Origin of the sequence: Clostridium sp. KNHs205, from assembly GCF_000702945.1 — a bacterium.
In the GTDB taxonomy this organism is placed as follows: domain Bacteria; phylum Bacillota; class Clostridia; order Lachnospirales; family Lachnospiraceae; genus Anaerocolumna.
The window spans coordinates 477,501-535,171 of record NZ_JNLE01000003.1; the positions used below are offsets into that span (position 1 = coordinate 477,501).

Consider the following 57,671-nt stretch of genomic DNA (forward strand, 5'->3'; position numbering starts at 1 on the left):
CCTTATCCTTAGTAGCCAGCGGTTCGGCCGGGCACTCTAGGGAGACTGCCAGGGATAACCTGGAGGAAGGCGGGGATGACGTCAAATCATCATGCCCCTTATGATCTGGGCTACACACGTGCTACAATGGTGACTACAAAGGGAAGCAGCCTCGTGAGAGTGAGCAAATCCCAAAAAGGTCATCTCAGTTCGGATTGTAGTCTGCAACTCGACTACATGAAGCTGGAATCGCTAGTAATCGCGAATCAGAATGTCGCGGTGAATACGTTCCCGGGTCTTGTACACACCGCCCGTCACACCATGGGAGTTGGAAATGCCCGAAGTCTGTGACCCAACCGCAAGGAGGGAGCAGCCGAAGGCAGGTTCAATAACTGGGGTGAAGTCGTAACAAGGTAGCCGTATCGGAAGGTGCGGCTGGATCACCTCCTTTCTAAGGAAGTAAGTAAGGGTTGTTTTACTGTTGAGTTATCAAAATATAATTGTTATTCAAAAAGAGTAACAATTATATAAAAAACAGGTTGACATTTAAAATTAAATGTGTTATTATTTAAGACCTGGCCCTACGGGAAAAGATAACGAAAGATTTCCGGTGGCGATGCGCTTATGGGACACACCCGTTCCCATCCCGAACACGATGGTTAAGACGTAAGCGGCCGATGGTACTATACTGGAGACGGTATGGGAGAGCAGGTGGCTGCCGGATTATAAATAAGAAAATAGGTACTAATCATAAGGTAAAGTTGAAAATAACGGTGAGAACTGTTTCTATAGATTTTACTGGTGTGTTAAAACTTATAAATTGACTGTTCAATTTGTTGGTTTAACCAGTGATTAGATATAAGTTAAAACAACTTATATGTAATGACTGGTTAAAAAGTATGGTATGAAATAAGCCATGCAATCAGTCGAGTACATTGACAACTGCACATTATATATGAAGTTAATCTTTAAGTTTAATTTTAAATAAGAAGATTATACGACATCCGAAAAATAACAATTTTTAAAGACCAAAACCTGTCACGCTAGACAGGCGAGATTTATGTTCTTAGAACAGAAATCATAGGTCAAGCTAATAAGAGCGCAGGGTGGATGCCTTGGCACTAAGAGCCGATGAAAGACGTGATAAGCTGCGATAAGCTGCGGTGAGGAGCAAATATCCTTTGACCCGCAGATTTCTGAATGGGGAAACCTGACGGAGCAAACCTCCGTTACTATTAAGTGAATACATAGCTTAATAGAGGGAACCCGGGGAACTGAAACATCTAAGTACCCGGAGGAAGAGAAAGAAAACTCGATTTCCAGAGTAGTGGCGAGCGAAATGGAAAGAGCCTAAACCAGAGGATTTATCCTCTGGGGTTATGGACCGCAACAAGTGAGATGAAAGGTAGCAGAATGGTTTTGGGAAAGCCAGCCAAAGAGAGTGAAAGCCTCGTATGCGAAACCGGAAGTCAGCGAGCGGGATCCGAAGTACCACGAGACACGAGAAACCTTGTGGGAACTCGGGGGGACCACCCCCCAAGGCTAAATACTACTTAGTGACCGATAGTGCATAGTACTGTGAAGGAAAGGTGAAAAGAACCCCGGGAGGGGAGTGAAAGAGAACCTGAAACCCTGTGTTTACAAGCTGTGGAACACCTATTTACAGGTGGACCGCGTACTTTTTGTAGAACGGTCCGGCGAGTTACGTTTACTGGCAAGGTTAAGAGTTTAAGACTCGGAGCCGAAGGGAAACCAAGTCTGAATAGGGCGAATATCAGTCAGTAAAAGTAGACCCGAAACCGGGTGATCTACCCATGTCCAGGTTGAAGCTGCCGTAAAAGGCGGTGGAGGACCGAACACACATCCGTTGAAAAGGGTGGTGATGAGGTGTGGGTAGGGGAGAAATTCCAATCGAACCCGGAGATAGCTGGTTCTCCTCGAAATAGCTTTAGGGCTAGCCTTGGTTTAGTCTGATGGAGGTAGAGCACTGAATATCCTAGGGGGCGTCAAAGCTTACCGAAGATTATCAAACTCCGAATGCCATACAGATGATGACCAGGAGTCAGACTACACGAGATAAGTTGGGTAGTCAAAAGGGAAAAAGCCCAGACCACCAGCTAAGGTCCCAAAGTGCGTGTTAAGTGGAAAAGGATGTGGGATTTCGAAAACAACTAGGATGTTGGCTTAGAAGCAGCCACACATTAAAAGAGTGCGTAATAGCTCACTAGTCGAGAGGTCCTGCGCCGAAAATGTCCGGGGCTAAAACACGACACCGAAGCTGTGGATAGTAGTAATCTAACGATAACTACTGTGGTAGAGGAGCATTCTTAATACCGACGAAGCGGTACCGTAAGGAGCCGTGGAGGGATAAGAAGAGAGAATGCCGGAATGAGTAGCGAGATGAAAGTGAGAATCTTTCAGGCCGAATATCTAAGGTTTCCAGAGTAAAGCTGATCTGCTCTGGGTAAGTCGGGACCTAAGGCGAGGTCGAAAGACGTAGTCGATGGACAACAGGTTGAAATTCCTGTACCTTATAAAAACAGAACTGTGGGGACGCAGAGACAAAGTCAGGGCCGGGTGAGGAATACCCGGTACAAGCGAGGTACCAGTGGAGCAGGAAAAACCGTTCCATAATGGGAAGACGTGATGTGGACCGAAATATAAGTAGGGAAGCTGATGGAGGCACTGCCAAGAAAAGCCGCTATTGTTTTTTATAAGCCCGTACCGTAAACCGACACAGGTGGATGAGGAGAGAATCCTAAGGCCGACGGGAGAAGCATTGTTAAGGAACTCGGCAAAATGACCCCGTAACTTCGGGAGAAGGGGTGCCTGTAGAAATACAGGCCGCAGAGAATTGGCCCAAGCAACTGTTTAGCAAAAACACAGGTCTATGCAAAACCGTAAGGTGAAGTATATGGGCTGACGCCTGCCCGGTGCTGGAAGGTTAAGGGGAGATGTTAGGGGTAACCCGAAGCGTTGAACTTAAGCCCCAGTAAACGGCGGCCGTAACTATAACGGTCCTAAGGTAGCGAAATTCCTTGTCGGGTAAGTTCCGACCCGCACGAAAGGCGTAATGATTTGGGCACTGTCTCGACAATGCACCCGGTGAAATTGAAATACCAGTGAAGATGCTGGTTACCTGCGCCAGGACGGAAAGACCCCATGGAGCTTTACTCTAGCTTGATACTGGGATTCGGTATTGCATGCACAGGATAGGTGGGAGGCTAAGAAGCGGTGACTCCGGTTGCCGCAGAGCCGTTGTTGGGATACCACCCTTGCAGTACTGGGTTTCTAACATGTGCCCGTGATCCGGGCAGTGGACAATGTCAGGTGGGGAGTTTGACTGGGGCGGTCGCCTCCGAAAGGGTATCGGAGGCGCTCAAAGGTCCTCTCAGGATGGACGGAAACCATCCGAAGAGTGCAAAGGCATAAGAGGGCTTGACTGCGACACCGACGGGTGGAGCAGGTACGAAAGTAGGACTTAGTGATCCGGTGGTATAAAGTGGGATTGCCATCGCTCAACGGATAAAAGCTACCCTGGGGATAACAGGCTTATCACTCCCAAGAGTTCACATCGACGGAGTGGTTTGGCACCTCGATGTCGGCTCATCGCATCCTGGGGCTGTATTAGGTCCCAAGGGTTGGGCTGTTCGCCCATTAAAGCGGTACGCGAGCTGGGTTCAGAACGTCGTGAGACAGTTCGGTCCCTATCCGGCGCGGGCGTAGGATATTTGAGAGGAGCTGACCTTAGTACGAGAGGACCGGGTTGGACTGACCTCTGGTGTATCGGTTGCACTGCCAAGTGCATGGCCGAGTAGCCAAGTCGGGACGGGATAAACGCTGAAGGCATCTAAGCGTGAAGCCCCCCTTAAGATAAGATATCCCATGCGAATGCAGTAAGACCCCTGAAAGACGATCAGGTGGATAGGTTAGAGGTGGAAGTGTGGTAACACATGCAGCTGACTAATACTAATAGGTCGAGGGCTTGACCTAAAAATGGTTTTTATCGGATGAATTAATGTGTAAGTGAATGTCAAGTATTGGCCCGGTGGCTCAGTTGGTTAGAGCGCCGCCCTGTCACGGCGGAGGTCGAGGGTTCGAGTCCCTTCCGGGTCGTTGGTAATAAATATGGGATCTTAGCTCAGCTGGGAGAGCATCTGCCTTACAAGCAGAGGGTCATAGGTTCGAGCCCTATAGGTCCCATTTACCTAAAAAATGCCGACGTGGCTCAATTGGCAGAGCAGCTGACTTGTAATCAGCAGGTTATCGGTTCGAGTCCGATCGTCGGCTTGAGTGTGAAAACACTTACTAATAAATATGGATGGATTCCCGAGTGGCCAAAGGGGGCAGACTGTAAATCTGTTAGCGACGCTTTCGAAGGTTCGAATCCTTCTCCATCCATTTGTTTCAAAATAATTAAAAAATAATATCGCGGGGTGGAGCAGTCTGGAAGCTCGTCGGGCTCATAACCCGAAGGTCATAGGTTCAAATCCTGTCCCCGCAATCCGAAAACGTGTAGTTTTCGAAAGTAATTGAGTCAATGATGTTGGCCTTGCCCAGATAGCTCAGTCGGTAGAGCAGAGGACTGAAAATCCTCGTGTCGCTGGTTCGATTCCGGCTCTGGGCATTTTTTATTGGATTTTTTTGATTCAGTAAATTTGGGATATTAGCTCAGTCGGTAGAGCACTTGACTTTTAATCAAGGTGTCCCGGGTTCGAATCCCGGATGTCTCATAATTAGTTTATATACAAGTTAAGAACGTTATTTATAAAATAAATAATAAACTTATCCACAAATTATAAACGAAAAGTTGATAAAATCCACTGTAAATTACCTTACAGTGGATTTTTTGTAATATCTTATAGTCTATTGTAATTATAGAGTCTATATTGTAATTCAATTTTATATAATTATATCTTATAATTTCTTTACTTCACCTTTATTCAATATTTAATCATTGGCATTTAAAAAATATTATTGTATACTTTTTGCAGCTGCCTTTAGTTGCCTCGTATGAAAACTAATAAGGGAGCTAAGTAAATGTTTTATTAAATTTTACTTTTGATGGACTGTTCAGATACTTATAATGCAACAGTATAGAGAAAATAGCTTATGAGCTAAATAGTAATGTTAATTTATATTTATTTAGTGTATAATTATTATAGTATGGATTTATGAGATTTAATTATCTAGATCCGTTTATATCGTGTAATTCATGTAACCAGAACATTCTTAATGATTTATAAATAACAGGAGGTATACAATGAAGATTTTTGAAGAATACAAGATAAAAGACCTGTTGTTAAAGAATAAAGTAGTTATGCCGCCTATGTGCATGTATTCATCAGATGAAACAGGGTATGCAAATGAATTTCATTTTACACATTATGTCACCAGGGCAGTAGGTGGTGTAGGTTTAATAATACTCGAGGCTACTGCAGTTTCACCTAATGGACGAATAACTGATAAAGATCTTGGTTTGTGGGAAGATGGACAAATCTCTGGATTAAAGCAGATAGTAGAAAGTTGTCATGAACATGGTAGTAAAGTAGCAATTCAGTTAGGACATGCCGGACGTAAGTGTACAGCCCCTAATGAAAGAATCGTCGCTCCCAGTGCTATAGCTTTTGATGATAAGAGCCAGGTTCCTCATGAATTAACAATATCTGAGATTGAAGTAGTTGCCAAAGAATTTAAAATGGCTGCCATAAGAGCTGATAAGGCAGGATTTGATGCCATAGAAATACATGGGGCACATGGTTATCTTATAAGTGAATTTTTATCCCCTGTATCTAATAAGCGTGATGATGATTATAACGGCAATGCTGTAAATAATGGACGTTTCCTTAAGGAAATACTGGAGGCTGTAAGAGAGGTCTGGCCTAAGGAAAAACCTGTTATTGTCAGAGTTTCAGCTGATGATTATCTTCAAGGTGGAATGACACCAGAATTTATGAGTGATATCTTGAAAGAATTCAATACTTTATTTGATATCATACACGTTAGTTCAGGTGGTGTAGCCCATGCTGAGATAGACACTTATCCAGGATATCAGGTAGAGGCTGCCAGCTATTTAAGAAATAGCTGTTCTATGCCTGTAATAGCTGTTGGATTAATTAATACTCCGGATCTTGCAGAAGAGATCCTGGCAAATAAAAGAGCAGATCTGATTGCTATTGGAAGGGAATTGTTAAGAAATCCTTATTGGGTGTTAAATACTGCAAGGGAAAAGAGGATACCATATGAATATCCTAAACAGTATCTAAGGAGTTTTAACATATTTTAATTTTAGTATATTTATTTATATCTATATAAATATAGGTACAGGTTTTTAATAGATATGCTTCACTTAATGAGGCTCAATGAAATAATTGTTAAGAAAAAGACAATAAAATATAAAATAATTTAGATATTTCTTAAAGAATTTTTTTGTTTTTTAAATCCAGATAAAGTTTTGTCATTAAACTATTGCATTACTGCTTATATTATAGTATATTTATGTATGTGATTGGATTTAGAACGGTTTAAGTTAATTTGTTTACAAGTATCTAAAATAATTTAGCAAATCAGTACATACCTAAAATGGTAAACTGAACGGAGGATTGTCTTATGAAATTTTTTATTGACACAGCGAATGTTGAGGACATTAAGAAAGCAAATGAAATGGGTGTAATCTGTGGAGTAACTACCAATCCATCACTCATTGCAAAAGAAGGAAGAGATTTCGTAGAGGTTATTAAAGAAATTACTTCAATCGTAGACGGACCAATTAGCGGAGAAGTAAAGGCTACTACTGTAGATGCGGAAGGAATGATAGCGGAAGGCAGAGAGATTGCAAAGATTCATCCAAACATGGTTGTTAAGATACCAATGACAGTGGAAGGCCTTAAAGCTACAAAAGTTCTTTCTTCGGAAGGAATTAAAACAAACGTAACGCTTATATTTACTGCAAACCAGGCATTACTTGCAGCCAGAGCAGGCGCAACATATGTATCTCCTTTTCTGGGCCGTTTAGATGATATTTCATCACCTGGTATTGATTTAATCAGAACCATTGCAGATATTTTTGAAATCTATAATCTGCAGTCTGAAATTATTGCTGCCAGTGTAAGAAACCCTATTCATGTAACTGACTGTGCACTGGCTGGTGCTCACATAGCTACAGTACCTTACAGTGTTATTGAGCAGTGTACAAAGCATCCCTTAACAGATCAGGGAATTGAAAAGTTTCAGAAGGATTATAGAGCAGTTTTTGGTGAATAAAACAGAGTTAGAGGTAATTCAATAGGGACTAAATAATAGTCTTTTGAATATAATAAAATTTCCAAAAAGGAAAAAAGAGGTTTTGGAGATTAACAAGGATTTAGGAGGACAAAAATGAGTAATATTGATACATTGTCAGTTAATTCACTGCGCGTATTAGCAGCGGATGCAGTACAGAAAGCGAATTCAGGACATCCTGGTCTGCCACTTGGTGCAGCAGCTATGGCATATGAGGTATGGGCCAAGCACATGAATCACAATCCTAAGAACCCTAAGTGGACAAACAGGGACCGTTTTATCCTGTCAGGTGGTCATGGTTCTGCACTTCTTTACTCTCTGCTCCATTTATTCGGATATGGCGGTTTATCTGTTGAAGATCTGGCATCTTTCAGACAGTTGGATTCCCTTACACCGGGCCATCCTGAATATGGTCATACTGTTGGTATAGAGGCTACTACAGGACCTCTTGGGGCTGGTATGGCAATGGCAGTTGGTATGGCAATGGCTGAAGCTCATCTGTCAGCTAAATTTAATAAAGAAAATTATCCTATAGTTGACCACTATACCTATGTTTTAGGTGGCGACGGCTGCATGATGGAAGGTATATCCTATGAGTCTATGTCCTTAGCAGGAACCTTAGGCCTTAGTAAGTTAATTGTTCTTTATGATTCTAACAAGATATCTATAGAGGGTGATACTGAAATAGCATTTAGAGAAGATGTTTCTAAGAGATTTGAAGCATTTGGCTTCCAGACACTGGTTGTAGAAGACGGTAATAATCTTGAGGAGATAGGTGCTGCTATTACGGCAGCAAAGGCTGATACTACCAGACCTACTTTAATTACGGTTAAGACAAGAATTGGTTATGGTTCCCCCAGAGAAGGAATGGCTAGTGCACATGGTGAGCCTCTTGGAGCAGATAACGTTAAGGCATTAAAAGAAAAATTAGGATTCCCTGCAGATAAGGATTTCCATGTTCCTGCAGAAGTGTATAAGCATATAGAGGAAGTTAATAAAAAGAGTGAAAAAGCAGAAGCTGACTGGAACGAGCTTCTTAGCAGTTATGCTAAGGCTTACCCAGAATTAAAAGAACTCTGGGATAAGTATCACAATGAGGCTATTGCTGAAGACCTCTTAGAGAATGAGGAGTTCTGGGCATATCCTGATAAACCGGATGCTACCAGAAATTTATCTGGTATGATTATTAACCGTTTGAAAGATATTATTCCTGGTTTTATCGGAGGTTCTGCAGATTTAGCTCCTTCCACTAAGACATATATGAAGGATGCAGGAGATTTCTCCCGTGAGGATTATTCCGGACGTAATCTGCATTTTGGAGTTAGAGAGCTTGCTATGGCAGCTATTGGTAACGGTCTTGCACTTCATGGCGGTTTAAAAGCATATGTATCTACTTTCTTTGTATTCAGTGATTACGTAAAACCTATGGCCAGGCTTTCTTCTTTAATGGGACTTCCATTAACCTTCGTTCTTACACATGACAGTATCGGTGTTGGAGAAGACGGACCTACACATGAGCCTATCGAGCAGCTTGCTATGCTCCGTGCCATGCCTAACTTTACTGTATTCAGACCTGCAGATGCTACAGAGACAATAGCTGGATGGTATTATGCAATTACCTCAAAGAAAACTCCTACTGCCCTTGTTCTGACACGTCAGAATCTGCCACAGTATGAAGGTTCCAGTAAAGAAGCTTTAAAGGGTGCATATATCATTGCTCCTTCCGAGAAGGAAGTACCGGATGCTATTATTATGGCAAGTGGTTCTGAAGTTGAGATCAGTGTAAATGCAAAGGAAGAGTTGAAAAAAGAAGGAATTGATGTAAGAGTTGTTAGTGTTCCTTCAATTGATCTTTTTGAAGAGCAGAGCAAGGAATATAAGGAAAGTATACTTCCTAAGAATGTCAGAGCCAGAGTAGCCGTTGAAGCAGCAATTGATTTTGGCTGGGGTAAATATGTAGGTCTTGACGGTACTACTGTTACAATGAAAGGTTTTGGTGCTTCCGCGCCAGCTGGCCTGTTATTCAAGAAATTTGGTTTTACAACCGAAAATGTAGTTGCAGCTGTTAAGTCTGTTTTATAAGTATTAGAAGATAATTATTTAAAATACAGACATTAATATAAGGCTAGTACGGAACCTGAACAAAGGTCGCTGTTTACGGAGTCTGAGTCTGGTATATTGGTTATTTGATTTTAGAATAATGAATATTCAGTTGCAGCCAAGCAATAGAAATGTATATCCAAAATAATAAATTAATATTAATTCCAGGGCATCCATGATAATGTTTTATTGTGGGTGCCTTTATTACATATTTGTAAAGCATAATCACTCGTAGCTTTTAATCGGTTATAATCCCTTGATTGCATATAGCAGCTTGTAAGTGTTACTATTACCACTTGTGCTTTTTCAGTTAAAATTATACATCAATTATTTAAAGGCTTATATGCTTTTAATGAGCCGATCTTTTAATGACCCGATCTTTTAATGACTCAATCTTTTAATAACTCGTAATCTTTTAATAACTCATAATCTTAATGACTTGTATCTATATTTACTTATCCCCTTAAAGTATTAATATTTTTTATCGTTCCTATCTTTTTTAGTGTTTATAATTTAATATTGCTAAACCTTTGAATTCTAATAGAATTTTAATATTAAGTTATTGCAAATAGCTATTTTTACAGATAGAATGGGTTTAGATGGAATAATATACAGGAGGGTAGTATATGCCTAAAATATTAATAGTTGAAGATGAAAGTAAAATAGCCCGCTTTGTTGAGCTTGAATTAAAATATGAAGGTTATGAGGTGGAAATTGCTGCTGATGGCAGGACAGGTCTTGAGAAGGCTCTTCAAAAGGATGTAAGTCTGGTTCTGCTGGATATTATGCTTCCCGGTATCAGCGGTATTGAGGTATGCAGAAGGATTCGTATGGAATCAGATGTTCCGGTTATAATGCTTACTGCCAAAGATGATGTTACAGATAAGGTAGCCGGACTTGATATAGGAGCCGATGACTATATGACTAAGCCGTTTGCCATTGAGGAACTATTGGCCAGGATAAGAGTAGCCCTAAATCGCCATACAAAGCAGGTACAGCCCAAACAGGATATACTCAAAATTGGAAAACTAAAGCTTAATCTGTCCGGCCACAGTGCTTTTTATGGTGACGACGAGCTGGTACTGACCAAGAAGGAGTATGAATTATTAGAGTATCTTATCAGAAATAAGAACATCGCGATTACCAGAGAGCAGTTATTGAATAATGTATGGGACTATGAATACCTGGGAGATACCAACGTAGTAGATGTATATATCCGCTACCTGAGACAGAAAATTGATGATAAGTACGGTATACGTCTTATCAACACGGTGAGAGGGGTAGGTTACATTATTAAAGATGAAGGTTAATTTTAAAGAATCCTTAAGGCAGTTTCTTATAAGGATCGTACTTCCTTTTCGAAAGAAGCGGGAAGTCTGGCTGGGGAATTTTCGCTTTTCCATTGCTTTTCGTATTTCCCTTCATTACCTGAAGCTACTAATAATAAATGGTGTCTTGTTTTTATGTTTCTTCTCCCTTCTGTTTCTGTGGGGTGAGAAGCTCCAGATGCATGAAAGGGCGGAGGTAATACTGGGAGAAGCAGTAGAAGAAGGTTTTCCTGAGGAAAATGCCAGTAATAACGACAGTACTTTTGATCTTCTTGGGATTCATTATAAAGCAGTAGATAATAATAGCGGAGTTATTCTTTTTAACAACCTGGATAAGGATCTTTCGGGAGAGAAAAAGCTTTTTGATTCTATTTATATCAGTGGAGTTTTTGATGAAAGCGACCTGGCCGTTATAGTAGAAGAGCATAAGGAGGTAGTTGTTAACGGAGCTTCAGTTGATATACTATTTCAGTATGACCTTGCCGCCAGTTTAAAGGAATTAAATATGCTCTTACTCTGCGTTGGTTTGTTGTATTTATTATTGGTATATGTTATTACCCATTTTGGCAAAAAAAGTGACAGGACTTTACTGGAGCCTATATTTGAGATGTCAGAGACTGCAAACCGGCTTACAGTTAATAATCTTGGCAGCAGGCGGCTTAATGTGGAAGGTACGAAAAATGAATTAAAGGATCTTGCAGTAGTAATAAACAATATGCTGGATCGTTTGGAAATATCCTATGAAAGTCAGAAGCAATTTGTATCCGATGCCTCTCATGAGCTTCGTACGCCTATAGCTGTTATACAGGGTTATGCCAACCTGTTAAACAGATGGGGAACAAGTAATGAGGAAGTAATGCTGGAATCCATAGATGCCATCAATAATGAAGCCAAAGCAATGCAGGATCTTGTAGAGAAATTACTTTTTCTTTCAAGGCATGATAAGAAAACCCTTAAGTTGGACAAACAGCGATTTAACATGTGCGATGTTGTGGAAGAAATGGTAAAGGAGACAAAGCTTGTAGTAAAAGACCGTGTTATTGAAGCATCTATTCTGCAGGATGTAGAGGTATATGGTGACAAACAGGCTCTTAAGCAGGCTATTCGTATATTTATTGACAATGCTGTTAAATATTCTGAGGAAGGGGATACCATAACAATAACCTGTCAGGATGATGACGGGGATTGTGTAATCAATGTAAGTGATACCGGAATGGGCATGACGAGAAAAGATGTTGAGCATATATTTGAACGATTCTATCGTTCCGATCAGGTCAGAGGTGCTAAAATAGGCGGACATGGTTTGGGATTATCTATTGCAAAGCTGATTGTACTTGGTCATACTGGTAAAATTAAAGTACGATCACAGCTTACAAAAGGGACAACCTTTACCATAACACTGCCTAGAAGATTTTAATGTATAAACCATAAAATAAAAATAAATCAACGAAACCAGTTCACAGCGGAGTAAAATCTGCCAACAGGCTCATACCTGTTGGCAGATTTTATTGTTTTTGTATAAGGAACTTGTTCCTATTACATAATAAGACTTGCTATGTGAGGCTGAACTCCTCATTTCCTGTTATATGTAATCATAAATCCTTGAATTTACGCCTGATTGCCTAGCTATATCAGAACAGGGCAGCAGGGGACAAATTAAACAACAGTAAGAAAAACGAAAACAGGAAGCAACACGTATAGGCTGCTTCCTGTTCTGGTAGTATAAGAATTAAAAACTCTTACCGAAGGGAACAGCAGTATAAATTAGCCGTCCCTGTGATATTAAATAAATATCTCAAATTTATATTCAACGGTATTTTGAATTGATGAAAAGCTGCATCGTAGGAGATGATCAATTCGGAAACCATTGCGTTTAGTGTTATTAAATATTCTTGAATTGAGCCATATATAGCTCGTAATAAGCACCTTTCTTTTCCAGAAGTTCTTTCGGGCTTCCTTCTTCTACAATGCCTCCATTATCGATGTAAAAGATTCTGTCAGCTTTCTGTATAGTGGAAAGGCGGTGGGCTATAACGAAGGAAGTACGTCCCTTAAGGAGGACTTCGATACCTTGCTGTACCAGTAATTCTGTATGTGTATCAATACTTGAGGTTGCCTCATCAAGTATAAGTATTTTGGGCATGGATACCATAGTTCTGGCAAAGGCTAAGAGCTGCTTTTGCCCGGCAGACAGCCCGGCGCCTCTTTCCTTTAATTCCGTATCATAGCCTTTCTCCATTTTAATAATAAAATCATGGGCATTAACGGATTTAGCGGCAGCGATAATTTCTTCATCGGTTGCATCTAGTTTACCATATTTCAGATTATCCTTTATAGTACCGGAGAACAGGAAATTATCCTGTGTCATAATACCCATCTGCATACGTAAGCTTTCAATGGATACATTACGGATATTATTACCGTCAATATAGATATTACCTTCTTGTATATCATAAAAACGGCTGATCAGGTTAATTACAGTAGTTTTGCCGGCGCCGGTAGGTCCAACCAAAGCGATGGTCTCACCGGGTTTGATTCGAAAGCTTACATCATTTAGGACCTGTGTATCTTTATCATATGCAAAGGTCACATGATCAAAACGTACTTCTCCTTTGATCTGGGGAAGCTCCTTGGAATCACTTTCATCGTTGATATCAGGAGCGGTGTCCATAATCTCAAAGATACGTTCAGCACCGGATATATTGGTTACCAGCTGGTTATAAAAGTTGCTCAGGTTCATAATTGGTCTCCAGAACATGGAGATATAGGAACTGAAGGCAATCAGTGTTCCAATGGGGGTAACATTATCACCTGTCATCTTTATACCGAAAAAGAAGAGGGAAACAGTACCGATACCCCAGCAGAAGTCTATAATAGGACCAAAAGCATCACTTAAGAGAATCGCCTTTATAAAGGAGCCTCTGTGCTCATTGAGCATGCTGTCAAAGGCATCGGAGGTTTCCTTTTCCGCTGTAAAGCTCTGGATAATACGCATACCGGATAAATCTTCATGGATAAAAGCATTCAGGTTGGAATTCTTCTTTCGATAGGTCTGCCACCTGACATGGGAGTATACCTGAATAAGCCACATACCGGCAATAAGTAAGGGAAGGCTTATTAATGCTGCAAAGGCCAGCTTATAATTTTTTGCCATCATGATTACCACAACTGCTACTATGGTTATAAAATCCGGAATAAGAGTGGTAACACTGTTGGTGAGTACATCCTTTAAGGAGTTGACATCACCGATAACGCGTGCCAGTATCTTACCGGTAGGGCGGCTGTCAAAAAAGCTGAAACTAAGCTTCTGGATGTGGGTGTATAGCTCCTGTCTTATGCTAAGTAAAACAGTGTTGCTTATCTTTGCCATAATGAACATACGAAGCTTTACTAACAGAATATAGGTAATGTTCAAGGCAGCCGCAGCTATACCAAGCTTTATGAGGCCGTTAACATCCTTACCTGCTATATTAACATTGATTGCGTGCTCTATTATAAGCGGGTTTAATAGACTGATGGTTACAGTACCGCCCATAATCAGCAGCACGGCAATAATTTCTCTTTTATAGGCTAATAAATAGCGAAAGAGCCTTAAGAGAGTATTTATTTTACCGGGGCCGACCAGATTCTCATCAACCCTGACTGCATTAACTGACATAAATCCTCCATTTCTGCGCTTTTTTGGCGCATGCGAGTTTAAGATAAACCTGTCTGATAAATATAATTGATTAACATCTATAATTTAAGTTAAAAATTGATACATTTAACAGATTTTGTACACCTCCTTGCCCTGTATATGAAAGAGCTAAGAGGTGTTGATAATTAATTTTATATGACCAGGGATGCATCCTTCTTTACTTCCTTTAAAGAATTATCCGTTAAATAGTCACCATACTGTGCCATATAAGTCTGATAGTATAAGCCCTTCTTCTCAAGGAGAGATTCGTGGGTACCTCTTTCTGCAATTGCACCGTCTTCTAAGAAAATAATTTCATCGGCGTTTCTGACCGCTGATATTCTGTGAGCGATAACAATTTTAGTCGTATGCTCCAGATCATTTAAATTCTTCTGTATAAGATGCTCAGTTTCCATATCCAGGGCTGAGGTTGAATCGTCCATAATGAGAATTGGTGTTTTCTTTGCAAGAGCTCTTGCTATACTGATTCGCTGTTTCTGGCCACCGGAAAGACCAACACCTCTTTCACCGATTACAGTATCATACTGATCATCCATCTTCTCAATAAAATCAGAAGCCTGTGCCTGTATAGTGGCATGTATAACTTCCTGATCCGTTAACTGGGGACGCAGACCCATCTTTACATTTTCATTTACAGTATCTGAGAATAAGAATACATCCTGCATAACCAGTGCCATATTCTTTCTTAAATCATAAAGGGAGAGATCCTTTACATTGATACCATCCAGCTTGATATTACCTTCTGTTGTTTCATAAAAGCGCTGCAGCAGATTGATAACAGAGGTTTTACCTGAGCCAGTGGCACCCATGATACCAAGGGTCTTACCTGGTTCTAAGTGAAAACTCACATTTTTAAGAACCGTTGTGTCATTTACGTTAAAGGAAACATTTTCAAATTCAACATCACCGGCAGCTTTTTCAAGGGGAATAGAATCCTCTTTGCTGATAACCGTAGGTTTTTCTATCATTATTTTGTTGATTCTCTTAGTTGATGCAGCTGCTGAGGCCATGTCGTTAAAGAGCCAGCCCAGTAATTCCATAGGCCATACTATATTGTTGGCATATTCTGCAAAGGCACCGAGTGTACCGAGGGTTATGTCTTCCTGTATTACCAGAAAACCACCGGCAACTATAACGATAACCGGAAGAAGCCTGGTTATGAACTGGAAAAAGGGATTGTATTTTATAAGTACCTTGGACTGTCTCATGTTCAGTTCATAATAACGTTTGTTGTGAGAAAGGAATTTGCCTATTTCAAATTTTTCTCTTGCAAAAGCTTTCACGGTTCTTACACCTGCCAGGTTTTCCTGGGCCACTAGATTTAACTTAGCATTTTCTTCGCTGATTTCTTCATAGACATTATCCAGTTTCTTTTCCATCCTTATTGCAATAAAGGCAACTATAGGCATTGCAACCAGCGGAATAACAGTAAGTTTGGGGCTTAGGGTATACATGCTGTAAAGAACCAGTGAGGTATGTATGATAACCTCTACTACGAGCATTCCGATAAAACCAACACCTGACCAGACTTTATCTACATCATCCTTTAGACGGGACATAAGTTCTCCGGTATTGTTCTTATCAAAGTAATCCAGGGACAGGCTCTGGACATGACGGAACAGGTTTCTTCTGATGTCTGCACCGATCTTAGAACTGACTGAGTCAAAGAGAACCTCTTTGAAGTAGCCGAACAGTGCTCTGCCCACACCAATCATAAAGATTGTTATTAAAAGCCTGGTAAGCAGCTCAACCTTACCGGCAACTATAACATCATCAATAATAAGCTTTAAAATTCGTGGCGATAACATATCCAGGGCGATGCTTATCGTCATACAGACAATGGCAATGGCATAGATATACCAGTATCGTTTGATATATTTTGATAGTTTCATAAATCCTCCTCCCTATTTTTGGGCAAAAAATAGCCGTGGTCTATTACCACGGCATTAAAAATTCTTTATTATATTACATGTGTAGTCAATTATTGGGACTGCACTATATAAAAGAAGTATGCGTTGAGGTAATAAAAGTTAAATTATTATTTGTATTATTGGCTGCAGCATCAAAGTTACGATTAAACATATTATTTACCTCTCTTTCTTTTATAGTCTTTTCACATTATATCACACTACTAATTTTTGTCAACTAAAAAATGAATGAATTTAATATATATTTAAAAAAATATTGAATTTTTAAAGGACAAATTAATTTTCTTATTAATAAAGACAGCAGATGTTTATAATTAGCTGAATTGGAATCCGAGGTTCCATTTTGCAAATTTAACTTCCGTTTCATCATATTCCTTGCAATACTAAAGTCCGCAGAACTAAATTGTTTTTAAAATTTTGGAAGTAAGTATTGCAAAAATCTATATAACTGGAACTTACTATGCCAAACCAATTGTTTTATACTCCAAAAGCTGTTATGCTTTTTTTGAGATTGTTTCCTCTTGAAAAAGAGCTCACGCTAACCGGAGGTCGAATTTAGCTTCCTTTTTCGCAAGATTAAATTCCACCCCTCTACGGTTCCATATTTGATCCGAATGGCGTCTGCTATTTTACTTTTTCAGCAACAGAGGTGTTAAATTAATCTCATTAGCGGGAATGAGCTTAATATTAAGCTTTTCAAGGGTTTCCTCGCTATTAAGGAAGCTGAACAGCTGGTGTGCGGACTGGTTGTTCAGCTTTTTCCTATTGTATGAATTGATATTACTCATCATAAGTGTGATATCATCCTGAGCCAGTCCATCAAATGAAGTGCCCTTTGGCAGTACCCGTCGTATCATCTCGTGCGTTACTTCGCATCCACCTTTTTGGTCAGACCGTTGGGGATCACAGTAGAATACGTGCGTTCTACGTTCGTTATTCGCATTAAACTCAATCGCAAGAGGGTTGGTAAATTCACTCCCCCGGTCTGTGAGTATGACCTGGAATAAGCTAGTAAATGTGTCATGCCCAAGAAGCTTATATAACTGATCAAATATTTCGCTTACTGATCTGGCTGTATTCGTATCTCGGATAAACGCAAGCATAAGACTGCAGTTTCTAAAGTAGATGGTAAGAAGTACTTTTCCACCTTTACGGCCTTCTACCGAATCCATCTCAACGATTGGGACATCGGGATTCGCTGCAATGTAGGCTTCAAAGTCTTCATAAGTACGCCCTAAGTGGCATTGCTTATCCACCCTTACATGTTTCTTATGAGAGCGACTGCGATAACGAACCTTTCTGGGAAGGTCTATGTTATCCACTGAAAAGAGGCCTGCGTCAATGTAGTTATAGATGGTCTTTTCATCAAGCATGATGTCATCGGCGTTATTAACGCAGATCATATGTATAGACTGCCCTTGCTTAATAAGAGGTGAGATGATATCATCAATACGCTTGAGTTCTGAAGGAGTAACAGCTATCCCTTGACGGCTCTCAGAACGAGTTGCTTCATACTCTTTCTGTGCACTCTTGGCATCATAAAGATGGCGCTCCAGTTTACAGCGCATACGGATATCGCAGCCGTTGCAGACGTAGGGCGGTTTATTCAACTTCTGACAAATGAGTTCAATAAAGTCAGGGCAATGTTCATAACAGTTTCGATAGGGGCATCCCTTACAAGAACCTTTATAGGGGTGTTTGCATGGTTTACATGCCATCCCAAAATGAGAACAGTTTGTGCGATTAGCACAGGGATTAAAGCTATCTTTACGAACTGTGTGACGATGGTTCTTAACTTCTTTTGAGATGGTAGATGGATCTTTTTCTAGTGTTCTTCCAATCTCAGTAAATGAAGCTCCTTGTTTGAGGGAAACTTCTATAGTGGCTCTTTCATCAAGAGTAAGATGTGTGTTCTTTGCCATGGTATTTTCTCCTTGGAAACACGCCATCCGGACTCTGGTGCTGAGTCATAAATATACCATACCAGAATAGTTTGCAAGAGTAATTTCTGGCAGTAAATTTGCAATACTAAGTTCCAGTTTTAGGGTGAACGGACTGGAAATTAACTTTTCAATTCACCATGTTTATAATTATGTAGAACAAAACATGTATGGGTGAAAATATCAGGTACGGGTATTAAACATAATTTTCTCAATGAAGTACCAATGAAAAGTTAGCTAAGAGGATAGGGGGGGGAATCATAGTGTAGTTAATTAAATCAAATTTATGTATAAGAACAAGAATTATGATAAGGATATCTTCATAAGGTTATCTATTGTAATAGAGGCTTTTTCGTAACCACACCCCTGCTAATATGCTGTAAGTTCGCGGTATGCGGAACTTGCAGCTGATGTGGCCAGACTATGAAAGAATAGTTGCATGTAAAAATGAATAAAAAATGCAATTTAAAATGAAAAATTTTGTCACAATGATTGTTGACACTTTAGCCCAAGGAGAGTATGATTCCATTGTAGATTTGAAATGTCTATAATGGACATGAAATATCAATAAAGGAGATGAGAAAATGAAATTAACCAGAGGAATCGAGCAAGCCGTTTGTATCATAGCATTACTGGCAACCCAGGAACACTCCATACCCGTAGCATCGGAGGAAATCCATAAACGACTGAAAGGTTCCCTGACTTATACGAAGAAAATAATACGAAAACTGGTAGTAGCAAAACTGGTAAATTCAGTATCCGGTAATAATGGGGGATTTACACTGGCAAAAAATACGGATGACATAAACCTGTTAGAGATAGTAGAAGCATTGGAAGGGACAATAACGACTTATCCGGAATCAGGGCTTATTGACCAGGTATTTGAAGATATACAGGTCATTGCCAATCAGGGTACAGTGGTTATGAGAAATGCTTTTGCAGAAGCAGATATGTTATACAGGGAAGCACTTAGAACAAAAACAGTAAGCCAGCTACTTCAGGAAACCTTGGGCAGCAAGGAAATTCAGCCCATCAACTGGAATAAGGCAGAACAGTGGAGTGACTTCGATTTATGGATCAGAAAGGTGATGGATAAATATATATGGAAATGATAAAATCAGAATGGAAAAAGATTAAAGCAAATAAACTGCTGCTGGTATCTTTTATCGTAATATGTTGTATACCTTTGTTGTATGCTTCTTTTTTCTTAAGATCAATGTGGGATCCCTATGGTAAAGCTGAGAATCTTCCGATTGCAGTTGTAAACCAGGATCAGTCAGTGGAGTTTGAAGGCCAGACTTTATCCGTTGGTGAAAATGTAGTGGAGGAGTTAAAAGATGATGAGAGCCTTGAGTGGCATTTTGTAAACTCTAAGGAAGCCCTGCAGGGATTAAAGGATAAGAAGTACTATATGATAGTAACTTTCCCGGAGAATTTTTCTGCCAATGCAGCAACTGTTCTCTCTGATGCTCCTACACAGATGGTCATCAATTATGAAACCAATGCCGGTGTGAATTATTTAGGTAAAGTAGTAAGCGTTCAGGCAATCAAGGAACTGCAGACTAAGGTTTCAGAGAAAGTAACAAAGGCATATGTATCTGCAATTTTTGATAAAGTAGAAGATATGGGCGGTAAGATTACGGAAGCCGCAGATGCTTCCTCACAGATTAAAGACGGTTCTGATAAACTGAAGGAAGGCAATGAAACAATTTACAGCAACCTTGATAAATTGTCCAAAGCCAGCTTAACTTTCAGTGACGGTGTGGATACTCTAAGTCTTGGCCTGAGTACTTACCTGGACGGTGTTCTCTCAGCTAATAAGGGAGCCTCTACCTTAAAGGATGGCTTGGCACAATATCAGGCTGGTGTCAAGACTTATACCAATGGTGTTAAGAAAGCAGCGGAAGGAGCAGATACCTTAAATGCAAATTCCGAAGACTTAAAGAATGGTGCCAAACTGGTATCTGACGGCGTTTCAGAGTTAAATACAAAGCTTGGCACCACAATCGGTTCTTTAAGTTCAAATGCCGAAGGTGTAAAACAGCTTGCTGACGGTATGACAGCAGTTAACAGTGCAGTATCAACCCTTAATACCGGAGCAAAAGCACTGGCAGCAGGAATACCTTCAAAGGATCAGGTAAACGGTGTATCAAAGTATCTTGATTACAGTACTTTCAGTCAATTACCCAAGGAGCAGCAGGCAGTTCTCCTTCAGAGTGCCGCAAAACTTCTGGCAGGTTATGAAACGGTAGGCACAGCAGCCAGTCAGATATCCGGTGGTTTAGGTCAGCTTGCAGAAAAAACCCCTGCATTGGTGGAGGGTACTTCTAAGTTAGATACAGCTTTTGGTTCTATTTCTACACAGGCACCTGCTTTGACAGAGGGGCTCAGTAAGTTAGCTACCGGTGCGAAAAGCCTGGAAACCGGTGTTACCTCTTATACCGACGGAGTGGATCAGTTAACAAAGGGCTTGGATCAGTTAGATACCAAAGCAACAGATTTAAACAACGGTATTGACAAAATAGCCGGAGGCAGCAAGGAGTTAACAGCAGGTCTTAATAAGCTTGCTGAGAATAATGATAAATTATCAACAGGTATGGATAAAATAGCAAAAGGTGCAGAAGATATCCATGACGGTGCGGCTAAGTTAGCAGACGGTTCCAAACAGTTGGGAGATGGCTTGACAGACTTATCCGACGGTGCAGGAAAACTGTCCGATGGTTTACAGGAGGGTGCTGATACCATTGATTCCTTTGCGGTCTCTGATGATTCTATCGATATGATAGCAGCACCTAGCACTTCAGAAGAGACCTTATACAGTGATGTTCCCAACTATGGTCATGCACTTGCTCCTTATGTATTATCACTTTCTCTGTATGTAGGATGTATGCTCTTTAACTTCATCTATCCTATCAGAAAAGTTGCCATGAAAGGTAAACCTGTAGTACAATGGTGGCTTGCCAAATTATCCGTAGGTATCGTTGCGGCAACAGCAATGGCAGTAATCGATGCAGGCTTTATGCATGTGTTAGGGGTAACTACAGTAGAGACCGGAAATTACTATATAACAGCCATAATAACAGCCAATGCCTATATGCTCCTGATTATGCTGTTATCTGTAGCCTTTGATAATCCCGGACGTTTTGTAGCTATGATACTTTTGGTACTTCAGCTTGCCGGTGCAGGCGGAACCTTCCCTATGCAGTTAACGGATAAGTTCTTCCAGGCAATACACCCGGTACTTCCTATGACATATTCTATCTATGCCTTCCGTCAGGCTATAAGCGGCGGTTTAGGTGAAGGAACTTTAGTTACCAGCTTATTTATATTATTGCTTATTGCATTGGTATCAGCGCTTCTCTTACTGGTATCCATGACAGTATTAAAAAAGATTAGCAAGGATGGCGTATCACAGTTAGATGATAACCAGAAACTTATGGATACAGATTACTCCTATGTAAATTCAAGTCTGTAATTAAGTATCTGAGGAAAGAAGGCTTCATGACTTTTAATCGGTTTTTAAAAGCCATGAAGCTTTACTTCTGTTTAAAAAACCATTGGTTAGGAATTCTTATTTTCCCGTTATAATGCATATTTCCTATAAAAATCATTCAGATTGTTAGAAAAACATATAAAAATGATAAAGTTTTTATTAATTTTCACTATATTCAAAAATTGTTCATAATTCTATGCTATAATGTAAAATGATTGGTGAAGTGGAGTTGCAGTAAGTATACAACTAATCGTAAAATATTCTAAACATGGGATAACAACGCGGGATTGACTTTTCCTTGTTTAAGGAGGACGGAAATGGATTTACCTATTTTTTATAGTGAAGAAGACGAGTGGAAAAAAGTAATGCTCATGTATGACTCTGCTTTGAAAGAAATCAATACAAAGCTTGAAATACTGAATAATGAATTTAAACTGAATCATCAATACAATCCCATAGAACACATAACCTCCAGAATGAAATCTCCACAAAGTATAGCGAAAAAGCTAAGGCATAATAACCGGGAATTAACTGTAGAGAATATCGTTAAATATATAAATGACGTGGCAGGAATACGCATTATTTGTTCTTTTACTTCCGACATCTACCGTATTGCAGATCTTATTGCAGCACAAAGTGATGTTAATGTCCTGAAGGTAAAGGATTATATGATGTGTCCCAAGCCTAACGGATATACAAGTTACCATATGATAATATCAGTACCCATCTATCTCTCTGAGACCATGGTCAATGTAAAAGCAGAGATACAGATTCGTACTATTGCCATGGATTTCTGGGCCAGCCTGGAACATAAGATATATTATAAGTTCGAAGGGAATGCACCGGAGAGGATTAGCAAAGAACTAAAGGAATGCGCAGAAATCGTATCCTTTTTGGATCACAAGATGCTGTCCCTGAATGAAGAAATCAGGATGTACAATCCGGACAGTGAAATGGATCACTACAGGGAAGTTGTATCTGAATCCTTTCAGAATATGATCAGAGAATCCTACGGAACAGTCATAGACGAGGATGATATCATTCAGGAGGATCAAGGCACCTTAAAGGATAGTGCAGAATATGAAGAGAAACATGAAATGTATGAGGAATTGTTTGAGGAAGTGGAAGTAGATAACCCTGCAGTAGCTGCAACGGATGCTGCCCCTGATACCGGGAAAGACGAGGTCAAAGAGAAAAGCAAATTTTTTCGATTCTTCAAACACAATGTTATAAGCGAAGAAATGGATAAAATGTAATACCGGATATAAAACAGCCTGAGGAAATCCTTAACCTGCCTCCCAAAGTTAATTTATTAGGTCTAACTTTGGGAGGTCGGTTCATCCTCAGGCTGTTTCTATAGTTTCATAGTAATTTTAATTATCTTCTTCCGATCTCAGTATCTGTCTCGGTTAATTTGCTGTTCTCTTTGATATAAGCAACAATATCATCAACTTCTGTAAAAGCAAGTGCTACATAGCTGTCAGCAGCTCCGTAGTAAATAGCAATCTTTCCTGATTCAGGATCATGGATTGTTGCACAAGGGAAGCATACATTAGGAACGAAACCTCTCTCCTCATACCACTCTTCAGGAGTTAAGATGAACTTGCTGCAACGATATTTAACGATGGAAGGATTGTCGATATCAAGGATTGCACCACCGATGCTGTATACAAAACCATTGCAGGTACTGCTTACACCGTGATAGAACATTAACCAGCCTTCAGAGGTCTCAATAGGAGTAGCACCTCCACCGATCTTAACGCTCTCCCACCAGCTCTTACCTTTTTCCATTACATGTCTGTGTTTGCCCCAGTATACCATATCAGGACTTTCACTTATAAAGATATCACCGAAAGGTGTGTGTCCGCTGTCGCTTGGACGGCTGAGCATTACAAAGTTGCCGTTAATTTTACGAGGGAATAATACTGCATTACGGTTGTATGGAATGAAAGGATTCTCAAGTCTAACGAATTTCTTGAAATCAGTAGTTTTAGCCATACCGATTGCTGCACCGTAAAAATCCTGGCACCAGATGATATAATAAGTATCTTCAACCTTAACAAGACGGGGATCATATGCATATAAAGGCATAAAAGGCTCACCGTTCTCATCTTCAAAAGGAATCTTATTCGGCTCGATATCCCAGTGGATAGCGTCTTTACTTCTTCCCATGTAGATGTAAGGAATCCCGTCTGTCTGCTCACCACGGAACACTCCGATGAACTCATCACCATAAGGCATAACAGCACTGTTGAAGATTCTTGCAACGCCTTCTACAGGGTTTCTTCCGATAATAGGGTTCTCATTATATCTCCATACAGGTGCTCCGCTGAGGTTCTCAGGTCTTTCCTGCCAGGGAATGTTCTTAACTGCGGGACTTATCATTTTAATTTTACTCATAATCTCAAATGCTTCCGTAATGGAAGCCCCTTTCTAATATTTTCTCGTAAAACCCAAAGATTCTATAGTTAGTTCTACCCAAGATTAAGGATTCTTAAACTTATTGAAGCTATTCCTTAACAGGTTTTATTTTCGTACTGTTACCGGAGAGCAGCAATTTATTTTCTGCGAAAAGGACTTTCCGTAAGATAATAAAATTCATCCTCTTCGCTTAATGTACCCAGAGTCTTGCGGTAGAGTAATATCTGAATAAAGATGACCGCTTCCAAAACAAAGATAAAAAATGTACTGGTCGGTACTAGTATAAACATTATAATATCAGAGAAAAAATATAACAGGCAAACAACCCCTACAAAGAGCAGTATAAAATAAGGGAGTTTGATAAATATGATACAGGTTATTTCTATCAGATCGATATTTTTTCCAATAAAAGTGCGATAGCCGGCTATATAAAGCATAAATACCAGTAATATGGAGGCCATAGCAAGGCATAACACAGAATAAATCATTTTATCAGCTCCCGCCCACAGGTAGATACCTGCGAGATTGAGAAGCATGATCAAATGAACGGGAATATATTTCATTAAATGGAGGGAATGTTTTAAATTCACAAAATAGGTTTTAACAATGCTGTCAGTGATGTTTATCTCTTTGTATATTACGTCCTTCCCAATCAGAAAGATTGCTCCAAGTGCAGGCAGAAGTAAAAAGCCTAAGGATAAAAGGACTGTCAGGAAGAATAAGATACTGGTAAAAAACACGATATGGACAGCGGACAAGATCTTGTAGAACAAGGATTCTCTTGTCATGATTTAATGGCACCTGCTAATCCGTAGAAAATATATTTCTGCAGGAAGATATATACAAGACCAATCGGTATGATTCCCAATAGAATTGCCGCTGCTACAATCTCAAAAGGAGTTGACATACTGCCGAAGAATTTATAAAGGGCCACAGTAAAGGTCTGTACGTCTTTTCTTAAGTAAAGGTTAGGAATATAGAAATCATTATAATAACCAATTCCGTTTAAGATGAGTAAAGTTGTGCAGGCAGGCTTTAAAAGAGGAAGAATAATTTTTCTGTAAATCGTAAAGTAGCCGGCACCGTCTAACAAAGCGGATTCGTCAAGCTCCTTGGAGATGGAATCCAGCAGGTTAAACATGATATAGATACCGATAATACCTACACCGGAGTATAGAAGTATTACGCTGGCCATTTTATTAACCAGGTGCATACGGTATATAATCTGGAATACAACGGTCTGGGTGGTAACAACCGGTATAAACATAGTTAATGTAAATAAGGTCATGATGATCTTTCTGCCTCTGAACTTAAAACGATGAAGCACATAAGATACCATGGTAGTAAACATTATCTGCAGAGACAGGGAGATACCAAGAATAATAGCAGTATTTAACAAAGCCTTGCCAAGATTACCTACACGAATGGCATAATTGAAATTATATCCGTTGAGCCAGTTCTTAGGAGGAGTCAGTACACCTGTAGCAGAGTATTCTGCACCGGTTTTAAAGGCCATGAATATTAGAGGAATTATAGGGATTATTACAAAAATACATGCTGCAAAGAGGAATACATAGCGCAGTATCTTGTATACTTTACTTTCCTTTATCATCTTGCACTTTCTCCTTTCTTGTTAAAGATACTCTGTAAACCAACAGCTAAAACGACGATTACGAATACCATTATGGATAATGCAGCAGCAAAACCAACACGGTTCTCCATAAAGGCACTCTGCTGAATCTGAATAACAGGTGTTACTGTTCCATTAGAGCCGTTCATCATAATATAAGGTATTTCAAATACCTGAATGGAACCGGAAACACTTAGTAATATGTTAATAAAGAGTACGTTACGAATGGAAGGAATGGATATGTAGAGAATTTCCTGCCATTTTGTACAGCCGTCTACGGCAGCCGCTTCAAATAAATCTGTAGAAATCGTCTGAAGAGCACCAAAGAACATGATAAAGTTCATACCATAATAACGCCAGATACTGATGGAAGCAATAGAGGGGTTAACTAAATTCAGGTTCTGAAGCCATTGCTGTTTTAAGGCTCCAAGACCGATTGTATCAAGTATCAGGTTAAGAGTACCGGAGTTATTAAAGAATATAATAAAAATTGTAGATACGATAACACCGTTTAATAAATAAGGAATAATCAGAATTCCTTTAAACAGGTTTAAACCTCTGAACTTGCCGTTTACAAAGATTGCAAGGAAAAATGCAAATACCAGCTGTGGTATGGCAACAATCATATACCAGAGGCAGTTCTTGAAAACCATGATATACTGTGGATCAGTCAGTAATCTTTCGTAATTCTTAAGTCCAATCCATCTGGGAGTGCCGACACCTTTATAGCTGGTAAAACTCAGATAAACATTGGTTAAGATAGGAATATAGGAGAATACCAGTAACTGAATGACCGGTATCACTAAAAATGCAAAAATAATGATTTTGCTGCTTTTTGTTTGTTTCATTTCAACCTCTTTCACTGCAGTTCTGAATGGGGAAGTCCAGACTGCTAATGTTACATTTGTGATTGTTGTCTTTGTGAAACCGCTAAAGAGCCCTCACAGGCCGTAGGGCAACGGCCTGTGACTGGCTCTTACATTGCGGTAATCGGTAGCTTTAGATTAGTCTACCCACTCAAGTCCGAGTTCTTCTTTGTATTCTTTGTAAGCTTTGTTCTGTACATCTACCTGCTTGTTGTAAGCTGTCCAATCATCAGGTTTTGTTGTATCAAGAGCATCGAATAAAAGACCAACATATTTGTAATCTGCATATAAACCAGCTTCTGTTAAAACATCCTGATTTGCAAGAGTGTTTGCATCAGTAGCAGGGGAGAGAAGAACTTTGCAGTCTCCGCTTTCAACCATTTTATCAATGATGGAATACAGTTCGGGAACAACAGGAGTTACACCTTTTTTGTTAGCGATATATCCGCTGTCTGCGATAAACTGTGCATCTTCAGAAACATACTCGATGAAAGCTCTGGCTGCTTCTTTGTTCTTGGAGAATTTGCTGATTGCCCAGTTGTCAGCAGGAGCTGCAAGGACATATCTTCCTGCACCGAAATCAGGAGCGGGAGCAAATTTGATAATGGAAGGATCTTTTCCTTCAGGAACACGTCCCTGGATCTGAGGAACAACCCATGAACCGAAAAGCATCATACCAGCTTTTCCATAAGCTACGCTGTCCATAGCTACACCGAAATCAGTATAAACTTCAGGCTCAAAGTATCCTTTTGCTTTCCACTCTGTGTACATTTTGATTGTTTTACCAAAAGGAGCAGTTTCACTAAAAGGATTCTCAGTCTTTAATGTCTCAGCAAATACGTTAGCATCACCAGCAACATAAGATGCGAAATCCTGTACAGTTGCAAGAGGCCAATTCTCAATTCTGTGTAAAGAGATAGGTGTTACACCGTTTGCTTTGATAGCTTCACACATTTTGTTGAACTCTTCAAGAGTTGCAGGAATTTCATCGTATCCAGCTGCTTTGATAACTTCTTCATTATATACTACAGCCTGGTTGTAGGCTCTTCCGGGCATTACGCTGTAAATGGTTGTACCGTCATTAGGCATTGCCAGCGCATAGTCGCCATATAATTCTTTACCTTCTTCTACAGTAAAGTAAGGCTCTGAATACTGTGCCCACTCTTCAAGACTCCAGTTAGGAGCTGTAAAGATGTCAACGGATTCATCCTGTACTTGGAACAGAGGTCTTAATTCATCTTCATTGGAGATAACGTTAAGATCAACATTGATACCGGTTTCTGCTGTAAATTTCTCAGCTAATTGTTTTAAGTAAGCAGTAGACTCATCACGATATGTATTACCATCTTTGTCTTTCTTCTCTTCACCTAAAACTCTGTTTCCGCCATGTGTATATACACTAATGGTAGTTCCTTTTAATGATGATAAATCAGTACCTTCAGATCCTGTGCCTTCAGAAGAGGATGCTCCTTCAGTTGCTGCAGGCTCATTCGTCTTGTTTGTGTTGTTGCTGTTTGAGGAGCATCCAACCATGGAAACTACCATCATGGATGCAAGAACAACTGCCAAAACTTTTTTTAGTTTCATAAAATTCCTCCTTAAATATTTGTTTTAAGTAAACATTAGACTAAAACCTCTTAAAAAAATTAAGTTTTTAATCTTGAATTTAATTGTATATTTACTTTCCTATTTAGTCATCTACTAATCTTGCAAAATTAAGTCGAATCTTGCGAAAACTATGCAAAATATACTTTTTGGATATATAAATTTAGAATAATTGTGCACTTATGCTAAATGAAAAAACAGTACATTCATACAACTACCTAATAAATTGCATAAGTTAATTGAATTAATCTTACTTTAACTGAATTGTATAGAGTTATTAGCATAAATAAGTTAACTAAACAGGTTATAAAATCATATTGCTATAAACTATTTTATACCTTATTATTATAGGAGGACAAGCTTTTGAATTTATTTTGTGCATAAATACCCAGATTAAAGGTGTTATGGCAAAATAAACAGATTACCTTTTCCTTGAAAGGAGAGTGAAGAGAACATGGATTTTAGTCAAAGATTTAATAACGCAATTTCATCCTATGCTTATTACGGCAAGACCCTGGCTGATAAGTATGTGCCCACTACTGTAACCACTCCCCAGTCCATTAAGGATAATCTTCCATTTGCAGAAGCCTTCCTTGACGTTAAAGCCAAGGATTCTTATTCCCTTGATATCAACTATCTGGATGCCTATTGTCTAATCTATACCCACAGCGGCTTAGGACAGCTGTCTGTTAAAGCAGGTACTTATGAGCTTACAGAAGGAACACTTAGCTTTATTAACTGTCGTATGAAATATCAGATTAAAGTTCCAAAAAACTGGCACCATACGGCTTTCTATATACAGGGAAGTATACTTCCTTTCCTCTATGAAGCGGGAGGTTGGGATAATGAACTGCTTCACAAGGTCCCGGAAGGATCTTTAATTCCCCATGGAATCATGGAACTTTACGATCAGCTGTCAAAGGAGTATGACAATTATATGCTTCAGGCTAAGCTGCTTCTGGATATTTTATTAGGTATGGCTGCAGAAAAAGAGAAAATGGGAGAAGGGGATAAACTTCTGCCAGAATATATCAGAAAAATCAAGATGAGTTTTGAAGAGGATTGCAAAGCCAGATATACCCTTGACAATCTCTCTGCAAAGTATCAGATCAGTAAATATCAGATATGCAGAGACTTTGCTGCTGCTTATGGATGTTCGCCCATGCAGTATCTGAATGACATTCGTATTAAGGTGGCAAAGGAAGCATTAATTAGTACGGATAAGCGGGTAAATGAAATCGGGAGAATGGTGGGCTTTGACAATACCAATAATTTTATCCGGATCTTCAGACAAAAAACAGGAGCAACTCCTCTTAACTATCGAAAAAGAGCTGCTCCATAATAATTAGTATGCCACACTGTCTTTGTGTACCATATTGCCTTCAACAATGGAAATTCCAAAATTCCTGGAAGGATTATTTATCTTTTCAATAAGATTGTTGATACTTCTTAATGCCATTTCCCTGACGTTGACATCATAGGTTGTTATGCCGATATTGCATAAACCCGGGTACAGATAATTATCAAAGCCAACTACCGAGATATCCTTTGGTACTTCATATCCTTTCTTTTGAAGGGCTTTGATAAGGGAGCAGGCGGTAAGATCGCTGTTACATACGAAAGCGGTTGGCATTTTGGCAGGAAATACAAAAGGGAAACCTACTACATCGCCGGTTTTCCAGTCTCTGTCATCTAAGAGCCTGTCTTCTGTAACGGAAAGCCCGTGCTCTAACATGGATTTATAGTAGCCTAAATAACGGTCAGTAATACTGCTTGTATACAAAAGTGTTCCTACATAAGCAATATCCTGATGGCCTCTGTTAAACAACAGATTGGTAAGAATATAGGTTCCGTAAAAACCGTTGGACACAACAGCGTCACAGTCCAGGTCCTTATCATAAAAGTCAAGGCATATCAAAGGAACATTTAATCCGTCTTTCAGCTTTAATAAATACTTGCTTTTTGGCTGGCCCATGAGAATAATACCATCCACCTTCTTTTCACGTATCAGAAGGGGAATTTCCGGATTATCTTCTGCCTCAGGGCTGATAACCTCCAGCATGGTAAAGCATTGGTTAGCGGCAGCATTTGCTGTTACCTCTTGGTATAACTGCCAATAAAAAGAGACATATTTGCCAAAATAACGCCCAGGCACAACTATACCAATATTATAACTTCTGCCCTCTTTAAGGCCTTTGGAAGAACTGGATTGCTGATATCCCATTTCTTTTGCAAGGTCTTTTATTTTCTCCCGCATTTCCTCACTTACACCTTTTTTACCTGACAGTGCCTTTGATACAGTGACAATGCTTACGCCTAAAGAGTTGGCTATATCTTCCATTTTGACTTTCCTGTCCATATTTACCCTCTTAATCAACTTTTTAACTTAATTTACTTTCTTTTTACTCTAGTATTTTAATGTACAGAATTTTGTTTGTCAACTTTAAATACTGATAAGGTTGCTCTGGGAAGTGTTTCGTTCAGTTGTTTATTCGGGAAGCTTAAATTTTGAGAGCAGTCCTGCCAGCCCTGTGGAGGCTTCTTCACCGGAGGAATATTCAAAAGGTGCGGCTTCAACATTTTCTGAAATTTCTGCATTTTCCTCAACAGCCTTTATGCTAAGGCTGATCTTGCCGTCTTTTACTTCAATTATCTTTACTGTTACTTCTTGTCCTTCTTTTAAAACTTCTCCGGGAGTTTTAAGGCGTTTGTTGGCAATTTGAGAAATATGAACCAGACCGGACAGACCATTACCTAAATTGACAAAGGCACCGTAAGGAGCTAATTTCTCCACAGTTCCTTTGGTTACAAGACCGATAGGTAAATGAGAGAGTTTACTTAATTTTTCTTCCTTAACCTGTTCTTTTTCCACTTCTTTTGCAGAAAGCACCAGTTTCTTCTTATCTTCTTCCACAGTAATTACCTGTACTTCCACCTCTTTATTAACCCAGGCGCTCAGATCCTCCACGTAGGTAAGAGAAAGCTGAGAGGCAGGTATAAAGCCACGGATTCCTAACAGATAAGTAGTAACGCCTCCGTTTACTTCCTGTGCTATCTTAACCTTTAGCACAGTTTTGTTTTCCAGATACTCTTTTAAAGCAGTCCAGGACAGGAGGTTGTCCGCTTCTTTTTTGGATAAGAGTATGTTTCCTTTTCCATCATCTTCTCTGATAACTACAGCGGAGTATTCTTCACCAATAGTCACATCCCCTTTAATAGAAAATCTGGGATCGTTGCTGAGCTCTTCTAATGGGATAATACCTTCAGCATAATAACCAAGGTCCAGTGTAACCTCTGTTTCAGAGATACCGATTACAGTACCTTTTACCAGTTCGCCTTCTTCAATTTTATGAAGAGATTTGCTAATCTGCTCTTCAAATTCTTCCATGGACGGAATTGCTTCCTGAGGCGCGGTTTCCTGCACAGAAACAGCCTCTTCAGCTTTCACTTCTAATTCATCGCTCATTGTGGTGCTCCTCTCTTGTTTGTGATTCGTTATATAATAGTATAGCCTATTAATGGAATCTAGGCAAGATATGTTGTGTGTATGTATATGGCAGACTTATATAGCAATTGAACGTCCTACGAGATTAAGGTATATTTACATCATTAACCGTTGGGGGGTAAATTCTGCTAGGTTTCATTAAGAACTATTTACTGGAAAATATCTGTTGCAGCCAACCTCATCTCATCTGTTACTCATAAGTTATTCCTCCATAAAATTCCACTATACACAAGAAAGCAGGGAAGGAGATATGGTGTTTACATATGGCATTTGCGGGAAGTATTAAGATATGATAAAATAGGAAGAGAAGCAGAGAGTATAATCTCTCTCAGTAGTTGCAGGAAAAGAGGTATATATGGAAGATAAGAACAAATTTCAGGAAATGTTAAAGGACGTCTTAGAGGTTGCAAGAGTACAGGGGAATGAGCTGGGAATGAATGAGATCAAAGAGTTCTTTGGCGGTATGGGGCTCAATGAAAGTCAATATGAGCATATTTTCGCTTACCTCGCAGCAAATCATATAAAGGTTAAGGGATATGTAAATACAAAGGCTTTTGATGAGTACAAAGAAGCCGTACAGGAAAGTGAAAAAGCAGAAGAAAGCTCCCAGGAGAAGGCGGAGGAGTTTTCTAATGAGGATCACTCCCAAAGTTCAGAAGCTGCTGTAAAGCAGACCGGAGAGGATTCCCAGTATCTAAAGATGTATCTTGAGGATATCTCAGCAGTAAAAAGGGCTGATGAAGCTGAGTATGAAGCCTTGTTAATGTCCATAAGAGAGAAAAAGGAAGAGGTTAAGGAAAGGTTTATTGAAGCAAACCTTCATAAGGTTGTGGAAATGGCAAAAAATTATCAGAACAGGGGGGTAACCCTGGAGGATCTGATACAGGAGGGAAATATTGGACTTTTGTGCGGGGTAGAAGCACTGTACAGTGAGACTGTTCTGGAGAGTGAGATCAGTTTCTTAGAGGGATATATTAAGAATGCTCTGGAGCAGGCAGTCTATGAAAACACTGAGAGCAGCAGTTTCGAACAGGATATTATTGATAAGATCAGCTATATAAAGCGTGCTTCTGAGGAGTTGACGGAAGAACTCGGCAGGGAGGGCAATCTGCACGAGCTGGCAAGATATGTAAAGATGTCTGAAGAGGAATTAATTGACATTATTAATATGTCCGTAGATGGTGTAAAATTAAGTATGGAACACGAAGATAAGAAGCCTTGAAAAGGGAGGAGCTAATTGAAGGAAACAAAGACACTGAATTCAAATAAATGGTACAAGGTCTTCCAAAAGAAGAGGATATTCGTAATTTTATTAGCTCCGCTAGCCTTTATCTTACTGTGGATATCACAAAACAGCTCTTATTTTGCTGAGATGATTTTTGCGCGTAAAATTTACAGAGGTATAGCTTACGCCGTAAGTTTTTTCACGGATAAAATTCCTTTCTCCATAATGGAAATCATAATTAAACTTTTTCTGCCGGTAGTTCTTGCAGGCTTAGTTTACCTTATAATTCAACTAATAAAAAGAAGACAAAAAGGAAAAACAGCAGCATATATATTAATGCTTTCTTTGATTAATATAGGATGTATTGCCAGCGTAATCTTTTTTCTTTATGTAATTATGGCTGGTATAAATTACAACAGATATTCCTTTGCACAAATCAGCGGCTATACCTTAGAGAAGTCTTCTGTCCAGGAGCTTTATGAGCTGGATAAGAGCCTTGCGGAAAGAGCTGCAGAGGTTCGCAAACTCATAACCGAAGAGGGGGGAGCTTTCACCCAGGACGGAGCTATCCTTATTGATAAGAGTAATTGGTCGGAGCTGGTTGATTCAGCTGCTGCAGCTTATGAGAAGATTGGCACGGAATACCCTCAGTTAGAAGGAAATTATAAATCTGTAAAAGCTGTATCCTCTTCCAGGGTTATGTCTGCCATGGAGATTACAGGCATATTCTGGCCTTTTACAATGGAGGCAAATGTAAACACTGATGTACCGGATTATACTATTCCCGCCACAATGCTACATGAGTTGGCACACCTTCGAGGCTTTATGAGAGAAGACGAAGCTAATTTTATCTCTTATCTTGTATGTAGCAATTCTGATGACAATGTCTTAAAATACAGCGGATTGATGCTGGCCCTATCCTATGTGGGAAATCAGCTCTATCAGCAGTCTACCGAGTATTATGAACAGGCAAGGGCACTCTATAGTGAGGAAATGAAAGCTGATTTAAGGGAAAACTATTATTACTGGGTACAGTTTGAGGATACTGTCATCAGTACAGCATCAAGTACCCTGAATGATACTTATCTAAAGGCCAATAAACAGAGTGACGGAGTGAAGAGCTACGGAAGAATGGTAGATCTTTTGCTGGCGGAATTCAAAGCAGGAAAATAAAGAAGATTAGAATAGGTATGTTATAAGAAATTAAAAAGGGCTGCTGCATTTAAACAATGTTGCCGTAAGAAGCCTTTTGACTTTCCTTCACACACTGGCTGAAAGACACCTTAACTGGTAATATGTCTTTCAGCCAGTGCATTACAGGAAACTCCAAGAGGTTTCTTACTGCTTCACAGTTTTTTGCAACAGCCCCTATTATATTATTTTAAACCAAAAATTGTTGCTTTTGTAAATAGTCCAGTTCCTGAGAATTTTAATGTAGTATCAGTTACTACTAAATCCTTTGGTACTTCAAAAACAAGATTTCCCGTAATATCTAATCCAGGATTTATGGACTCAAAGCTTATGTATTTATTATCTAATCCAATTAGAATTGTAGGACTATACTCAGCTCCATCAGAGGTTATTAATTTAAAGTAGCCGTTAGTCAATGAAGTGGATTCTTTGCCGGTATTTTTAATTGTAATGTTAACAATTGCATATTTACCACTATCTGGTTTATAACTCAAGAAATCATTTTCTTTGATTTCATCTGTATCACCGACTTCATTAACTTTTAATGCTAAATTTTCAGATTGCCCTTCAGATCCCAGAGCCACAATATCTGCTGCTTTGCTATCAGAAGAATCTCCATTTGCTTTTTGTGTATTAGTATTTGATGTTTTTGTTGTATCTTCATTAAGACTGCTCAATGCACCTGCAACGATAAAAAATACAATAACTCCGAGAATAATAAATTTTCCTTTTCCACCTTGCTTTCTACGGCAATTAGGACATACCTTTGCTTTTTTATCGATCTCAGACTGACAGTGTTTACACTTTTTAACTTCTCCCATATTTTCCTCCATGTGTAATATAATGTAACTATTATGGGATATAATACCTATTTTGTCAATAAAAAGATCATTTGGGATATCATTACAATTACTGCTTTCTGGTATATAAGAAGGCACGTCCTTTTTTTCCGGTTTGTTCGATTACTTCCATTTGCTTTAGAACCTTAAGGGCAGAGCTTAATGCAATACTGCCGTACCCGGCTGCTTTTGAAAATTCTTTTGCCATGAAGGTATCGTTAAGAGACTCAGGAAATAGCAGCTGATAATCAGCAGGGGAGCTTATAAATATCTCCTTGGCAAGGCCTACAGGAATCCTGTCTGCTTTTCCGGCGTGATTTTTCCTGTCTTTTCCCCAACCATCCAGGAATTTATATTCTTCGAGGTCGATAAAGACAAGGTGGAGCTTAAGGCCCGGATCATTAAGGTACTCTTTTATCTTATACAACTCCGGAAGGATAAGAGAGGCTTTTCCTATCCTTGGGGACTTCCTTCGGGGGCTGACTTCTCCCGATTCCTTGTCTACCCATCGAAGCCATTTAATATGAGGAATGGGGTATACGATAGTAACAGGAGCTTCTTTTAAGAATACAGAAAGCTTCTTTCTCAGGCGGTCAAAATTCTGTGTCTGTATCTCTATAATTCCCTCAGGGGTAACAATGTCGGCATAATAGTTCTGATATTTAATTTCATGGCAGGATTGATTTGGAGCAAGATAATTTTTCAAAACGGCATGGACAGTCTTTTCGCTCAGGGTTCCGATACCGCTTTCCATTCTTGGGTTATTTATAACAGTATCGATAGCCTGCTCAAACAATAATGTATTCATAAAACCCTCTTTTCTGCTTACTATAAGTAAAGAATAAAACACCGGAGGAAGCAGGTCAAGCAGAAATCTTGCTTGTTTATTAAAATAAGGTGGGCTATAATTAATTCATATAAATTTACAACTAAGGAGGAGCAATCATGAAAGAGAAAGAGAGTGCGAAAGAGCTACTTTCATTTATACAGGAAGCAACATCACCTTACCACGCAGTGGAGGAAGGTATTAAGTATTTAGAAAAAGCAGGCTTTACCGGCCTGGACTTTAAAGAGGACTGGGAGCTTACGAAGGGAGCCGGTTATTATATCAAACCTTATGCTACATCCCTCTTTGCTTTTACAGTAGGAGAGAACTTTGAAAAGGGACAGAATTTCCGGATTGCTGCAGCTCATACAGACCACCCGGGTTTTCGCGTCAAACCCAATGCAGATATCAGGAGCGGAGCATACCGTAAATTAAATACAGAGGTTTATGGAGGTCCGATATTAAATACCTGGATGGACCGTCCTTTGTCACTGGCCGGCAGAGTTGCTTTAAGAAGTGAGGACCCTTTTCATCCTGAATTAAGAATCCTGGATATCAAGAAACCGGTACTTACCATCCCCAATCTGGCCATTCATGTAAATAAAGAGGTGAACAAAGGAGTGGAGATAAACAGGCAGACAGATACCCTGCCTTTGTTTTCTATGGTAAATGAAGATATTTCTGAGGAGAAATTCTTCTTAAGTTTCTTAGCAAGGGAACTTGGAATTGATAAATCCAGGATTCTTGACTATGATATGTATATTTACAATAAAGAAGAGGGTTGCTTCATTGGCACTTCAGAGGATTTTGTATCCTGTCCGAGACTTGATAATCTTACTTCTGTGTGGTCCTTGTTAAAGGGTATTAATGCAGGCAGAAGAAAAGAAGGAATTAATCTGATAGCATTATTCGATAATGAGGAAATTGGAAGCAAGACCAAACAGGGTGCAGATTCTGCCTTGTTAAATCTGTTGCTGGAAAAAATCATGAGGGGGTTATCTCTGAAGGAAGACAATTTATATTCCCAGGTAACAGAAAGCTTCCTGTTATCCGTAGATGTAGCCCACGGGGTTCATCCTAACCGCCCGGAAAAATATGATCCTACTAACTACACAGCTCTTAATGAAGGAATTGTTTTTAAAATAGACAGCAATCAAAGATATACCTTTGATACAGAAGCAATTGCTATTGTTCAGCAGCTTTGTGAGGCTGCAGATGTGAAATACCAGAAATTTGTTAACCGTTCAGACATGCCGGGCGGCGGTACTTTAGGACCCATCATATCCTCCTGGTTACCTGTGAAAACTGTGGATATCGGAATACCTTTATTGGCCATGCATTCCTCCAGGGAACTAATGGGTACCAAGGATCAGGCATATCTGGATAAATTAATGGAAACATATTTTGGATTTTAGTACCATTGTTGTGAAAATAGCCAACAGAATTTAAATAATAAAGCTTATATTGACAAAACACACAAAAAGTGTTATAGTTAATTAAGTCAATACGAGAAGGTATTGTACTAGAGGTTGGAAGCGCGTTGGGGAACGTGAGAGGGCAAAAGCTATAATGGAGTAAGACTGGTCAGATACGTGTACAGGAGTGATAAGGTACAGGTTTGATTGGTCTTATTTTAGTTTATGCAACTTTTGGAAGGTAATCTTACATACAGACTTATTGTGGTAGGGAATAATAGGTTTTTGGGGAACGGACGAGGAGTTTGGTTTACAGTTAGGAATTTTCCTGTTCAGGGTTCCAAATTCCACTAAAATGTCCGCAGTTGTTACTGGCAGGTGAAAGGATACCAAACTCGCAAAAAGCGCTCAGACAGTTCGTGAATGGTATTCGTCTGTTTATCTTTATTCGATTTTACTTAAGAAAATCGAAGTCTTGTCCGAAATATAATTAAAATACCCCCTTACTGGTTGAAAAACTGAAAAAATATAGTTAAAAGATTTAAAATTTTGCTACAGGACTACCTTACACAGGCAGAAAAGAGGTTGGAATGAATATAAATGTTATTTCAGAATATAAAACAACAGGTGCTGCTGATACCTCGGTACCGCTTCAGGACGTTAAAAAAGATGAAGTCAAAGGCACTAATGAGGTAGAGGCACAATCAGCGGTTGCCGTTTACACCGAGGGAACCGAGAAGAGTACTCCTGTTTATGAGGAAAAGCAAGAAGCGGCAGCAGAAGATACTGTATATAAGCAGGAAGAAGAATCCGCTGGTGGAGATGTATCTAAGACTTCCTCACAAATAACAGAGAGTGATTACATAGCCCTTGAACAGGAAGGTATCTCACTTGAAAAGTTTGAACTGGAGCGTCTTGACAGGATGCTTGCAAGAATAAAGCAGCAAAGGGATTTGCAGGAGGATAGCATTGTAGATCAAAGGGCCAAATTAACGGAGAAAATTCTTCAGCAACAATACCTTGGACTTGATTATAGTAAAAATAAGCACCTGATCGAGAGGCTGGATTCTGCGAATATACCCGTTACGAAAGCCAATTTGGAACGTATTTCCACAGGGACAGATAAAGCAAGGTCGGTGGAGAACATGTCTGACCAGGCTAAATATTATCTGATTAAGAACCGTATGGAACCTACTCTTGATAATATTTATAAAGCAAGTTACAGTGCTGCCCATGTGAAGGAGACTCCTGTAAACGACAGCCAGTGGGAGGAGATAAAACCTCAGGCTGCAAAAATTATAGAAGATTCCGGCTTTGAAGTGAATGAGCAAAGCTTAAGCAATGCCAGATGGCTTTATTCTCATAACCTTGGTATAACAGAGAATAATCTCTGGGCCACATGGGATTTGGATAAGATTAAATCTGATATGACAACAGATAAGATTACTGATAAGTTGATTACATCACTTGCACAGGGAAATACAAATTCCCCCTCTCTTAGTTTTCTGGCGGAAGGTCAGGGGTACAGAGCAGCCAGGGCAGATTTGGATATTAGTGATGATACTATTCGAACTGTGGTGTCAGTCCGCTCGGACAAGGAAGTGGACAACCTGTCTATCAGGGATTTGTATAAGCAGCAGAGACAGCAGGTAAATGATGATAGAAATACCGATACAAATGCGAAAGCTATTATAGAAAATACGGCACAGGCAGCTGTCAGCCAGGAAGAGATTGATATACGGACCATAACCGTAAGAAGACGCCTGGAGGAAATCCGCTTGAAGATGACGTCGGATGCAAGCGGTGAGCTGTTAAAGAAAGGGTTCCATCTTGAGACGGATTCCCTTGTAAAAGTGGTTGAAGGCTTAAAAGAAATCGAAGATAACTATTACCGAAATCTTTTAAAAGAAGGCAATGTTAATGTCAATCAAGAAAATATCAGCACCGTGAAAGCAAGCCTTTTACAGGTTGAGGAATTAAAGAGTGCACCTGCAGCACTGCTTTCCAATACGCTTCCCTCCTGGTCTCAGGAAACGGTGGAAAGCCTTACGGCAGCAGGAAATGACTACAAAAGGAATCATGCAGCGGACAGTTATGAGACTTTAATGACCAAACCAAGAGCAGATATGGGAGATTCGATTTCCAAGGCCTTTCAAAATACTGGCAGTCTGTTAGAGGAGATGGGACTGGAGGCCACAGAAGCAAATAAAAGAGCACTTCGTATTCTGGGTTATAACAATATGCCTCTGACGGCTGAGAATATAGACCTTGTTAAGCTACACGATACACAGGTGAATAATGTGATGAAGAACTTCCATCCGGCAGTTGCGGTGGAGTTCATCAGAAAGGGCATCAACCCCGTAGAACTGCCTATTGAAGAATTGAATAATCAGATAAATACTATGAAGGAAGAGCTTGGAGTAACCGATGAGGAACGTTTCAGCCGTTTCTTATGGAAGCTGGATAAGAACAATGAAATTACTGAGGAAGAAAGAAAATCCTATATCGGTATATACAGACTCTTAAATACTGTTGATAAAACAGATGGAGCTGCCCTGGGAGCTGTTGTTAAAGCAGATCAGGAGCTGACCCTTAAGAATCTCCTTACGGCTGTAAGGACAAGGCGAAGCGGTGGTATTGAAACTTCTGTAGATGACAACTTCGGGACCCTTTCTGATTATACAAAGAAAGGTGAATCCATCACCGATCAGATCAATACTGCCTATTTAAAAGAAACCTCGGTTTCATCGGAGCATGCAAAAGCTTCCTATGGCAAAGAACTGGTCAGAGAGATCAGGGAAAATCTTTCACCGGAAGCCTTAATTGCTCTCGGGAATACAAGTAATGTTGCAGACATGACCTTAGAGCAGGTGGCAGAAGCTCTGAAAGAGCAGGATAAAGATACAGATAAAGCTTATTATAATGAGAAACTCCGGGATTTCAAGGAATCTGTTACCAAAGAAGCACAGGCTCTGCTGGATAACAATAAGCTTCCTGTTACCCTTTCAAATGTAATGGGGGCAAATGATTATCTGCAAAAGGAAAATACAGCATTTCATAAGCTTAACAGCTTATTGCAGAGAAGTGATATCACTATAGAAGCAGCAGATGCAAAAGAAGAGCAATTTACCCTGGAAGCATCGGAAGGAACAGAGAACAACAGCTTAAACCTTGAAAGCATTTCGGATAAATTACTGGACAACCTTGAGAATGACAGTCAGATTAAGAACGCCTATCAGGAAATAGAGACTGAGGTACAGGATATTCTTAAGAGTTATTATGAAAAGGGAAATTTAACAGTAAAAGATATGGGTGATATTCGAAGAATCGGCAATGGAATGCAGTTTATTACCCAAATGGCTTTAAGGGAGAGTTATCAGATACCACTGGTAACCACAGAAGGTATCACCAATGTTAACGTAACACTGCTTAAAAATACCGGTGATACCGGTAAAGCTGCCATTAAGATTCCCTCCGGTAAACTGGGGCAGATTGAACTGAATCTTACGGTAAAGAATAACGAAGTAAGTGCCTTTATTGTCTGTGAAACCAGAGAAGGATTGGAAGCTGTAAAGAAAAATGAAGCAGAAATCGCGGCGGCATTTTCTACAGAAGATACAAAAATAAAACAAATCAGTTACGGAATAGGTAATAATTTTGGGGAAAGCGGTCGATATAACAACTATAAGCCAAAAGAAGAAGGCGAAATTAGTACCGGAGACACCCCTGCAGATACCGGAACGCTGTTAAAACTTTCTAAGGCATTCATACTTCAAGTGAAAGAGATAGATAATCAACTTTAAGGAAAAGGAGAAATCAATGAGAATTAATCATAATATTTCAGCTTTAAAAGCAAACAACATGCTGAACAGAACAAACAAGAGCCTTGATAAGAGTCTGGAAAAGCTCTCCTCCGGATATCGTATCAATAAAGCTGCTGACGATGCTGCCGGAATGGCTATTTCCCAAAAAATGAAGACTCAGATAGCAGGACTTGAGCAGGCGTCCAGAAATGCATCTGACGGTATTTCTATTATTCAGACAGCAGAAGGTGCCTTAAGTGAAGTGAATTCCATGCTGCAAAGAATGAGAGAACTATCTGTTCAGGCCTCCAATGGTACGAACACCATCGACGACAGAAAATCCATACAGGCAGAAATTGACCAGTTAAAAGAGGAAATACAGAGAATTTCTGATACCACCGAATTTAATACAAAAACATTGCTGGATGGAAGTATTGACAGACAGTCCTTTACAAGTGATCAAAATGTACAGCTGGTATCTGTCTCTGATACCGTTCCAAGTAAAACCTACACTATTAATGTCTCCGCAGTTGCTACACAGGCAACTTATTCCGGCTCCGCAGCTATGGGAGCAACAAATATTACAGCTACACAGGCTGGTGTATTTAATATTAATGGAAATGAAGTTAAGATTGAAGAAGGTGATACACCTGATATGGTATATGAAAAAATCAGGGATCTCAGTGACAATGCTAATATAGAGTGTAAAAAAGGTGCTTCCGGTGAGCTTATTTTCACCACGAAGGAGTATGGCAGCGATAAGAAAATTGAGATTAATGTAGGAAATGCGGCACTTGCCTCTTATCTTAACATTGATGCAAGCGTAAAGCCCAGTACCCATACCCAAGCACAAGGTAAAGATACTGTTATGGCAGCTGCCTGGGGAACTAATTTTGCATCAACAGCTACTGTTTCCTCCAAAGGAAACTTTGTGACCGTTTCTGATACAAATGGATTTGAAATGACCTTTGATGTAAAAGCAACAGGAAGTACAACAGCAACTGTACTTGACTCCGGCCCTATGAAATTACAGATTGGTGCCAATGAGAGCCAGACGATGGAAGTGAGACTGCCAAAGGTTAATCCTGACACACTGGGTATCAGCATGGTAAACATCTGTACACAGGAAGGTGCAGAAGCAGCAATTTCTATTTTTGATAATGCAAATAATCTAGTAACATCAATACGTGCTAAATTAGGTGCTTATCAGAATCGTCTGGAGCACTCCATATCAAATCTGGATACAACTTCTGAAAATATGACAGAAGCTCTCTCACGTATTGCAGATGTGGATATGGCGAAGGAAATGGCCACCTATACTCAGATGAACGTTCTTGCTCAGGCGGGAACCTCTATGCTTGCTCAAGCAAATGAAAGACCACAGACGGTATTATCTCTGCTTCAGGGTTAATAATCGGTTTATTTTATAGGGTGTCTGAAACTTATTGTAGCGTTCTTATGCTCCACTTTGTAGTATTCAGCAATGCAATTTTAGGGATATAATACCACTCTGTCTCCAGAATTGTGCTGTGTCTTTCACAAAGCGGAATCTCCAGCTCAGTTAAAGTAGTTTTCAGCACCCCAGGATTCGTCCTGGTCATCACATTTAAAGAACTGACTATTCGATATAGGAAGTTTTTACTTGCGCCCTAGAAAGGAGCAGTAACAGGAATGGAAAAGGAACTAGCAAAATCCTTTGCAGCCAGAATTACTCAGGCTTCCAAAACAGAACTGATTGTAATTATGTATGAAGTCATTCTATCAGATATTCAATCAGCAAAGGAAAAACTGAGTAATGGAGAAACAGAAGGCTTTAAACACGATATCAAGCATGGACAGAAGTTCTTAAATGAACTGATGTCATCCCTTGATTATACCTATGATATATCCCTGAATTTAATGAGTCTCTATATATTTATTAATAAAGCTTTGGTGGATGCACAGTACCAGATGGAGAGGAAGCCTTTACAGGATGCGGAAGAGGTCCTTCAGATCTTAATGAAAGGCTTTGAAGGAATTTCGAAAGAAGATAAATCCGGTCCGGTTATGCGTAATACCGGGCAGATATATGCTGGTCTCACCTATGGCAGAGGAGTGTTAAACGAGACGTATGTTGATCCAAATCAGGTTAACAGAGGTTTTAAGGCTTAATAAAACATAATGATATGATAGACAGAAAAAAGAACCCGTTGGAGGAAATCTTAAATCTCCTCACGGGTTCGTTCTTTGCAAATGGCAGTGGATTGTCGTTTAATAAATTTGGCTCTGAGAAGCAGTTTACTGGTGGTTATATTGTGTATAAGCCCGTCCAGCAGCAGGAAAGCACTCTTCCCCAAATCCACCCTGTCCTGTCTGATAGTGGTCAGTGCCGGAGAGAGCTGAGTGGCAATGGGAAGATCGTCAAAGCCTATAACACTGATATCCTCCGGGACTTTAAGCCCTTGTTCTGTGACTTCGGTTATAACACCGGAAGCGATAAGGTCACTGGCACAGATTATCGCAGTAGCCCCGTTTTTTAAAAAAGATGGAACGTGGTATTTGGCACAGTCGGGAACATAATAACCATATTCAATGAGGTCTTCTTCCGGAATGAGGTTGTGCTTGCTCATACTGTTTACAAAAGCAGCATAACGCTGATCGGATACCATGGAGTTTTTGGAGCCGTTGAGAAATGCAATTTTTTTATGTCCCAATTTTTTCAGATGGTCAACTGCAAGGTCAATTCCTTCTTCGCTGTCTGTTCCCACATAACCTACATGATTGTTTCTTTCAATATAATTATCAAGAAGAACGGTTGGCACCGTGGTCTTGTTTAGCTGCACTACCCAGTCGTCGTGAAGGGTAAAGCCCAGAAAAAATGCTCCGCTGTATCCGTTCTTCAGCATATAGGTATCATATTTTTCATCTGTCTGAAGAGTAAGGCTTGAGGGAATCACAGTTACCTCCCAATGCCTTCTGGCAGCAGATAACTTAAATCCTACGATTATGTCATACCCAAACTGGTCGATGTTCTCATAGTCCATATTCTCAATAAAAATGCATACTTTACGTGTGGTAGTGGTTCGCATTTTCTTTGTTGAATAACCCATTTCCACAGCGGTGTCCAATACCAGCTGGCGCATATCGTTGCTGATGTCGCTGGCACCGTTTAAACCCTTGGATACGGTACTGACTGCTATACCAAGTTTACTTGCAATATCTTTTATAGTAGCCATGAATTATATATCTCCCCTGGTTAACTTTTTGTAATTGTTAATTACTCAGATTATTTAATTATTCATATTTAATTCTTAAATTCTCAAATTACTCAGACCTACTTAGATTCTCAAACTTACTTAAAATCTTAAGCAAATTAAAACACTCATCTCAGAACATAACAAGAGTATAAACCGAAAAAATCTACATTACAATAGGTAAATTCTCAATTGAAGCCCATAACAAGCACAATGAGACAGCCTCAGCCCATTACCTGTAAAATAGATTCATAAGTGATTTTTGAAGGTCTCCTTTCAATATGGTGATAAAAAAGAAAAATATCATATGGAAATAAGCTCTAGGTGACCATATAGCGGGCAGCAGTTAAGAAAATTACTTTATCATAGCAACTGAATATTTCATGTTATATCAATATTTACTAAAAAAAGTAAGTTAAAACAAATATAAAGTATATAAAATTATAAAAATCCATTGACAGAAGAGTAAAAGAGTTATATAGTAATAGTACAGAAACCGTTTTCCGCAGGAGGCAAATTGATGGTATCGATAAATGATGTGGCAAAAAGAGCCGGAGTAGCAAAATCAACGGTATCTAAAGTTTTAAACAATTATAGCCTTGTTAGTAATGAAACTAGATTAAAAGTCGAGAAGGCAGTAGAGGAGTTGGGATATGTTCCTAACTCAGTAGCAATTTCTCTGTCTAAGAAAGAATTTAATCGTGTGGGTTTAATTGTTGATATTCGCCACAATAGCCAATTTGTCGATGAAATCAGCATGCAATATCTGACTGGTGCTTTTGAAAAAGCGAAAGAGTATCACCTGGAAGTGGTAACCTTTTTCAGTTCACAGTTTGATGAAATGAATTACAAACAAGTAACAGCTTATCTTAAGTCTCAGAGAATTAATTGCTTGATTATATACAATTTATCAATAGAGAATAAGAATTTATATAAAATAATAGAGAAACAGGAATTTTTCTGTGTCTTAGTTGATTCACCGATTATAAACGACAGGACCTCCTCAGTGTCCATAGACCAATTCTCAGCCCAATATGATGTTGCTAAAAAGACTTTTGATGAGAATGAATACATCGATAAAGTTTTATATATAGCAGGCGGCGCAGGGGGATATATTACCAATCAAAGACTGGATGCCATGAAGAAGCTGAAAGACGAGTATGGTTTTGAATTGATTGTTAAGTACGGCGATTTTAACGAATACAAAGCCAGAGAAATTACCTTAAACCATGCCAGGAAAATAAATGCTATCGTATGTGCGTCTGATCTTATGGCCATTGGAGCTGTATTTGCACTTACAGAGCTGGATATATTCAGGCCGGTCAGCGGATTTGACGGAATAAGATTAATGGGTTACACCAAGATAGCCATGAATACAGTGAAGCAGAATTTTAATCTGAAATCCAAACAGGCATTTGACGAGTTAAAGAAATTATTAGACGGCGAAAAAGGCCAGCATACGGAAATACCTTATGAGGTATGCAGAATCGATTATATGGATGTCATTCAAAAATAAAGGGTAATATCTATATAATTTTTTCATAGCATTACGGAAACCGTTTTCTGTAGTTTGCATTGATGCCCGTCCGATAATCTGGAAGCTAATAATATAACCCGATTTGACTTTTGTATTGTAAGTGACAAAGGAGATTAGATGAAATTAGAAGCAGTTTACCATAGAACCTCAGATAATTACAGCTATCCGTTAAATGAAGAGGATCTTATTATTAATTTAAAAACAGGTCATGATATTGAGAGAGTTTATATCTATTACGGCGATCCCTTTGAAAATGGAATTCTCGGAGGAAACTGGAAGTGGAGCGGCGTAGAGGAAGAACTCATATATAAGAAAAATTTAACCCGCCACATTTGGTGGACCACAACAGTAAAGCCACAGTATAAAAGATGCAAATATTATTTCAAATTAGTCAGCGGCAGCCAATCTATCTACTATTTTGAAGATGGATTTTATACGGAAAATGAGATGAATCACCAGGGAAAAAGCCTGTCATACTTTACATTTCCATGGATGAATGCAATTGACATTAACACTACGCCTGACTGGGTAAATAACACAGTATGGTATCAGATATTCCCTGAGCGTTTTTGCAATGGGGATACAGGCAACGATCCGGAAGGTACAAAACCCTGGGGTTTTCACAGGGTCACCAATGAAGAGTTCTATGGCGGTGATTTACAGGGAATCATTGATCGTCTGGATTATTTGCAGGATTTAGGAATCAACGGAATATATCTAACCCCCATTTTTGAGGCAGGAAGCAGTCATAAGTACGACACAACAGATTATAGGAAGATCGATCCTCATTTTGGCGATGAAAAGGTATTAAAAAACCTTGTTGATAAGGCCCATGAAAAGGGAATCCGCATTATGCTGGATGGTGTATTTAACCATTGCGGTAAAAGCTTCGTACCATGGCTTGATGTATTAGAACATGGTCCTGAATCGAAATATTATAACTGGTTTATGATTAACAAATGGCCTTTTGATAAAGGCTTGCATAACACAAAGGACGGCTCCTTTTATTCCTTTGCGTTTACGCCCCGGATGCCTAAATTGAATACCAATAACCCAGAGGTTAATAAATATCTGCTGGATATCGTGGAATACTGGGTGAAAAATTACGATATAGACGGCTTAAGGCTTGATGTGGCCAATGAAGTGTCCCATAGATTTTGTAAGGAGCTAAGAAGTCTGACCAAAGCTATAAAACCGGATTTTTATTTATTAGGTGAGATTTGGCATGATGCCATGACCTGGCTTACAGGGGATGAATTTGATGCAGTTATGAATTACCCCCTTGCTACTTCCATAACAGATTTTTGGCTGTATCCTGAAAAAACCAGCTATGATTTTGAATGCAGCATCAATCATAATTTCACAATGTATATGCAGCAGACCAATAATGTTTTATTTAACTTATTAGATTCCCATGATACGAACCGTTTAATTGATAAAGTAAAGGATATCGACATCTTTTATCAGCAATTGGCGTTGTTATTTACCATGCCCGGCAGCCCGTGTATCTATTATGGGACAGAATTTGCAATGGAGGGCAGTTATGATCCTGATTGCAGAAGATGCATGCCTTGGGAAGAAATAGCTGCGGGATTGTTTGCGGAAAAAATTCAAAAAACAAAATCACTGATCAGTTTAAGAAAATCAAATAATGCTTTTAAAAGTAAACATTTTCATTTTATAGAAGATAAGAAGGATAAAAGAATTATACATTTTATAAAAACAGATGAGGATCACAAACAGGTGGAAGTGATTTTAAACTGCTCGGAGCAGGAACATAAAATTGAAAGAAAAGGTAATGAATTATTTAGTCTGCTGGCAGTAGATACTATATTAAAACCGAAAGGTGTTTATATACAGCAAATATAAAATTGACATACTCATCAGCGAGCTATTTTAAGGAGAATAAGTGTTATGAGAGAAGCGGGAATACTATTACCCATATCATCACTGCCGTCGAGTCATGGAATCGGTGATTTGGGGCAATATAGTTATGAATTGATTGATTTATTAAAACAGGCAGGGTTTCGCATATGGCAGATATTACCACTGAATCCTTTGGGTTATGGGAACTCACCTTACCAGCCATACTCTTCCTTTGCAGGTGATGAGATTTATATAAGTCTGGAGGAACTCTTCCGTGAAGGTCTGCTCAAGAAAAAAGCACCGAAGTTCGGGCAGAAAGCACAGACAGTTGATTATGAAAAAGTAAGAAGCTTTAAGGAAATCTACCTGAAACAGGCCTTTTTAAATTTCATTCCGGATGAGGACTATAAAATCTTTGCGGAACAGCCCTGGGTTTATTTATTTGGAGTCTTCCTTACCTTAAAAAAGAAAAATGATCTGAAATGCTGGAACGAATGGGATACGGAGCAAAAAGAATGGATAAAAACAAAGGAATTTGATGTTTCTGTCTATGAGGAAGATATCCGCTATGAAATGTTCGTACAGTACCAATTCTATAAACAGTGGATGAAAGTAAAGGCTTATGCAAATGAAAACGGCATCAGAATTATGGGTGATATTCCTTTTTATGTGGGAATAGACTCCCTGGATGTTTGGGCAAACCAGGAATGCTTTTTGCTGGGGGCAGATGGAAAGCCTTCATTTATCGCTGGTGTTCCGCCGGATTATTTCAGTGCCACAGGTCAAAGGTGGGGTAATCCAATCTATGACTGGGAGTATTTAAAAGAACAAAACTTTGAGTTTTGGTTAGATAGAATTGATTATAACAGTAAATTATTTGATATTATCCGAATTGATCATTTCCGTGCCTTTGACACCTATTGGAAAATCCCTTCCTCCTGTGAAACTGCCGTAGAAGGTGAGTGGTTAGAGGCTCCGGGATATGATGTGTTTAACCTTATTGCTAAAAAATACCCCCAGGTTGAAATTATTGCCGAGGATTTAGGTGATTTAAGAGAAGAAGTTCACGTCTTAAAAAATCATTTTGGGTTAAAGGGTATGAAGATTGTTCAGTTTACCTTTGACCCCAAGGAAAATAACAATAATTTCGAAGATGTGAAGAACATGGTTATTTATACAGGAAGCCATGATAATCAAACCATGAAAGGCTGGTATTTATCCCAGGATAAAAAAACCCAGTATGCTATTAGAAAAGCCTTGAAAAAGACAGGATATGAAGACCGGGTTATTTCTAAAAGATTTGTAAAGCTGACCCTTGACAGTATTGCAGACATGGCAATCTTACCAGTTCAGGATTTAATAAACCTGGGTGATGAAGCAAGAATTAATACACCGGGAACCTTAGGTTCACCAAACTGGGAATGGAAATTAAACAGTTTTAAAAGCCTTAAGAAAGAAATCAGCAGCTTAAAGGAATTAATACAGGCAAGTAACAGATAGACAGTAACAGAAAGCGGCGCAAGGAAGGAGTTAGAATGTTAGAAAAGATATTACAGAAAAGTTATGGCAAATCCATAGCAGAATGCAGCAATGAAGAAATATATTTCGGCCTATTAGAAATGTCAAAAGAAATGGCAAAAGAGAAATACACAGAGAAGGGCAAGAAGAAAATCTATTACATTTCAGCTGAATTTTTAATAGGTAAGTTATTATCCAATAATCTTATCAACTTAGGTATTTATGATGAAATCAGAGAATTATTAAAAGAGAATGGGAAATCCATAACAGAGGTGGAGAGTGTAGAACTGGAACCCTCCCTTGGAAATGGCGGACTTGGAAGATTGGCAGCATGTTTCATGGATTCCATTGCATCACTTGGACTTAACGGAGCAGGTATTGGATTAAATTATCATTTTGGCCTATTTAGACAGGTGTTTGAGGAAAATCTTCAAAAAGAAGAAAAGAATCCCTGGATAACAAATGACAGCTGGCTTGTAAAAAGTGATAAATCCTATACCGTACAGTTTAAGGATCTAACCGTAAAATCAAAGCTCTATGATATTGCAGTTACAGGATATGATAATCGCACGAACTGGCTTCATTTATTTGATATCGAGACAATTGATGAGTCTATTGTTAAGAGTGGTATTTCTTTTGAAAAAGAGGATATTGCCAAAAACCTTACCTTGTTCCTATACCCCGATGACAGTGATGAAAAGGGTGAGCTCTTAAGAATTTATCAGCAATACTTCATGGTAAGTAACGCAGCACAGATGATTTTGGAGGAGTGTGAGAAGAAGGGCAGTAATCTATATGACCTCTATGATTATGCAGTGATTCAGATTAATGATACACATCCTACAATGGTAATACCTGAGTTAATCCGTTTAATGGTATTAAGAGGTATTGATATGGATGAGGCAATTGAAATTGTATCTAAGACCTGCGCATATACAAATCACACCATCTTATCCGAAGCTTTAGAGAAATGGCCCATCAAATATTTAAAGAAAGTAGTTCCTCAGTTACTGCCAATTATAGAAGTTCTGGATAACAAGGTCAGAAGAAAATTTGAGGATCCCTCTGTTGCTATCATTGATAAAGATGACAGAGTCCATATGGCTCATATTGATATCCATTACGGATTCAGTGTAAATGGAGTTGCGGCCCTTCATACAGAGATCTTAAAGCAGAATGAGTTAAATAACTTTTATAGGATTTATCCTGAAAAGTTCAACAATAAAACCAATGGTATTACCTTCCGCAGATGGCTGATGCACTGTAATTATCCCCTTACAAAATATTTAACCGAGGTTATCGGTGATGGATTTAAAAGGGACGCGGATCAGTTAGAGAAACTTTTAGCCTTGAAAGAAGACAGCAAGGTACAGGCAACTTTATTACATATCAAACATGAGAATAAAGTAGCCTTGAAAGAACATTTATTAAAAACGCAGGGTATCGAAATTAATGAAAATTCCATCTTCGATATACAGATCAAGCGTTTACACGAGTATAAGAGACAACAGATGAATGCTTTATATATCATTCATAAATACCTTGAAATCAAGAAGGGCATACTACCTGTAACTCCAATTACACTGATATTCGGAGCCAAGGCAGCACCTGCTTATACCATAGCAAAAGACATTATCCACTTAATTCTATGTTTACAGGAATTAATTAATAATGATAAAGATGTCAGCCCTTATCTGAAGGTAGTTATGGTTGAAAATTATAATGTAACCTTAGCTGAAAAATTGATTCCTGCATGTGATATATCAGAGCAGATATCTTTAGCTTCCAAAGAGGCCAGCGGTACCGGTAATATGAAATTCATGTTAAACGGTGCAATAACACTGGGTACAATGGATGGTGCAAATGTTGAAATCGCTGAGCTTGTAGGGGAAGACAATATCTATATCTTTGGTGAATCCAGTGAGGAAGTAATCGCTCATTATGAAAACAGAGATTATATCTCCAAAGATTATTATGAAGCAGACGAAGAAATTCAGGAGATGGTTGACTTTATCGTAAGCAATACCTTGATAAAAATCGGTAAAAAAGAAAATCTGGAACGTTTGTACAAGGAAATTCTTAATAAAGACTGGTTCATGACTCTGCTAGACATTAAAGAGTATATAGCAAAAAAAGAAGAGATTATAGCTGATTACGAAGACAGAGAGAAGTGGGCAAAAATGATGATTGAAAACATCGGCAAGGCCGGATATTTCTCCTCTGACAGAACCATAGCAGAGTACAATGAAGATATATGGAAGGTATAAAATTTTTATTCAAAGCGAAATAAAATGTCAGGACATTTTATGGTAAGCAATGATATCCAGGGCATTTTATGATAGAAACTAATATGACGAGAGTCATATCAATTTATCAAATTTTAAGGAGAGGTAGATTTATGAAAAAGAAACTATTTGCATTACTATTGGCAACCACATTAGTAGCATCCTTAGCTGGTTGTGGTAAAAAAACTGAAACACCTACAAATCCAGGAACAGAAGCGACTAACACTCCTACTGCTACAGAAGCTCCTGCAGAAGTAGAAGATGTTACTTTGAAAGTATGGGCACCTGAAAATCAGATTAAAGATGGAACAATGGATTCCATGACAAAATCCTTCCAGGCCTTACACCCGGAATGGAATATAACTTTCACTGTTGAAACACAGGGTGAAGATACTTTAAAGGATGAAATCCTGAAAGATGTTTCTGCGGCTGGTGATGTTTTCTTCTTCGCAAATGACCAGTTAAACGAATTAATCAATGCCGGTGCAATTGCAAGACTTGGCGGTTCCACTGAAGAAATGGTTAAAACAACAATGTCTCAGGAAGTTGTAAATACAGTAACAAAAGATGACGCTATTTATGGTATTCCTTTTACACATAACACTTTCTTTATGTACTATGACAAATCTCTTTTAACAGCTGATGATATCAAATCTGTTGAAAGCATTATGGCGAAAGAAACAGCTGATAACGTTTACAATTTCTGCTTTGATTCAGCAGGCGGCTGGAAATTAGGTGCCTGGTATTATGGAGCTGGTTTAACAATCTATGGTGAAAGCCAAACAGATTTTGCTGCCGGTGCTAACTGGAACAACGAAACTGGAGTAGCTGTTACTAATTACTTAATCGACTTAATCAACAATCCCAAAACTGCATTTGCTGATGATGTTTCTCTTTCAGAATTAACAGCAGACCACAGAATTGGTGCTTGGTTTGACGGTTCCTGGAACTTCAATTTATACAAAGATGCTTTAGGTGATGATTTAGGAGTAGCTGTTATTCCTACTTTTAATCCAGACGGAAAAGATTATCAGTTAAAAGGTTTCTATGGTTCAAAAGCAATCGGTGTTAACTCACAATCTGCTTTCCCTGCTGTAGCAGTAGCATTCGCAGCATACCTTGGAAGCGAAGAAATGCAGGTTCAGCGTTTTGAAGAAACAGGTCAGGTTCCTACCAACCTTAAAGCTGGTGAATCCGAAGCTGTTCAGGCAGATGAAGTAGCTAAGGTTATCGTTGAAGAAGCAAATACTGCATCTGTAATGCAGCCTACTTCCGCAGAATTCAGTTCCAGATACTGGGCAAATGCCGGAGCAATTGCAACTGAAATTAAAAGCGGTGATTTAAATAAAGACAATGTAAAAGAGAAATTAGATACATTTGTTGGTACTTTAGCTGTTGAATAAAAAAGTGGAAGTAATAACAAGCTTTTATTAAAATATTGTATAAAGAGTTAAGCTATTATACCTAATTAATATCTGGGCAACTTGTGAATAATTGGTCCCTATTCATATAACAGTTGCCCGGATAAGTTTAGAGTATCAAAAGCCAGTTTACTATTAAGAATAGATATTCGCAGTACATAATAGGAGCTGACATAACTATAATTAATTTTTAAGATGGCTTTTGATGCCCTAAACCTGGTACTGCCTTGCATAAATTTCACTTAATACGGCACTGGCTGTTAACCTGATTTTGTGTTATCGGCAATGAGTACACCTCATTGCTCATTTGTCTCAGCGAAACATCAGGCACTGTTAATAAGTGGAGTTTATGGAAGGCAGTACACGAAATTAATTTTTGGGGAGGCTGTTAAAAACAGTTCTCCTTCTATCTATCTTAAGAAAAGGAGTTGGATTATGGCACACAAAAAGCAAAAAAAGTCAAAGATCTACGCACCCTTACGTGATGTCGGTTTTGGAACTGCTTTTACAAAAGGAAATGGAATTACGAAACTATCTGCACTTATCTTCGGTTTAGGTAATCTTCTTCATAAGCAGATTATACGCGGCTTAATTATGTTAGCCTTTGAACTTGCTTATATTTATTACATGGTAACCTTTGGTTTGAATTCCATCAGAGATTTTATTACATTAGGAACCAGAGTACAGGAAGAGGTCTTTAATGAAACGAAGCAGGTTTATGAATATGTAACCGGTGATAATTCCATGTTATGCCTATTATATGGTGTTGTAACCATATTTCTGACTCTTGGGTTTATTCTGTTTTTAGTCACTTCCGTAAAAAGTGCTTATATTACGCAGAAAAAGGTGGAAGCAGGCAAACCCGTTCCAAAGTTTAAAGATGATCTGAGTTCACTTTTAGAACAGAACCTGCACAAAACCTTATTATTTATACCAGTGACAGGTATTCTATGTTTTACAATTGTTCCAATCGTATTCATGATCTTAATAGCCTTTACGAACTATGACAGGAATCACCAGACACCCGGTAATTTATTTGACTGGGTAGGCTTCGACAACTTTATATCTATGTTTTCCGGAAACGGCGTGCTGGCAAATACATTCTGGCCGGTACTTGGCTGGACAATTGTATGGGCAATTTTTGCTACCTTTACCTGTTACATTTTAGGTATGCTGTTAGCAATCGTCATTAACCGCGAAGGTACAAGATTTAAAGGCTTTTGGAGATTTTTATTTGTATTATCAGTTGCAGTTCCTCAATTCGTATCCTTACTTACCATGAGAACAATCTTTAACACCAATGGTGCAGTAAATGCGATCCTTCGTGATGTTGGAATAATTGGTGCAAGCCAGTCTGTACCATTTTTTACAGACCCGACAATAGCTAAGATTACAATCATATGTATTAATATCTGGATTGGTGTTCCTTTTACCATGCTGACTACTACCGGTATTTTACAGAACATACCCAAAGATTTATATGAAGCCGCAAAAGTAGATGGTGCCAATGCATTTGTTACTTATTTTAAAATAACCATGCCATATATGTTATTTGTAACCACACCGACCCTGATTACATCCTTTGTTGGTAATATTAATAACTTTAATGTTATTTTCTTATTATCTGGTGGTGGTCCTGAATCCCTGGAATATTATTATGCGGGAAAAACAGATCTGTTAGTTACCTGGTTATACAAATTAACCATGACAAACAAAGACTACAATTTAGGTGCCGTAATAGGTATTATTGTGTTTATCATACTCGCAACATTATCCTTGTTAACCTACCGAAAAACAGGATCTTACAAAGATGAGGAGACTTTCCAATAATGAAAAAACAAAACACTTCTTCTATGAGAGTTAGAAAATTTATTACTAATTCCTTTGTTCATGTGATGTTAGCTGTTCTTGGTTTCATATGGGTTTTACCTATATTTTTTGTAATACTGACTTCCTTTCGTGCAGAAGGCGGAAGTTATAAGAGTTACGTTTTGCCAAGAGGTTATACGCTGGATAATTATATAAAATTATTTGATGGTTCAACCAGTCTGACTTTCGCTAATTGGTTTTTTAATACACTTATTGTCGCTATTGCTACCTGCCTTCTATCAGCGTTCTTTGTTTTGAGTGTATCATATGTAATGTCCAGATTGAGATTTAAAATGCGTAAAAAGATGATAAATATTGCCATGATTCTGGGAATGTTTCCGGGCTTTATGTCCATGTACGCAATTTACTATATCTTAAAAGGCTTTGGTATGTTAGAGGCCGGACCACTAAAATTAGTGGCGCTGGTCATGGTTTATTCCGGCGGTGCCGGTCTGGGATTTCTGGTGGCGAAAGGTTTCTTTGACACCATACCTAAGACGATTGATGAAGCGGCATTTATTGATGGTGCTACGAAATGGGATGTGTTCCGTAAAATTACGATTCCGTTATCAAAGCCTATTATCGTTATCACTTTATTACAGTCCTTTATGTCTCCCTGGGTGGATTATATCTTCGCAAAGGTAATCCTTGGACAGGACAGAAAATATTATACAATAGCCATTGGATTATGGACTATGCTTGAGAAAGAATTTGTGGAATATTACTATACACAGTTCTTTGCTGGCTGTGTACTTATTTCTATACCAATTTCAATTCTTTTCTTAATCCTGCAGAGATTCTATGTTGAAGGAGTATCTGGTGCGGTAAAGGGTTAAGGCAAGCTTTATCAAAGGGATGTTCAGTTCACTTTGAAATCTATATAAAAGAAGTACTGGAATCTTTCGTTTCAGTACTTCTTTTTATATAAAATTTGATTGAAACGACAAAAGCTATAAATTATTGTCAGTTAAAGAGAGGGAGCCTGTATGAAGAAAAAAATAATAGTATTAATAAGTTATCTGGTATTGATGCTTGTTTTGGTTGGTTGTAATAAGGCCGAGACGGACAAAGCGAAGCCGGAGGTTGTGAAGGAAGAAGATACCGGTACGGATGCAAAGGAAGAAAAAGATAATGGGGGAACCGATGTAAGCAGTAAAACGGCAGCTGAAGTACCTTATAAATATGTTCAGGAGTTAAACATAATTGATGATAATTACCGGAATTTTTATGAAATCTTCGTTTATAGCTTTTATGACAGTGATGGTGATGGTATTGGAGATATAAAGGGTATTATATCAAAATTAGATTATATCAATGATGGGGATAATACTACAGATTCAGATCTGGGTTTTAACGGAATCTGGTTAATGCCCATTATGCCCTCTACTACTTATCATAAATATGACGTGACAGACTACTATAATATTGATCCTCAGTACGGAACGTTAGAGGACTTTAAGGAGCTTATAAAAGAATGTAAAGCTCGTGATATCAAATTAATTATAGACCTGGTGTTTAATCATACCTCTGCAAAGCATCCCTGGTTTACACAGGCTGTACAATATCTGGAGAGTTTAAAAGACGGCGAAGAACCTGATCTTAAGGTATGCCCCTATGTTGGCTATTATAATTTCACAAAAGAAAACAATGGAAGCAGTTCCTATTATAAGGCGGGGAACTCGGACTGGTATTATGAAGGTGTCTTCTGGGATCAGATGCCAGACTTAAATTTAAGAAATGAACAAGTCAGAAAAGAAATTGAAGATATCGCAAAGTTTTGGTTAGACCTTGGTGTGGACGGTTTCCGGCTGGATGCCGCCAAGGAATTCTATTCAGGCGAGAAGCAACGTAATGTGGATGTTTTAAAATGGTTTACGGATTATGTAAAGAGTGTAAAAGAAGATGCTTATATAGTGGCTGAGGTATGGGAAGAAGAGGCTGCCATCAGTACTTATTACGAAAGCGGCATTCCCAGTTTGTTTAACTTTCCCCTGTCTCAGCATAATGGACTCATAACTTCCACGGTCCGAAAATTAGGGACTTCAACTGCTAAAAGCTTTGCAAAGTCTTTGGTAAGCCTATATGAAAAATATAGTGAAGGAAATAAAGAATTTATAGATGCGCCATTTATAAGTAATCACGATACCACAAGAATTTCTGCCCAATGTGTAAACAACGAAGACCAGATGAAAATGGCAGCAGGTATGTTGCTCACCATGAATGGCAGCCCATATGTATATTATGGGGAAGAGATCGGTATGAACAGCATGGGCAGCAAGGATGAAAATAAACGATTGCCAATGCAATGGTCTGCAACGGATACAACAGGAATACCGGAGGCACCAGAAGCTGCAGAGAAAGTAACGCAGAAATTCCCTCCTGCAGACGAACAAAGGAAGGACCCTTTATCCATATATAATTATTACAAGAGAGCTGTTAGAATTCGAAATGAGAATCCTGAGCTTGCAAGGGGGGAGGTCAGCGTAATTGAAGAGCTTGGCAGTACAGATATATGTGCTTTTAAGAAAGTGTATGAAGGCAGTGAAATAGTGATACTGTATAACATAAGTAATGAGGGAAAGACAGTAGCTATAGGTGATGCAGGCCTTGCTGGTCTTAATATCAGAGGATATTTATCTGTGGATGGAAGTGAAGTTACACTGGCTGATAATATCGTTACCATGCCAAAGTATTCTATCGTTATACTAAAATAAATACTTATAAATATACCCTAAAAGTACAGCACAATTTTTCATAAGATATTTATTATGAAATGATACGGAGTTATCAGGAGGATGGAATGAAATTTATATACGGTAAAAATGATTGGAAAACCTTAGAGAGAGGCCAGGAGAATTGTTATCTGATAA

Annotated in this window: 37 protein-coding genes, 7 tRNA genes, 3 rRNA genes and 1 pseudogene (2 of these 48 cut by a window edge); 34 read left to right on the forward strand and 14 right to left on the reverse strand. The window is 38.9% G+C overall.

Going from position 1 to position 57,671, the window contains the following annotated elements; genetic code table 11:
- The 15 genes from BR73_RS0102075 to BR73_RS0102145 form a co-directional block, all read left to right on the forward strand.
- A 16S ribosomal RNA gene (locus BR73_RS0102075) occupies positions 1-430 on the forward strand (it extends 1,104 nt beyond the left edge of the window).
- 155 nt (positions 431-585) lie between these two features.
- Positions 586-703 (forward strand): 5S ribosomal RNA (rrf, locus tag BR73_RS0102080).
- Positions 704-1,062: 359 nt separating this feature from the next.
- Positions 1,063-3,972: ribosomal RNA gene (locus BR73_RS0102085) — 23S ribosomal RNA — on the forward strand.
- The 16S, 23S and 5S rRNA genes sit together here with 7 tRNA genes alongside, the layout of an rRNA operon.
- A 49-nt stretch (positions 3,973-4,021) precedes the next feature.
- A tRNA-Asp gene (locus BR73_RS0102090) sits at positions 4,022-4,095 on the forward strand.
- Positions 4,096-4,109: 14 nt separating this feature from the next.
- Positions 4,110-4,182, forward strand: a tRNA-Val gene (locus BR73_RS0102095).
- Between the two features lie 14 nt (positions 4,183-4,196).
- A tRNA-Thr gene (locus BR73_RS0102100) sits at positions 4,197-4,269 on the forward strand.
- 29 nt (positions 4,270-4,298) lie between these two features.
- Positions 4,299-4,380 (forward strand) — tRNA-Tyr (locus BR73_RS0102105).
- 29 nt (positions 4,381-4,409) lie between these two features.
- Positions 4,410-4,483 (forward strand) — tRNA-Met (locus BR73_RS0102110).
- A 50-nt stretch (positions 4,484-4,533) separates the two neighbouring features.
- Positions 4,534-4,606 (forward strand) — tRNA-Phe (locus BR73_RS0102115).
- Positions 4,607-4,639: 33 nt separating this feature from the next.
- Positions 4,640-4,712, forward strand: a tRNA-Lys gene (locus tag BR73_RS0102120).
- 530 nt (positions 4,713-5,242) lie between these two features.
- Complete coding sequence (namA, locus tag BR73_RS0102125; protein ID WP_033164205.1) at positions 5,243-6,265, forward strand: NADPH dehydrogenase NamA; 1,023 nt, start codon at positions 5,243-5,245, stop codon at positions 6,263-6,265.
- Positions 6,266-6,588: 323 nt separating this feature from the next.
- Positions 6,589-7,242: a fructose-6-phosphate aldolase gene (fsa, locus tag BR73_RS0102130; RefSeq protein ID WP_033164206.1), complete on the forward strand. Its 654-nt coding sequence runs from the start codon at positions 6,589-6,591 to the stop codon at positions 7,240-7,242.
- A 114-nt stretch (positions 7,243-7,356) separates the two neighbouring features.
- A complete protein-coding gene (gene tkt, locus BR73_RS0102135) occupies positions 7,357-9,342 on the forward strand; it encodes a transketolase (protein WP_033164207.1) in 1,986 nt (661 codons plus the stop codon).
- A 644-nt stretch (positions 9,343-9,986) separates the two neighbouring features.
- The gene (locus BR73_RS0102140; protein ID WP_033164208.1) at positions 9,987-10,670 is read left to right on the forward strand and encodes a response regulator transcription factor; all 684 of its coding nucleotides are present in this window, start codon (positions 9,987-9,989) and stop codon (positions 10,668-10,670) included.
- Entirely contained in the window at positions 10,660-12,105 is a 1,446-nt protein-coding gene (locus tag BR73_RS0102145; RefSeq protein ID WP_051684908.1) for a HAMP domain-containing sensor histidine kinase, read from the forward strand. Before BR73_RS0102140 ends, BR73_RS0102145 begins: the two co-directional genes overlap by 11 nt.
- Before the next feature lie 465 nt (positions 12,106-12,570).
- Here BR73_RS0102145 and BR73_RS0102150 read toward each other — a convergent pair whose 3' ends face one another.
- The 4 genes and pseudogenes from BR73_RS0102150 to BR73_RS29750 form a co-directional block, all read right to left on the reverse strand.
- Entirely contained in the window at positions 12,571-14,346 is a 1,776-nt protein-coding gene (locus BR73_RS0102150) for an ABC transporter ATP-binding protein (protein WP_033164209.1), read from the reverse strand.
- Between the two features lie 170 nt (positions 14,347-14,516).
- Positions 14,517-16,277, reverse strand: coding sequence for an ABC transporter ATP-binding protein (locus BR73_RS0102155; protein WP_033164210.1), 1,761 nt, complete (start codon positions 16,275-16,277; stop codon positions 14,517-14,519).
- A 665-nt stretch (positions 16,278-16,942) separates the two neighbouring features.
- Entirely contained in the window at positions 16,943-17,923 is a 981-nt protein-coding gene (locus tag BR73_RS0102160; protein WP_347463458.1) for an IS30 family transposase, read from the reverse strand.
- Positions 17,924-18,115: 192 nt separating this feature from the next.
- Positions 18,116-18,262 (reverse strand): annotated as a pseudogene (locus BR73_RS29750) (helix-turn-helix domain-containing protein); the annotation flags it as partial.
- Between the two features lie 575 nt (positions 18,263-18,837).
- Between BR73_RS29750 and BR73_RS0102165 the strand changes: the two are divergent.
- From BR73_RS0102165 to BR73_RS0102175, 3 genes are all read left to right on the forward strand, one after another.
- Positions 18,838-19,365, forward strand: coding sequence for an Rrf2 family transcriptional regulator (locus tag BR73_RS0102165; protein WP_033164212.1), 528 nt, complete (start codon positions 18,838-18,840; stop codon positions 19,363-19,365).
- On the forward strand, positions 19,356-21,728 hold the full coding sequence (locus BR73_RS0102170; RefSeq protein WP_051684909.1) for a YhgE/Pip domain-containing protein: 2,373 nt from the start codon (positions 19,356-19,358) through the stop codon (positions 21,726-21,728). The genes BR73_RS0102165 and BR73_RS0102170 overlap by 10 nt, the downstream gene beginning before the upstream one ends.
- Positions 21,729-22,063: 335 nt before the next feature.
- Positions 22,064-23,002, forward strand: coding sequence for a GTP pyrophosphokinase family protein (locus tag BR73_RS0102175; protein WP_081848503.1), 939 nt, complete (start codon positions 22,064-22,066; stop codon positions 23,000-23,002).
- Positions 23,003-23,123: 121 nt separating this feature from the next.
- On the opposite strand, the gene BR73_RS0102180 is transcribed toward BR73_RS0102175, so the two are convergent.
- The 5 genes from BR73_RS0102180 to BR73_RS0102200 all read right to left on the reverse strand — a co-directional run bounded on the left by BR73_RS0102180 (position 23,124) and on the right by BR73_RS0102200 (position 28,250).
- A complete protein-coding gene (locus BR73_RS0102180) occupies positions 23,124-24,146 on the reverse strand; it encodes a glycoside hydrolase family 130 protein (RefSeq protein WP_033164213.1) in 1,023 nt (340 codons plus the stop codon).
- A gap of 158 nt (positions 24,147-24,304) precedes the next feature.
- On the reverse strand, positions 24,305-24,955 hold the full coding sequence (locus BR73_RS0102185; protein WP_033164214.1) for a hypothetical protein: 651 nt from the start codon (positions 24,953-24,955) through the stop codon (positions 24,305-24,307).
- Positions 24,952-25,779, reverse strand: a complete 828-nt coding sequence (locus tag BR73_RS0102190) for a carbohydrate ABC transporter permease (RefSeq protein WP_033164215.1) — start codon at positions 25,777-25,779, stop codon at positions 24,952-24,954. The genes BR73_RS0102185 and BR73_RS0102190 overlap by 4 nt, the downstream gene beginning before the upstream one ends.
- Complete coding sequence (locus tag BR73_RS0102195; protein WP_033164216.1) at positions 25,776-26,645, reverse strand: sugar ABC transporter permease; 870 nt, start codon at positions 26,643-26,645, stop codon at positions 25,776-25,778. The genes BR73_RS0102190 and BR73_RS0102195 overlap by 4 nt, the downstream gene beginning before the upstream one ends.
- A 156-nt stretch (positions 26,646-26,801) precedes the next feature.
- Positions 26,802-28,250 carry an extracellular solute-binding protein gene (locus BR73_RS0102200; RefSeq protein ID WP_033164217.1) on the reverse strand — a complete coding sequence of 483 codons (1,449 nt, stop codon included), beginning with the start codon at positions 28,248-28,250 and terminating at the stop codon, positions 26,802-26,804.
- 472 nt (positions 28,251-28,722) lie between these two features.
- Here BR73_RS0102200 and BR73_RS27025 point away from each other — a divergent pair, with 472 nt between their 5' ends.
- A complete protein-coding gene (locus BR73_RS27025) occupies positions 28,723-29,610 on the forward strand; it encodes an AraC family transcriptional regulator (protein WP_051684910.1) in 888 nt (295 codons plus the stop codon).
- Between the two features lie 3 nt (positions 29,611-29,613).
- Here BR73_RS27025 and BR73_RS0102210 read toward each other — a convergent pair whose 3' ends face one another.
- Complete coding sequence (locus tag BR73_RS0102210; RefSeq protein ID WP_033164218.1) at positions 29,614-30,627, reverse strand: substrate-binding domain-containing protein; 1,014 nt, start codon at positions 30,625-30,627, stop codon at positions 29,614-29,616.
- Between the two features lie 129 nt (positions 30,628-30,756).
- Positions 30,757-31,734, reverse strand: coding sequence for a S1 RNA-binding domain-containing protein (locus BR73_RS0102215; RefSeq protein ID WP_081848504.1), 978 nt, complete (start codon positions 31,732-31,734; stop codon positions 30,757-30,759).
- Between the two features lie 394 nt (positions 31,735-32,128).
- Here BR73_RS0102215 and BR73_RS0102220 point away from each other — a divergent pair, with 394 nt between their 5' ends.
- Complete coding sequence (locus BR73_RS0102220; RefSeq protein WP_033164219.1) at positions 32,129-32,995, forward strand: sigma-70 domain-containing protein; 867 nt, start codon at positions 32,129-32,131, stop codon at positions 32,993-32,995.
- A gap of 15 nt (positions 32,996-33,010) precedes the next feature.
- A complete protein-coding gene (locus BR73_RS0102225; protein ID WP_051684911.1) occupies positions 33,011-34,171 on the forward strand; it encodes a DUF3810 domain-containing protein in 1,161 nt (386 codons plus the stop codon).
- A 203-nt stretch (positions 34,172-34,374) separates the two neighbouring features.
- Here the strand turns inward: BR73_RS0102225 and BR73_RS27030 are convergent, their stop codons facing one another.
- On the reverse strand, positions 34,375-35,010 hold the full coding sequence (locus BR73_RS27030) for a DUF4352 domain-containing protein (protein ID WP_051684912.1): 636 nt from the start codon (positions 35,008-35,010) through the stop codon (positions 34,375-34,377).
- 88 nt (positions 35,011-35,098) lie between these two features.
- Positions 35,099-35,836 carry a hypothetical protein gene (locus BR73_RS0102240; RefSeq protein WP_033164220.1) on the reverse strand — a complete coding sequence of 246 codons (738 nt, stop codon included), beginning with the start codon at positions 35,834-35,836 and terminating at the stop codon, positions 35,099-35,101.
- A 137-nt stretch (positions 35,837-35,973) separates the two neighbouring features.
- Between BR73_RS0102240 and BR73_RS0102245 the strand changes: the two genes are divergently transcribed.
- From BR73_RS0102245 to BR73_RS0102260, 4 genes are all read left to right on the forward strand, one after another.
- The gene (locus tag BR73_RS0102245; protein WP_033164221.1) at positions 35,974-37,269 is read left to right on the forward strand and encodes a M18 family aminopeptidase; all 1,296 of its coding nucleotides are present in this window, start codon (positions 35,974-35,976) and stop codon (positions 37,267-37,269) included.
- A 590-nt stretch (positions 37,270-37,859) separates the two neighbouring features.
- Positions 37,860-41,072 (forward strand): DUF6240 domain-containing protein, encoded by a 3,213-nt coding sequence (locus BR73_RS0102250; protein WP_033164222.1) that lies wholly within the window; start codon positions 37,860-37,862, stop codon positions 41,070-41,072.
- 16 nt (positions 41,073-41,088) lie between these two features.
- A complete protein-coding gene (locus BR73_RS29580) occupies positions 41,089-42,483 on the forward strand; it encodes a flagellin (RefSeq protein ID WP_033164223.1) in 1,395 nt (464 codons plus the stop codon).
- A gap of 260 nt (positions 42,484-42,743) precedes the next feature.
- The gene (locus BR73_RS0102260; protein WP_033164224.1) at positions 42,744-43,223 is read left to right on the forward strand and encodes a flagellar protein FliS; all 480 of its coding nucleotides are present in this window, start codon (positions 42,744-42,746) and stop codon (positions 43,221-43,223) included.
- 50 nt (positions 43,224-43,273) lie between these two features.
- On the opposite strand, the gene BR73_RS0102265 is transcribed toward BR73_RS0102260, so the two are convergent.
- On the reverse strand, positions 43,274-44,287 hold the full coding sequence (locus BR73_RS0102265) for a LacI family DNA-binding transcriptional regulator (protein ID WP_033164225.1): 1,014 nt from the start codon (positions 44,285-44,287) through the stop codon (positions 43,274-43,276).
- 538 nt (positions 44,288-44,825) lie between these two features.
- Here BR73_RS0102265 and BR73_RS0102270 point away from each other — a divergent pair.
- The 9 genes from BR73_RS0102270 to BR73_RS0102310 all read left to right on the forward strand — a co-directional run.
- A complete protein-coding gene (locus BR73_RS0102270) occupies positions 44,826-45,821 on the forward strand; it encodes a LacI family DNA-binding transcriptional regulator (RefSeq protein WP_033164226.1) in 996 nt (331 codons plus the stop codon).
- Positions 45,822-45,959: 138 nt separating this feature from the next.
- Positions 45,960-47,711 (forward strand): glycoside hydrolase family 13 protein, encoded by a 1,752-nt coding sequence (locus BR73_RS0102275; RefSeq protein ID WP_033164227.1) that lies wholly within the window; start codon positions 45,960-45,962, stop codon positions 47,709-47,711.
- Between the two features lie 45 nt (positions 47,712-47,756).
- A complete protein-coding gene (gene malQ / locus BR73_RS0102280) occupies positions 47,757-49,208 on the forward strand; it encodes a 4-alpha-glucanotransferase (RefSeq protein ID WP_033164228.1) in 1,452 nt (483 codons plus the stop codon).
- A 35-nt stretch (positions 49,209-49,243) separates the two neighbouring features.
- Positions 49,244-51,493, forward strand: a complete 2,250-nt coding sequence (locus BR73_RS0102285) for a glycogen/starch/alpha-glucan phosphorylase (protein WP_033164229.1) — start codon at positions 49,244-49,246, stop codon at positions 51,491-51,493.
- A 131-nt stretch (positions 51,494-51,624) separates the two neighbouring features.
- The gene (locus BR73_RS0102290; protein WP_033164230.1) at positions 51,625-52,914 is read left to right on the forward strand and encodes an extracellular solute-binding protein; all 1,290 of its coding nucleotides are present in this window, start codon (positions 51,625-51,627) and stop codon (positions 52,912-52,914) included.
- A gap of 453 nt (positions 52,915-53,367) precedes the next feature.
- Complete coding sequence (locus BR73_RS0102295) at positions 53,368-54,762, forward strand: sugar ABC transporter permease (RefSeq protein WP_033164231.1); 1,395 nt, start codon at positions 53,368-53,370, stop codon at positions 54,760-54,762.
- Positions 54,762-55,637, forward strand: a complete 876-nt coding sequence (locus BR73_RS0102300; protein ID WP_033164232.1) for an ABC transporter permease subunit — start codon at positions 54,762-54,764, stop codon at positions 55,635-55,637. Before BR73_RS0102295 ends, BR73_RS0102300 begins: the two co-directional genes overlap by 1 nt.
- A gap of 150 nt (positions 55,638-55,787) precedes the next feature.
- Positions 55,788-57,515 carry an alpha-amylase family glycosyl hydrolase gene (locus tag BR73_RS0102305; RefSeq protein WP_033164233.1) on the forward strand — a complete coding sequence of 576 codons (1,728 nt, stop codon included), beginning with the start codon at positions 55,788-55,790 and terminating at the stop codon, positions 57,513-57,515.
- 86 nt (positions 57,516-57,601) lie between these two features.
- Positions 57,602-57,671, forward strand: the 5' end (the start) of a protein-coding gene (locus BR73_RS0102310; protein WP_033164234.1) for an amylo-alpha-1,6-glucosidase. 1,880 nt of this gene lie beyond the right edge of the window; 70 of the gene's 1,950 nt are visible here — the first part of the coding sequence; the start codon lies at positions 57,602-57,604; its stop codon lies beyond the right edge, outside the window.

Bases quoted from the DNA above. Each gene is read 5' to 3' on its own strand.
- BR73_RS0102300 (WP_033164232.1), top strand. From the start codon at position 54,762: ATGAAAAAACAAAACACTTCTTCTATGAGAGTTAGAAAATTTATTACT.
- tkt (WP_033164207.1), top strand. From the start codon at position 7,357: ATGAGTAATATTGATACATTGTCAGTTAATTCACTGCGCGTATTAGCA.
- BR73_RS0102185 (WP_033164214.1), bottom strand. From the start codon at position 24,955: ATGACAAGAGAATCCTTGTTCTACAAGATCTTGTCCGCTGTCCATATC.
- malQ (WP_033164228.1), top strand. From the start codon at position 47,757: ATGAGAGAAGCGGGAATACTATTACCCATATCATCACTGCCGTCGAGT.
- BR73_RS0102190 (WP_033164215.1), bottom strand. From the start codon at position 25,779: ATGATAAAGGAAAGTAAAGTATACAAGATACTGCGCTATGTATTCCTC.
- BR73_RS0102250 (WP_033164222.1), top strand. From the start codon at position 37,860: ATGAATATAAATGTTATTTCAGAATATAAAACAACAGGTGCTGCTGAT.
- BR73_RS0102170 (WP_051684909.1), top strand. From the start codon at position 19,356: ATGGAAATGATAAAATCAGAATGGAAAAAGATTAAAGCAAATAAACTG.
- BR73_RS27025 (WP_051684910.1), top strand. From the start codon at position 28,723: ATGGATTTTAGTCAAAGATTTAATAACGCAATTTCATCCTATGCTTAT.
- BR73_RS0102270 (WP_033164226.1), top strand. From the start codon at position 44,826: ATGGTATCGATAAATGATGTGGCAAAAAGAGCCGGAGTAGCAAAATCA.
- BR73_RS0102140 (WP_033164208.1), top strand. From the start codon at position 9,987: ATGCCTAAAATATTAATAGTTGAAGATGAAAGTAAAATAGCCCGCTTT.
- BR73_RS0102265 (WP_033164225.1), bottom strand. From the start codon at position 44,287: ATGGCTACTATAAAAGATATTGCAAGTAAACTTGGTATAGCAGTCAGT.
- BR73_RS0102245 (WP_033164221.1), top strand. From the start codon at position 35,974: ATGAAAGAGAAAGAGAGTGCGAAAGAGCTACTTTCATTTATACAGGAA.
- BR73_RS27030 (WP_051684912.1), bottom strand. From the start codon at position 35,010: ATGGGAGAAGTTAAAAAGTGTAAACACTGTCAGTCTGAGATCGATAAA.
- BR73_RS0102155 (WP_033164210.1), bottom strand. From the start codon at position 16,277: ATGAAACTATCAAAATATATCAAACGATACTGGTATATCTATGCCATT.
- BR73_RS0102275 (WP_033164227.1), top strand. From the start codon at position 45,960: ATGAAATTAGAAGCAGTTTACCATAGAACCTCAGATAATTACAGCTAT.
- BR73_RS0102150 (WP_033164209.1), bottom strand. From the start codon at position 14,346: ATGTCAGTTAATGCAGTCAGGGTTGATGAGAATCTGGTCGGCCCCGGT.
- namA (WP_033164205.1), top strand. From the start codon at position 5,243: ATGAAGATTTTTGAAGAATACAAGATAAAAGACCTGTTGTTAAAGAAT.
- BR73_RS0102240 (WP_033164220.1), bottom strand. From the start codon at position 35,836: ATGAATACATTATTGTTTGAGCAGGCTATCGATACTGTTATAAATAAC.
- BR73_RS0102220 (WP_033164219.1), top strand. From the start codon at position 32,129: ATGGAAGATAAGAACAAATTTCAGGAAATGTTAAAGGACGTCTTAGAG.
- BR73_RS0102215 (WP_081848504.1), bottom strand. From the start codon at position 31,734: ATGAGCGATGAATTAGAAGTGAAAGCTGAAGAGGCTGTTTCTGTGCAG.
- fsa (WP_033164206.1), top strand. From the start codon at position 6,589: ATGAAATTTTTTATTGACACAGCGAATGTTGAGGACATTAAGAAAGCA.
- BR73_RS0102175 (WP_081848503.1), top strand. From the start codon at position 22,064: ATGGATTTACCTATTTTTTATAGTGAAGAAGACGAGTGGAAAAAAGTA.
- BR73_RS0102210 (WP_033164218.1), bottom strand. From the start codon at position 30,627: ATGGACAGGAAAGTCAAAATGGAAGATATAGCCAACTCTTTAGGCGTA.
- BR73_RS0102305 (WP_033164233.1), top strand. From the start codon at position 55,788: ATGAAGAAAAAAATAATAGTATTAATAAGTTATCTGGTATTGATGCTT.
- BR73_RS0102260 (WP_033164224.1), top strand. From the start codon at position 42,744: ATGGAAAAGGAACTAGCAAAATCCTTTGCAGCCAGAATTACTCAGGCT.
- BR73_RS0102145 (WP_051684908.1), top strand. From the start codon at position 10,660: ATGAAGGTTAATTTTAAAGAATCCTTAAGGCAGTTTCTTATAAGGATC.
- BR73_RS0102295 (WP_033164231.1), top strand. From the start codon at position 53,368: ATGGCACACAAAAAGCAAAAAAAGTCAAAGATCTACGCACCCTTACGT.
- BR73_RS0102195 (WP_033164216.1), bottom strand. From the start codon at position 26,645: ATGAAACAAACAAAAAGCAGCAAAATCATTATTTTTGCATTTTTAGTG.
- BR73_RS0102200 (WP_033164217.1), bottom strand. From the start codon at position 28,250: ATGAAACTAAAAAAAGTTTTGGCAGTTGTTCTTGCATCCATGATGGTA.
- BR73_RS0102285 (WP_033164229.1), top strand. From the start codon at position 49,244: ATGTTAGAAAAGATATTACAGAAAAGTTATGGCAAATCCATAGCAGAA.
- BR73_RS0102290 (WP_033164230.1), top strand. From the start codon at position 51,625: ATGAAAAAGAAACTATTTGCATTACTATTGGCAACCACATTAGTAGCA.
- BR73_RS0102180 (WP_033164213.1), bottom strand. From the start codon at position 24,146: ATGAGTAAAATTAAAATGATAAGTCCCGCAGTTAAGAACATTCCCTGG.
- BR73_RS29580 (WP_033164223.1), top strand. From the start codon at position 41,089: ATGAGAATTAATCATAATATTTCAGCTTTAAAAGCAAACAACATGCTG.
- BR73_RS0102165 (WP_033164212.1), top strand. From the start codon at position 18,838: ATGAAATTAACCAGAGGAATCGAGCAAGCCGTTTGTATCATAGCATTA.